The 54,524-nt window shown below is 68.4% G+C and carries 66 protein-coding genes (1 of these 66 cut by a window edge); 62 read left to right on the plus strand and 4 right to left on the minus strand.

Annotated features, from left to right (window positions below; genetic code table 11):
* The 16 genes from rpoC to ACTJI1_RS02565 form a co-directional block, all read left to right on the plus strand.
* A protein-coding gene (gene rpoC, locus ACTJI1_RS02490; RefSeq protein WP_310134997.1) for a DNA-directed RNA polymerase subunit beta' crosses the window boundary here: on the plus strand, positions 1 to 1,711 show its final stretch. 2,165 nt of this gene lie to the left of the window's left edge; 1,711 of the gene's 3,876 nt are visible here — the last part of the coding sequence; its start codon lies off the left edge, out of view; the stop codon is at positions 1,709 to 1,711.
* Between the two features lie 85 nt (positions 1,712 to 1,796).
* Positions 1,797 to 2,021 (plus strand): hypothetical protein, encoded by a 225-nt coding sequence (locus tag ACTJI1_RS02495; protein WP_310131017.1) that lies wholly within the window; start codon positions 1,797 to 1,799, stop codon positions 2,019 to 2,021.
* Positions 2,022 to 2,207: 186 nt separating this feature from the next.
* Positions 2,208 to 3,881, plus strand: coding sequence for a GspE/PulE family protein (locus tag ACTJI1_RS02500; protein WP_440741435.1), 1,674 nt, complete (start codon positions 2,208 to 2,210; stop codon positions 3,879 to 3,881).
* Positions 3,882 to 3,893: 12 nt separating this feature from the next.
* Positions 3,894 to 5,489, plus strand: coding sequence for a PilT/PilU family type 4a pilus ATPase (locus ACTJI1_RS02505; protein WP_440741436.1), 1,596 nt, complete (start codon positions 3,894 to 3,896; stop codon positions 5,487 to 5,489).
* A 197-nt stretch (positions 5,490 to 5,686) separates the two neighbouring features.
* Positions 5,687 to 6,718, plus strand: a complete 1,032-nt coding sequence (locus ACTJI1_RS02510; protein WP_440741437.1) for a type II secretion system F family protein — start codon at positions 5,687 to 5,689, stop codon at positions 6,716 to 6,718.
* A gap of 190 nt (positions 6,719 to 6,908) precedes the next feature.
* Complete coding sequence (locus ACTJI1_RS02515) at positions 6,909 to 7,376, plus strand: type II secretion system protein (protein WP_440741438.1); 468 nt, start codon at positions 6,909 to 6,911, stop codon at positions 7,374 to 7,376.
* A gap of 245 nt (positions 7,377 to 7,621) precedes the next feature.
* The gene (locus ACTJI1_RS02520) at positions 7,622 to 8,080 is read left to right on the plus strand and encodes a type II secretion system protein (protein WP_440741439.1); all 459 of its coding nucleotides are present in this window, start codon (positions 7,622 to 7,624) and stop codon (positions 8,078 to 8,080) included.
* Positions 8,081 to 8,186: 106 nt separating this feature from the next.
* On the plus strand, positions 8,187 to 8,606 hold the full coding sequence (locus tag ACTJI1_RS02525) for a type IV pilus modification PilV family protein (RefSeq protein WP_440741440.1): 420 nt from the start codon (positions 8,187 to 8,189) through the stop codon (positions 8,604 to 8,606).
* A complete protein-coding gene (locus ACTJI1_RS02530) occupies positions 8,603 to 9,223 on the plus strand; it encodes a PulJ/GspJ family protein (RefSeq protein WP_440741441.1) in 621 nt (206 codons plus the stop codon). Before ACTJI1_RS02525 ends, ACTJI1_RS02530 begins: the two co-directional genes overlap by 4 nt.
* A 197-nt stretch (positions 9,224 to 9,420) precedes the next feature.
* The gene (locus ACTJI1_RS02535) at positions 9,421 to 10,806 is read left to right on the plus strand and encodes a hypothetical protein (protein WP_440741442.1); all 1,386 of its coding nucleotides are present in this window, start codon (positions 9,421 to 9,423) and stop codon (positions 10,804 to 10,806) included.
* A gap of 11 nt (positions 10,807 to 10,817) precedes the next feature.
* Complete coding sequence (locus ACTJI1_RS02540) at positions 10,818 to 11,627, plus strand: prepilin peptidase (protein WP_440741443.1); 810 nt, start codon at positions 10,818 to 10,820, stop codon at positions 11,625 to 11,627.
* A gap of 24 nt (positions 11,628 to 11,651) precedes the next feature.
* Complete coding sequence (gene pilM, locus ACTJI1_RS02545) at positions 11,652 to 12,704, plus strand: type IV pilus assembly protein PilM (RefSeq protein ID WP_440741444.1); 1,053 nt, start codon at positions 11,652 to 11,654, stop codon at positions 12,702 to 12,704.
* Complete coding sequence (locus ACTJI1_RS02550) at positions 12,701 to 13,525, plus strand: hypothetical protein (RefSeq protein ID WP_440741445.1); 825 nt, start codon at positions 12,701 to 12,703, stop codon at positions 13,523 to 13,525. Before pilM ends, ACTJI1_RS02550 begins: the two co-directional genes overlap by 4 nt.
* Before the next feature lies 1 nt (position 13,526).
* Positions 13,527 to 14,312 carry a type 4a pilus biogenesis protein PilO gene (gene pilO, locus ACTJI1_RS02555; protein ID WP_440741446.1) on the plus strand — a complete coding sequence of 262 codons (786 nt, stop codon included), beginning with the start codon at positions 13,527 to 13,529 and terminating at the stop codon, positions 14,310 to 14,312.
* 116 nt (positions 14,313 to 14,428) lie between these two features.
* Positions 14,429 to 15,598 carry a hypothetical protein gene (locus tag ACTJI1_RS02560; protein ID WP_440741447.1) on the plus strand — a complete coding sequence of 390 codons (1,170 nt, stop codon included), beginning with the start codon at positions 14,429 to 14,431 and terminating at the stop codon, positions 15,596 to 15,598.
* Positions 15,599 to 15,612: 14 nt separating this feature from the next.
* Positions 15,613 to 16,107 carry a DUF6121 family protein gene (locus ACTJI1_RS02565; protein ID WP_440741448.1) on the plus strand — a complete coding sequence of 165 codons (495 nt, stop codon included), beginning with the start codon at positions 15,613 to 15,615 and terminating at the stop codon, positions 16,105 to 16,107.
* 17 nt (positions 16,108 to 16,124) lie between these two features.
* Here the strand turns inward: ACTJI1_RS02565 and ACTJI1_RS02570 are convergent, their stop codons facing one another.
* On the minus strand, positions 16,125 to 20,639 hold the full coding sequence (locus tag ACTJI1_RS02570; protein ID WP_440741449.1) for an FtsK/SpoIIIE domain-containing protein: 4,515 nt from the start codon (positions 20,637 to 20,639) through the stop codon (positions 16,125 to 16,127).
* 135 nt (positions 20,640 to 20,774) lie between these two features.
* Between ACTJI1_RS02570 and ACTJI1_RS02575 the strand changes: the two genes are divergently transcribed.
* Genes ACTJI1_RS02575 through ACTJI1_RS02590 form a run of 4 tightly spaced genes read left to right on the plus strand, consistent with a single transcriptional unit; the run spans position 20,775 to position 23,669 of the window.
* Positions 20,775 to 21,077, plus strand: coding sequence for a hypothetical protein (locus ACTJI1_RS02575; protein ID WP_310130984.1), 303 nt, complete (start codon positions 20,775 to 20,777; stop codon positions 21,075 to 21,077).
* Positions 21,074 to 22,426, plus strand: a complete 1,353-nt coding sequence (locus tag ACTJI1_RS02580; protein WP_440741450.1) for a putative T7SS-secreted protein — start codon at positions 21,074 to 21,076, stop codon at positions 22,424 to 22,426. The genes ACTJI1_RS02575 and ACTJI1_RS02580 overlap by 4 nt, the downstream gene beginning before the upstream one ends.
* Positions 22,427 to 22,440: 14 nt before the next feature.
* Positions 22,441 to 23,061 (plus strand): hypothetical protein, encoded by a 621-nt coding sequence (locus tag ACTJI1_RS02585; protein ID WP_440741451.1) that lies wholly within the window; start codon positions 22,441 to 22,443, stop codon positions 23,059 to 23,061.
* Complete coding sequence (locus ACTJI1_RS02590) at positions 23,058 to 23,669, plus strand: hypothetical protein (protein WP_440741452.1); 612 nt, start codon at positions 23,058 to 23,060, stop codon at positions 23,667 to 23,669. The genes ACTJI1_RS02585 and ACTJI1_RS02590 overlap by 4 nt, the downstream gene beginning before the upstream one ends.
* On the opposite strand, the gene ACTJI1_RS02595 is transcribed toward ACTJI1_RS02590, so the two are convergent.
* A complete protein-coding gene (locus ACTJI1_RS02595; protein ID WP_440741453.1) occupies positions 23,626 to 24,384 on the minus strand; it encodes a hypothetical protein in 759 nt (252 codons plus the stop codon). The two genes, ACTJI1_RS02590 and ACTJI1_RS02595, sit on opposite strands and share 44 nt — an antisense overlap.
* 154 nt (positions 24,385 to 24,538) lie before the next feature.
* On the opposite strand from ACTJI1_RS02595, the gene ACTJI1_RS02600 reads away from it, so the two are divergent.
* The 7 genes from ACTJI1_RS02600 (at position 24,539) to tuf (ending at position 31,706) form a co-directional block, all read left to right on the plus strand.
* On the plus strand, positions 24,539 to 24,835 hold the full coding sequence (locus tag ACTJI1_RS02600; RefSeq protein ID WP_158865633.1) for a WXG100 family type VII secretion target: 297 nt from the start codon (positions 24,539 to 24,541) through the stop codon (positions 24,833 to 24,835).
* 97 nt (positions 24,836 to 24,932) lie between these two features.
* Entirely contained in the window at positions 24,933 to 25,979 is a 1,047-nt protein-coding gene (locus ACTJI1_RS02605) for a hypothetical protein (RefSeq protein WP_440741454.1), read from the plus strand.
* A gap of 14 nt (positions 25,980 to 25,993) precedes the next feature.
* Positions 25,994 to 27,013, plus strand: a complete 1,020-nt coding sequence (locus ACTJI1_RS02610; RefSeq protein ID WP_440741455.1) for a hypothetical protein — start codon at positions 25,994 to 25,996, stop codon at positions 27,011 to 27,013.
* 340 nt (positions 27,014 to 27,353) lie between these two features.
* Positions 27,354 to 27,728 carry a 30S ribosomal protein S12 gene (gene rpsL, locus ACTJI1_RS02615; protein WP_011186743.1) on the plus strand — a complete coding sequence of 125 codons (375 nt, stop codon included), beginning with the start codon at positions 27,354 to 27,356 and terminating at the stop codon, positions 27,726 to 27,728.
* Entirely contained in the window at positions 27,728 to 28,198 is a 471-nt protein-coding gene (gene rpsG, locus ACTJI1_RS02620; RefSeq protein ID WP_089908555.1) for a 30S ribosomal protein S7, read from the plus strand. The genes rpsL and rpsG overlap by 1 nt, the downstream gene beginning before the upstream one ends.
* Before the next feature lie 84 nt (positions 28,199 to 28,282).
* Positions 28,283 to 30,397, plus strand: a complete 2,115-nt coding sequence (fusA, locus tag ACTJI1_RS02625; protein ID WP_310130969.1) for an elongation factor G — start codon at positions 28,283 to 28,285, stop codon at positions 30,395 to 30,397.
* Between the two features lie 115 nt (positions 30,398 to 30,512).
* Positions 30,513 to 31,706, plus strand: coding sequence for an elongation factor Tu (gene tuf / locus ACTJI1_RS02630; protein ID WP_310130967.1), 1,194 nt, complete (start codon positions 30,513 to 30,515; stop codon positions 31,704 to 31,706).
* 333 nt (positions 31,707 to 32,039) lie between these two features.
* Here the strand turns inward: tuf and ACTJI1_RS02635 are convergent, their stop codons facing one another.
* Positions 32,040 to 33,008, minus strand: a complete 969-nt coding sequence (locus tag ACTJI1_RS02635; protein WP_440741456.1) for a hypothetical protein — start codon at positions 33,006 to 33,008, stop codon at positions 32,040 to 32,042.
* A 433-nt stretch (positions 33,009 to 33,441) separates the two neighbouring features.
* Here ACTJI1_RS02635 and rpsJ point away from each other — a divergent pair, with 433 nt between their 5' ends.
* The 31 genes from rpsJ to truA all read left to right on the plus strand — a co-directional run bounded on the left by rpsJ (position 33,442) and on the right by truA (position 51,346).
* Complete coding sequence (gene rpsJ / locus ACTJI1_RS02640; RefSeq protein WP_018191969.1) at positions 33,442 to 33,750, plus strand: 30S ribosomal protein S10; 309 nt, start codon at positions 33,442 to 33,444, stop codon at positions 33,748 to 33,750.
* Between the two features lie 14 nt (positions 33,751 to 33,764).
* Positions 33,765 to 34,439 carry a 50S ribosomal protein L3 gene (gene rplC / locus ACTJI1_RS02645; RefSeq protein ID WP_310130963.1) on the plus strand — a complete coding sequence of 225 codons (675 nt, stop codon included), beginning with the start codon at positions 33,765 to 33,767 and terminating at the stop codon, positions 34,437 to 34,439.
* Between the two features lie 4 nt (positions 34,440 to 34,443).
* Positions 34,444 to 35,106 carry a 50S ribosomal protein L4 gene (rplD, locus tag ACTJI1_RS02650; protein ID WP_310130962.1) on the plus strand — a complete coding sequence of 221 codons (663 nt, stop codon included), beginning with the start codon at positions 34,444 to 34,446 and terminating at the stop codon, positions 35,104 to 35,106.
* A complete protein-coding gene (gene rplW / locus ACTJI1_RS02655) occupies positions 35,106 to 35,402 on the plus strand; it encodes a 50S ribosomal protein L23 (protein WP_310130960.1) in 297 nt (98 codons plus the stop codon). The genes rplD and rplW overlap by 1 nt, the downstream gene beginning before the upstream one ends.
* Before the next feature lie 24 nt (positions 35,403 to 35,426).
* Complete coding sequence (rplB, locus tag ACTJI1_RS02660; RefSeq protein ID WP_310130958.1) at positions 35,427 to 36,266, plus strand: 50S ribosomal protein L2; 840 nt, start codon at positions 35,427 to 35,429, stop codon at positions 36,264 to 36,266.
* Positions 36,267 to 36,278: 12 nt separating this feature from the next.
* Positions 36,279 to 36,560, plus strand: coding sequence for a 30S ribosomal protein S19 (gene rpsS / locus ACTJI1_RS02665; RefSeq protein WP_018191964.1), 282 nt, complete (start codon positions 36,279 to 36,281; stop codon positions 36,558 to 36,560).
* A gap of 24 nt (positions 36,561 to 36,584) precedes the next feature.
* A complete protein-coding gene (gene rplV, locus ACTJI1_RS02670) occupies positions 36,585 to 36,995 on the plus strand; it encodes a 50S ribosomal protein L22 (protein WP_310130956.1) in 411 nt (136 codons plus the stop codon).
* The gene (gene rpsC / locus ACTJI1_RS02675) at positions 36,995 to 37,762 is read left to right on the plus strand and encodes a 30S ribosomal protein S3 (protein ID WP_310130955.1); all 768 of its coding nucleotides are present in this window, start codon (positions 36,995 to 36,997) and stop codon (positions 37,760 to 37,762) included. Before rplV ends, rpsC begins: the two co-directional genes overlap by 1 nt.
* A 2-nt stretch (positions 37,763 to 37,764) precedes the next feature.
* Positions 37,765 to 38,184 (plus strand): 50S ribosomal protein L16, encoded by a 420-nt coding sequence (gene rplP / locus ACTJI1_RS02680; protein ID WP_055894786.1) that lies wholly within the window; start codon positions 37,765 to 37,767, stop codon positions 38,182 to 38,184.
* On the plus strand, positions 38,184 to 38,513 hold the full coding sequence (gene rpmC / locus ACTJI1_RS02685; RefSeq protein WP_089908569.1) for a 50S ribosomal protein L29: 330 nt from the start codon (positions 38,184 to 38,186) through the stop codon (positions 38,511 to 38,513). Before rplP ends, rpmC begins: the two co-directional genes overlap by 1 nt.
* Positions 38,513 to 38,818, plus strand: a complete 306-nt coding sequence (gene rpsQ / locus ACTJI1_RS02690) for a 30S ribosomal protein S17 (protein ID WP_310130954.1) — start codon at positions 38,513 to 38,515, stop codon at positions 38,816 to 38,818. Before rpmC ends, rpsQ begins: the two co-directional genes overlap by 1 nt.
* Positions 38,815 to 39,183, plus strand: coding sequence for a 50S ribosomal protein L14 (gene rplN / locus ACTJI1_RS02695; protein WP_018191958.1), 369 nt, complete (start codon positions 38,815 to 38,817; stop codon positions 39,181 to 39,183). The genes rpsQ and rplN overlap by 4 nt, the downstream gene beginning before the upstream one ends.
* Positions 39,184 to 39,186: 3 nt before the next feature.
* The gene (gene rplX / locus ACTJI1_RS02700) at positions 39,187 to 39,546 is read left to right on the plus strand and encodes a 50S ribosomal protein L24 (RefSeq protein ID WP_090035914.1); all 360 of its coding nucleotides are present in this window, start codon (positions 39,187 to 39,189) and stop codon (positions 39,544 to 39,546) included.
* Complete coding sequence (rplE, locus tag ACTJI1_RS02705; RefSeq protein ID WP_310130952.1) at positions 39,546 to 40,133, plus strand: 50S ribosomal protein L5; 588 nt, start codon at positions 39,546 to 39,548, stop codon at positions 40,131 to 40,133. The genes rplX and rplE overlap by 1 nt, the downstream gene beginning before the upstream one ends.
* 100 nt (positions 40,134 to 40,233) lie before the next feature.
* Positions 40,234 to 40,632, plus strand: a complete 399-nt coding sequence (rpsH, locus tag ACTJI1_RS02710) for a 30S ribosomal protein S8 (RefSeq protein ID WP_310130950.1) — start codon at positions 40,234 to 40,236, stop codon at positions 40,630 to 40,632.
* 6 nt (positions 40,633 to 40,638) lie between these two features.
* The gene (gene rplF / locus ACTJI1_RS02715; protein WP_310130948.1) at positions 40,639 to 41,175 is read left to right on the plus strand and encodes a 50S ribosomal protein L6; all 537 of its coding nucleotides are present in this window, start codon (positions 40,639 to 40,641) and stop codon (positions 41,173 to 41,175) included.
* A gap of 2 nt (positions 41,176 to 41,177) precedes the next feature.
* Entirely contained in the window at positions 41,178 to 41,549 is a 372-nt protein-coding gene (gene rplR / locus ACTJI1_RS02720; RefSeq protein ID WP_310130946.1) for a 50S ribosomal protein L18, read from the plus strand.
* Entirely contained in the window at positions 41,546 to 42,259 is a 714-nt protein-coding gene (gene rpsE, locus ACTJI1_RS02725) for a 30S ribosomal protein S5 (RefSeq protein WP_310130943.1), read from the plus strand. The genes rplR and rpsE overlap by 4 nt, the downstream gene beginning before the upstream one ends.
* On the plus strand, positions 42,259 to 42,444 hold the full coding sequence (rpmD, locus tag ACTJI1_RS02730; protein ID WP_018191951.1) for a 50S ribosomal protein L30: 186 nt from the start codon (positions 42,259 to 42,261) through the stop codon (positions 42,442 to 42,444). The genes rpsE and rpmD overlap by 1 nt, the downstream gene beginning before the upstream one ends.
* Positions 42,444 to 43,133, plus strand: a complete 690-nt coding sequence (gene rplO, locus ACTJI1_RS02735) for a 50S ribosomal protein L15 (RefSeq protein ID WP_440741457.1) — start codon at positions 42,444 to 42,446, stop codon at positions 43,131 to 43,133. The genes rpmD and rplO overlap by 1 nt, the downstream gene beginning before the upstream one ends.
* 76 nt (positions 43,134 to 43,209) lie before the next feature.
* The gene (gene secY / locus ACTJI1_RS02740) at positions 43,210 to 44,532 is read left to right on the plus strand and encodes a preprotein translocase subunit SecY (RefSeq protein ID WP_115697821.1); all 1,323 of its coding nucleotides are present in this window, start codon (positions 43,210 to 43,212) and stop codon (positions 44,530 to 44,532) included.
* Positions 44,529 to 45,143 (plus strand): adenylate kinase, encoded by a 615-nt coding sequence (locus ACTJI1_RS02745; RefSeq protein ID WP_310130936.1) that lies wholly within the window; start codon positions 44,529 to 44,531, stop codon positions 45,141 to 45,143. Before secY ends, ACTJI1_RS02745 begins: the two co-directional genes overlap by 4 nt.
* A 2-nt stretch (positions 45,144 to 45,145) precedes the next feature.
* Positions 45,146 to 45,976: a type I methionyl aminopeptidase gene (gene map, locus ACTJI1_RS02750; protein WP_440741458.1), complete on the plus strand. Its 831-nt coding sequence runs from the start codon at positions 45,146 to 45,148 to the stop codon at positions 45,974 to 45,976.
* A gap of 179 nt (positions 45,977 to 46,155) precedes the next feature.
* Positions 46,156 to 46,377, plus strand: a complete 222-nt coding sequence (gene infA / locus ACTJI1_RS02755) for a translation initiation factor IF-1 (RefSeq protein WP_011186713.1) — start codon at positions 46,156 to 46,158, stop codon at positions 46,375 to 46,377.
* An 82-nt stretch (positions 46,378 to 46,459) separates the two neighbouring features.
* Positions 46,460 to 46,573: a 50S ribosomal protein L36 gene (gene rpmJ, locus ACTJI1_RS02760; protein ID WP_011186712.1), complete on the plus strand. Its 114-nt coding sequence runs from the start codon at positions 46,460 to 46,462 to the stop codon at positions 46,571 to 46,573.
* Positions 46,574 to 46,722: 149 nt separating this feature from the next.
* Positions 46,723 to 47,097: a 30S ribosomal protein S13 gene (gene rpsM, locus ACTJI1_RS02765; protein ID WP_018191945.1), complete on the plus strand. Its 375-nt coding sequence runs from the start codon at positions 46,723 to 46,725 to the stop codon at positions 47,095 to 47,097.
* Positions 47,098 to 47,135: 38 nt separating this feature from the next.
* The gene (rpsK, locus tag ACTJI1_RS02770) at positions 47,136 to 47,534 is read left to right on the plus strand and encodes a 30S ribosomal protein S11 (protein WP_018191944.1); all 399 of its coding nucleotides are present in this window, start codon (positions 47,136 to 47,138) and stop codon (positions 47,532 to 47,534) included.
* A 121-nt stretch (positions 47,535 to 47,655) separates the two neighbouring features.
* Positions 47,656 to 48,654, plus strand: coding sequence for a DNA-directed RNA polymerase subunit alpha (locus ACTJI1_RS02775; protein WP_018191943.1), 999 nt, complete (start codon positions 47,656 to 47,658; stop codon positions 48,652 to 48,654).
* A 54-nt stretch (positions 48,655 to 48,708) separates the two neighbouring features.
* Positions 48,709 to 49,281 (plus strand): 50S ribosomal protein L17, encoded by a 573-nt coding sequence (gene rplQ / locus ACTJI1_RS02780; protein WP_440741459.1) that lies wholly within the window; start codon positions 48,709 to 48,711, stop codon positions 49,279 to 49,281.
* Positions 49,282 to 49,446: 165 nt separating this feature from the next.
* Positions 49,447 to 50,472 carry an N-acetyltransferase family protein gene (locus tag ACTJI1_RS02785; RefSeq protein ID WP_440741460.1) on the plus strand — a complete coding sequence of 342 codons (1,026 nt, stop codon included), beginning with the start codon at positions 49,447 to 49,449 and terminating at the stop codon, positions 50,470 to 50,472.
* Entirely contained in the window at positions 50,462 to 51,346 is an 885-nt protein-coding gene (gene truA / locus ACTJI1_RS02790) for a tRNA pseudouridine(38-40) synthase TruA (RefSeq protein WP_440741461.1), read from the plus strand. The genes ACTJI1_RS02785 and truA overlap by 11 nt, the downstream gene beginning before the upstream one ends.
* Positions 51,347 to 51,369: 23 nt before the next feature.
* Here the strand turns inward: truA and ACTJI1_RS02795 are convergent, their stop codons facing one another.
* Positions 51,370 to 52,209 (minus strand): helix-turn-helix transcriptional regulator, encoded by an 840-nt coding sequence (locus ACTJI1_RS02795; RefSeq protein WP_440741462.1) that lies wholly within the window; start codon positions 52,207 to 52,209, stop codon positions 51,370 to 51,372.
* Positions 52,210 to 52,314: 105 nt separating this feature from the next.
* Here ACTJI1_RS02795 and ACTJI1_RS02800 point away from each other — a divergent pair, with 105 nt between their 5' ends.
* From ACTJI1_RS02800 to ACTJI1_RS02815, 4 genes are all read left to right on the plus strand, one after another.
* Positions 52,315 to 53,253 (plus strand): SDR family oxidoreductase, encoded by a 939-nt coding sequence (locus ACTJI1_RS02800; RefSeq protein ID WP_440741463.1) that lies wholly within the window; start codon positions 52,315 to 52,317, stop codon positions 53,251 to 53,253.
* A 170-nt stretch (positions 53,254 to 53,423) separates the two neighbouring features.
* Complete coding sequence (rplM, locus tag ACTJI1_RS02805; protein ID WP_310130916.1) at positions 53,424 to 53,870, plus strand: 50S ribosomal protein L13; 447 nt, start codon at positions 53,424 to 53,426, stop codon at positions 53,868 to 53,870.
* Between the two features lie 51 nt (positions 53,871 to 53,921).
* Complete coding sequence (gene rpsI / locus ACTJI1_RS02810; RefSeq protein ID WP_310130914.1) at positions 53,922 to 54,419, plus strand: 30S ribosomal protein S9; 498 nt, start codon at positions 53,922 to 53,924, stop codon at positions 54,417 to 54,419.
* Between the two features lie 27 nt (positions 54,420 to 54,446).
* Positions 54,447 to 54,524: hypothetical protein (locus tag ACTJI1_RS02815; RefSeq protein WP_440742168.1), on the plus strand; the 78-nt coding region annotated here is incomplete at its 3' end.

Raw genomic sequence — 54,524 nt, forward strand, 5'->3', positions numbered from 1 at the left:
GCCGAACAAGGCGCAGATCGTGGCCGGCTACGAGAAGAAGGCCGCCAAGATCACCTCCGAGTTCGAGAAGGGTCTGACGACCGACCTCGAGCGTCGCCAGGAGCTGGTGAAGATCTGGACCGAGGCGACCAACGAGGTGGCCGAGGCCATGCGCGCCAACTTCCCGGCGGACAACACCATCAACCGCATGGTGACGTCCGGTGCCCGTGGTAACTGGCTGCAGGTCCGCAACATCGCCGGTATGCGTGGTCTGGTGAACAACCCGAAGGGTGAGATCATCCCCCGTCCGATCATCTCCTCGTACCGCGAGGGGCTGTCGGTGGCGGAGTACTTCATCGCGACGCACGGTGCCCGTAAGGGTCTGGCCGACACGGCCCTCCGTACGGCGGACTCGGGCTACCTGACCCGTCGTCTGGTGGACGTCTCGCAGGATGTCATCATCCGTGAGGACGACTGCGGCACGACCAAGGGCCTCGACCTGCCGATCGCGACGGTCGGCGCCGACGGCACCCTCACCCGCGACCCGAACGTCGAGAACTCGGTGTTCGCCCGCACGCTGGCCGCTGACGCGGTCGGCACGGACGGCACCGTGGTCGCGAAGGCGGGCGAGGACGTGGGCGACGTGCTCATCGACAAGCTGGTCGCCGCCGGCGTCACCGACATCAAGGTCCGCTCCGTGCTGACCTGCGAGTCGGCGGTCGGCGTCTGCGCCGCCTGCTACGGCCGTTCGCTCGCGACCGGCAAGCTGGTGGACATCGGCGAGGCGGTCGGCATCATCGCCGCCCAGTCGATCGGCGAGCCCGGAACGCAGCTCACCATGCGTACGTTCCACACCGGTGGTTCCGCGTCCGCGGACGACATCACCCAGGGTCTGCCGCGCGTCCAGGAGCTGTTCGAGGCCCGTACCCCCAAGGGTGCGTCCCCGATCGCCGAGGCCGCAGGCCGCATCGTCATCGAGGAGACGGACAAGTCCCGCAAGGTCATCCTGACCCCGGACAACGGCGACGAGCCGCACGTCTACCCGGTGCTGAAGCGCTCCACCCTGCTGGTGGAGGACGGGCAGCACGTCGACCTCGGTCAGCAGCTGATCGTCGGCACCGTCGACCCGAAGGAGGTCCTCCGGGTGAAGGGCGTCCGCGAGGTGCAGAAGCACCTGGTGGGCGGCGTCCAGGGCGTCTACCGCTCGCAGGGCGTGCCGATCCACGACAAGCACATCGAGGTCATCGTCCGCCAGATGCTTCGCAAGGTCACCGTCGTCGACCACGGCGACACCGACCTGCTGCCGGGTGAGCTCGTCGACCGTTCGCGGTACAACGAGATCAACCGTGCTGCGCTGCAGGAGGGCAAGAAGACGGCGTCCGCCCGTCAGGAGGTCATGGGTATCACCAAGGCCTCGCTGGCGACCGAGTCGTGGCTGTCGGCCGCGTCCTTCCAGGAGACCACCCGCGTCCTGACGCAGGCGGCCATGGAGGGCAAGTCCGACCCGCTGATCGGTCTCAAGGAGAACGTCATCATCGGTAAGCTCATCCCGGCCGGAACCGGCCTGTCGCGCTACCGGAACGTCTCGGTGGAGGCGACCGAGGAGGCCAAGGCGGAGCGGTATCCAAACCGCATCTTCGCCGACGACTCCGCGTTCAACGAGAGCGACCTGAGCTTCGTCGACTTCGACAGCTTCAGCTCGGACGACTACACCCCCGGCACCTACAACTAAGCAGGTAGTCCGTACCACGAAGGCCCCCGGCTCACGCCGGGGGCCTTCGTCGTCCCCGGGGCTCCGGACCTGGGAGGATGGGGGTATGTGGCGGCAGCTTCTCGAGTACACGGACGGCGTAGGGCGCGGGATGGTCGGCGCCGCCGCTGTGCTGCTGGTCGTCGCGGTGGTCAGCTTCGTCGTCGGGATCGCGCGGGCCGCATCCGGCAACGCCGCCACGACGCTGCCGTACTGGCTGACGACGATGGGATGCGCGGTCGTCGCCGTCGTGCTGGTGTACCTCGCGAGCCGGCGCGGCAAGCTGCACTGAGCGCCCTCCGCACGGCGTTCATAGCGCGTCCCCCGCACGCGGGGCACCCGGTCGCGGGTCTGTTTCCCGGGGGAGACCGCCGGATACTGTGGCAAGGCTTCGTCCCGACCCGGAGCAGCTCCGGGCCGGGACGTGCCCTGTCGGATCACCCGAACCCGGCAGGACCCCTATCCGAGGAGGTCCCCCGTGGCGTCCATGACCGAGATCCTTATCCTTCACGGCCATCTGCCCATCGAATACCTGGATCAGGTGGGCTCGAGCGCGCCCAACGACGAGAGCGTCGTGCGTGAGCTCATCGATCGTGGTGCGATCAGCAGCGCGCAGGTCGCGCGGGCGCGCGCCGCGCAGGCCGGTGTCCCGTTCGTCGAACTCGTCGACTACCCGGTCGACCGCACGGCGGTCTCCCTGGTCAACGGCGCGGTGTGCCGCCGACACAACGTCCTGCCCGTATCGATCGCAGAGGGAGCCCTTGTCCTCGCCATGCGCGACCCGGGCGACGTTCTCGCGATCGATGACGTGCGGGCCGCCGCTCGGATGCCTGTCGTCGCGGTCGTCGCCGAGCCGGATGATCTCGCGGCCGCCATCGATCGGTATATCCGTGCGGACGAGGAGCTCAACGACCTCACGACCACCCTCGAGGACGAGGCCGCGCCCGAGGACATCGGTGCATCCGCCGTCTCGGACGACGCGGCGGACGACGAGGCGCCCATCGTGCGGTTCGTCAACCTCATCGTGAGCCAGGCCATCCAGGACAGGGCGTCGGACATCCACATCGAGCCCGGTGAGCACAACCTTCGCGTCCGATACCGCATCGACGGTGTGCTGCACGAAATGCAGAGCGCGCCCAAGACCGTCCAGAACGGTGTGATCTCGCGTCTCAAGATCATGAGCGATATCGACATCGCTGAGCGTCGCAAGCCGCAGGACGGCCGCATGTCCGTCTCGCACGGCGGGCGTCAGATCGACCTCCGCGTGGCGACGCTGCCGACGGTGTGGGGCGAGAAGGTCGTCATGCGAATCCTGGACAACACGAACACTTCGCTGACCCTCAGCGACCTGAACCTGCTTGATCGCAACCTCGAGACGTTCAAGACGGCGTACTCGAAGCCTTACGGGATGATCCTCGTCACGGGACCGACAGGATCCGGCAAGTCGACCACGCTGTACACGACGCTCAACGCAGTGTCCCGGCCGGAGATCAACGTCATCACGGTCGAGGATCCTGTCGAGTACCGGATGCCGGGGATCAACCAGGTGCAGGTGAACCCTAAGGCGGGTCTGACATTCGCGAGCGCGCTGCGGAGCATCCTGCGAAGCGACCCCGACGTCGTGCTCCTCGGCGAGATCCGCGACCACGAGACCGCCCAGATCGCGATCGAAGCCTCGTTGACGGGTCACCTCGTCCTGTCGACGTTGCACACGAACGACGCCCCGAGCGCCGTGACCCGGCTCACCGAGATGGACATCGAGCCATTCCTCGTAGGCTCAGCACTCGACTGCGTGGTCGCCCAGCGCCTCGCCCGGCGTCTCTGCGAGCGGTGCAAGCAGCCGATAGCGTACGAGGTCGACGACCTGCGCCGGCTCCGCCTCCCGGTCGCGGAGGACGCCGAGCCGCCCATCGTGTTCGGCCCGGTCGGCTGCACGGCGTGCTCGAACACCGGGTATCGCGGGCGACTCGCCGTTCACGAGGTGATGGCGGTCACCGAGGAGATCGAGCGGCTGACGGTCGAGCGCGCGTCGAGCGCCGAAATCGGGCGTACGGCGCGTGCTCAAGGAATGCTGACCCTCCGCGAGGACGGGTGGGAGAAGGTCCGGCTCGGGCAGACCTCGGTCGACGAGATCCTTCGAGTGGTCGCCTAGGAGAGGAATCACATGGCATCGGATGCGCTGAACGACAGCTGGCCGCCCAAGGACGGCGGCCAGAGCCGACCTGTCTACGAGATCCCGGTCACCCCTCCCGAAGCACCCGGGTGGGCCCGCCCGGTCTCGGGGCCGGTCGACGCCTATCCGGTGCCGCAGCCCTCGGCGTTCATGTCGCAGCAGCCGCCAGCCTCCCCGTTCGACCCTTCTGCATCCGTGCCGGTATCGTTCGACGCTCCTGTGTCGGCACCCGTGTCATACGAGCCGCCGGTGTCACAGCCCGCGTCGTTCAGCCCGCCACCATCGGTGCCCGTCGCGTACGACCCGCCCGCGGGAGTGCCTGTTTCTTACGAGGCGCCGGCTCCCGCCGCGGCGACGCTTCCCGACACGACCGCCGTCCCCGCCGAGCCGGACGATCTGCACACGCTCACTCCGGCCGAACGGGAGGCGCTCGCCGCCGCAGACCCGGAGTTGATCGCCGCCCTGCGCGCTGTGGTCACGCTGCGCGCCTCCGACCTCCATGTCACGGTCGGTGCGCCGCCCATGGTGCGCATCGACGGCGCGCTGACTCCCGCCGGCTCGACGCAGCCGTGGGGCCATGAACGCACCAAGGAAGCGCTCTACAGCCTTCTCGACGACCGCCAGCGCCTCGCTTTCGAGCGCGAGCTGGAGCTTGACTTCGCCTTCACGATCTCGGCCAACTCGCGCTTCCGCGTCAACCTGTACCAACAGCGTGGGGCGGTCGGCGCGGCCTTCCGTCTGATCCCCACGGAGATCAAGACCCTCGACGACCTCGGCGTTCCCTTCGGAGTTGCAAAACTTGCCGGGCTCCCGCGCGGGCTCGTGCTGGTCACAGGCCCGACAGGAAGCGGGAAGTCGACGACCCTGGCGGCGCTCATCGACCTCGTCAACTCGACCCGCGCCGACCACATCGTCACGGTCGAGGATCCCATCGAGTTCATGCACACCCACAAGAAGTCGCTCGTGAATCAGCGGGAGGTCGGACACGACACCCACAGCTTCAACAGCGCGCTCAAGCATGTCCTCCGGCAGGACCCGGATGTGATCCTGATCGGCGAACTCCGAGACCTCGAGACCATCTCGGTCGCTCTCACCGCGGCCGAGACCGGCCACCTGGTCTTCGCCACCCTGCACACCCAGGATGCGCCGCAGACGATCGATCGTGTCATCGACGTCTTCCCTCCCCACCAGCAGCAGCAGGTCCGCGCTCAGCTCGCCGCGACCCTTCAAGGCGTCATCTGCCAGACGCTGGTCAAGCGCGCATCCGGCAGAGGCCGCGTGGTGGCCACCGAGGTGATGTTCACGACTCCCGCTATCGCCAACCTCATCCGGGAGGGGAAGACCTATCAGATCGGCTCGATGATGCAGGCCGGGCGCGATCAGGGGATGCACACCATGGACCAGCACCTTGCAGATCTGGTCGACTCGGGCACCATCACCCGCTCGGCCGCCTTCGAGAAGGCCCACGATCCCCAAGGCCTCGATCGCCTCATCCAACGTGTGGAGTCGCCCACGGCGGCCACGGCATGGGCTCTCGCCGAGACCGGACCGGACTTCGGCGACTCGTACTCAGGCCAGGTGCGCTGATGGTCGGGGCGACGACTTTCGCGTACGCCGGCCGGAACGCGACCGGCAAGCTCGTCAAAGGGCGGCTCGATGCGCCGAGCGAAGGCGCCGTAGTCCTCCGGCTGCGATCCATGGGCTTGAGCCCTGTGTCGATTCAGGAGGCGTCAGCCGGCACGGGCCTCCAGAAGGAGATCACGATCCCAGGCTTGAGGCGCGTCGTGAAGCTCAAGGATCTCGCCGTGATGAGCCGCCAGATGGCGACGATGATCGGCTCCGGTCTGTCGCTCCTCCGAACTCTCAACATCCTCGCAGAGCAGACCGAGTCCAAGCGGCTGGGGCAGATCCTCGGCGAGGTTCGCGACGCGGTGGAGGACGGCACGTCGCTCTCGGCCGCCATGGCCAAGCACGATGTCGACTTCCCTCCGCTCATGATCAGCATGGTGCGGGCGGGCGAGACGGGCGGCTTCCTCGACAGTGCTCTCGACTCCATTGCGGAGAACTTCGAGAAGGAGGTCAAGCTCCGCGACACGATCAAGTCGGCGATGACCTATCCGATCATCGTCCTCGTGATGTCGCTGGTCTCCGTTGTTGCGATGCTGATTTTCATCGTGCCGGTCTTCAAGAACATGTTCCAGAGCCTCGGGGGCCAGCTGCCGCTGCCGACGCAGATCCTCGTGGTGCTCTCCGAGTCCATGGTGTGGCTCGGTCCGCTCCTCGCCATCGTCATCATCGGCACGTGGTTGTGGTGGAGGGTCAACAAGAACACGGAACGTGTCAGACGCGTGGTGGATCCGCTCCGGTTCCGCATGCCCGTGTTCGGCAAGCTGGCGAAGAAGATCGCTATCGCCCGGTTCACGAAGAACCTGTCGAACATGATCGGTGCGGGCGTTCCGATCCTCCAGGCCCTCCACACGGTCGGCGCCACCTCGGGCAACTGGGTGATCCAGAACGCCCTCGAACAGGTCGCCGAGTCGGTCCGGAAGGGAGAGTCGATAGCGAAGCCCATGGCCCGCGTGGAGGCGTTCCCGCCGATGGTCACGCAGATGATCGCGGTCGGCGAGGACGCCGGCTCGCTCGAGACCATGCTGGACAAGATCGCCATGTTCTACGACAACGAAGTCGAATCGATGACCGAGTCGCTCACCTCGCTCATCGAGCCGTTGCTCATCGCCTTCCTCGGTGTCGTGATCGGCGGCATGATCATCGCGCTGTACATGCCGATCTTCCAGATCGCGACGCTCATCCACTGATTCGAGGGACCCGGCTCCCGACCGCGATCCCGGCGAGATCAGAAATGAAACCCCCTTCACTGGGGCCACAAAAATGAAAAATACCCCCCGCACGCGGGCTTATCGGGGCGAAATTCCGGGCAATAGCATCAAGCCACGTCCGGCGGAAACACCGGTATCCGACTCAATACCCGATAGATAGGAACCCCTCATGTACTTCCGCATCATGGGCTCGTTGAACGCCCGCCGTCATGCCCTCGCGAAGGGCGAGCAGGCCGAGAAGGGCTTCACCCTGATCGAGCTCCTCGTCGTGGTGATCATCATCGGCATCCTCGCCGCGATCGCCATCCCGGTGTACCTGGGGATCCAGGACAACGCGAAGGACTCGTCCGCCCAGTCCGACGTCGTCAACCTGAAGACCGCCGTCGTGAGCATGCAGACCAGCACCGGTTCGCTGCCGACCAGCACCGCCGTCGTCGACGCCACGGGCAAGATCCTGACCACCTCGGCCAGCAACGCCGGTGCCAGCCTCAGTAACAACACCCAGAGCCTGGCGTACACCCCCGGAACGGGGAGCGCGTTCTGCGTCAGCGCGACGAGCACCAGCACCGGTCACACCGTCTTCTACGCGACGGACTCCACCGGAGTCACCAAGACGAAGCCCACCGGCTGCCCGTGATCGACCTGACCGGGCAGGTCTGGCGTAGAAACAGCACGCCGGACCTGCCCGGTTTTTGTGCCCCCCCCACAGGCGTCCCTGGCCTCGTTGCCGAGAAGTCGGAGCCCCTCAACTGGGGCCACGGAAATCCCGAAAACCCCCCACACGCGGGATTATTGGCGAATTTCCAGCCACATAGCATCGAACCCGATCGGGACAGTCTCGGCCCCGGTCACCTCGAGTTCTCCGACCGATTGGAACCTGCGATGTACTTCCGTCTCATGGGCAAACTGAACGCCCGCCGTCAGGCCCTGCTCAAGGGCGAAGAGGCCGAGAAGGGCTTCACCCTGATCGAGCTCCTCGTCGTGGTGATCATCATCGGCATCCTCGCCGCGATCGCCATTCCGGTGTACCTGGGAATCCAGGACAACGCCAAAGACAGCTCCGCTCAGTCGGATGCGGTCAACCTGAAGACCGCTGTCGTCAGCATGCAGACGAGCAACGGCTCACTCCCGGCGAGCACGGACGTGCTCACCGATCCGACCACGCTGACCGACAACGCCAAGAAGGCCGGCGCGAGCCTCAGCGACAACACTGCGAGCCTCACCTACACCCCGAGCGGCAGCTCGTTCTGTGTGTCGGCCAAGAGCAAGAGCAGTGGCGGCACCGTCTTCTACGCGACCGACTCCAGCGGGGCCACCAAGAACAAGCCCGCCGGCTGCTAGTCCCCGAGCGGGCGGGCCGACGCGTCGGACCGCCCGCTCCACCCGCTTCCCGTACCAAACCAATCGCTTACCCCGAGAGACCCGAAATCGAAGGGAGGTGGTCCCCATGAAGACGACACTCCGTCTCCAGAGCGACGACTCAGGCTTCACTCTCATCGAGGTCATGGTCGCGATGCTGCTGCTCGCGATCCTGGCCGTGGCGGTCGTTCCCGCATTCGTCGCTCAGATGCGGGCCACCTCCACCAACACGACGATCGCGACGGCGAGCCAGCTCGCCGGCCAGCAGATCGACGATGCTCAGAGCCGCGCGGCCACCTGCGCGGCTCTGACCGCATATCAGGCCGAGACGGTCGCACCTGTGGTCGACGCGCGCGGTGTCGCGCTGCAGGCGACCCGAACCGTTTCGCTGCCGTGCCCGACCACCTATCCCACGACGATCAAGGTCGTCGTCACCGTCACGGCTTCGGGCAGCCCGACCGTGATCGCGTCGGTCACGAGCCTCGTTCTCCTGAGGTCGGCATCATGAGCCGGCACTTCTCCGACCAGAGCCCGGATTCGGGCTTCACACTGATCGAACTGCTGGTGGCCGCGGCTCTCACCCTCATCGTCCTCATCACCGTCGGTGGTTTCCTCGCCTCCGCCAGCAGGGCCGAAAAGGGGACCCGAGCGGCCACCGCCGCTGCGACCCTCGGCCAACTCGTAGCTCGCTCTGTGAGCCAGGGCGTGGCCAATGCGACGGCCGTCGGCGTCGTGACCAACGCCACGACGGGTGCGCAGATGCTGCAGGCGCGCGTCTACTCGATGAGCTCCGCGGACGACCCCACCCAGGGCTCCACGTCGGGGACCGGGTGCCAGGCCTGGTATTACCTCCCCACCAACGGCGGGGCGATTTACGTCAAGCGGGTCTTCCCGGCCGCCGCGATCGCGATGCCGAGCGGCGCTCCCGATTCCAGCTGGCAGCTGATCGGCAACGGGCTTGGCGCAACCGTAGCCGCAGCGCAATCCTCGACCGTCTTCGCATCGCCCTCGGGCACGCGGGTCGACCTCAAGTTCGACGTGGTCAACGGTTCGCAGCAGCCGGTGCACATGGAGACGACCATCCACATCCCCAACACGACGACGGTGAGCAGCCCATGCTTCTGATCAGACGACTTCGCCTCAGGCTCCGCCGCACCGACCGCGAGCGCGGCGGCGCGCTGGTCCCCGTCGTGGGCGTCGGGGCGGTGATGATGGCCTTCATCCTCCTGAGCACGAGCATGCTGGTGACGTCCTTCCGGTACAGCGACACGACCCGCGGGGGAGTGCAGGCTCAAGCGGCCGCCCAGGCCGGGATCGCGACCGTGGCAGCGCAGCTGACGCAGGGCACGTGCTCCCTGCCGTATACGAGCAGCACGAGCCCGAAGTACTCGGTGACGGTCTCTTATCAGCGCACAGTCAGCGGCACGACCTGGCTGAGCGGATGCCCCTCCAACGCGACCGATGTGAACAAGGTGAAGCTCGTCTCTGTCGGCGCGTCGCCGACGTCGACAGGGGCGACCAGGACACTCGAGGCCGTCTACAATTACATCCCGTACAACCCGGGCCAATCGATCACCGGTTCCGGCTCGGCGGTGTACGGCTACGACGTCACCGACGGCACGATCACGAACCTCACGATCACACAGGCCGGCACGAGCAGCCCTGGCATCGAGTTCAAGAACGGCAGCGCCAGCTGCCAGACCGGTGGCTCGATCCAGGGCGATGTCATCCTCGGCGACGGCATCTACCAATCCCCGAGCGGCTGCACGATCAACGGCGACCTTTGGGCATCGGCCACGGTTCAGATCGGCAACAACAGCGTGATCAGGGGGAACGTCCACGCCACCGGTTCGACTTCTCCAGTGGTGCAGGTCGCGAACGGCGCTCAGATCAACGGCAACATCACGTCCTCCGGACCGGTCAGCATCTCCGGAAGCGTTGGTGGCAGCGTCATCGCCGGCCCCCGCACCGGTGCATCGAGCGTGTCGGGCAGCGTCGGCGGCACTTTCAAGACGTCGGGGACGGTCAGCGTCTCCGGTTCCGGACTGCCCTCGAGCCGCGTCTTCCAGAACCAGACGGGGATCGTGACGCCGGCGCCACCGGTCGTGCCGGACTGGGTCGATTTCGATTACCACCTGAGCGATTGGACAGGCTTCACGCAACAGGTCCCCACTGCATGCAGCGGGTCCACCGTCGCGAGCGCCATCAACACGGCGTCGACGCCGACCGTCGTCTATGCATCGTCCAAGTGCCCGGGCACGATGGTCGATCTGAGCAATCAGGACCTGACGTTGAAGACCGACGTCGTGCTGGTCGCCGACCTGTTCGATCTGAAGAACGAGACGATCACGGCCGCCTCAGGATCCGGGACCCACCGGCTCTACATCATCTCTCCGGACAAGGTTGCGAACGCTTCGCCGGACTGCGCGGCAGGACCCTCGGGACGATCGAAGATCGAGAATCAGGTCGATACCGACCCGTCGGTGGACATCATGATCTACACCCCGTGCGGCCTCGGCAACTCGGGAAGCGCCTGGTGGGGTCAGATCTACGCAGCGAACATCGCCTTCAACAACTCGTTCACCCTGCACTTCATCTCCATGGGCCTTCCCGGCGTCAACTTCGACAACGGCACATACACGCCGCCCCCGCCCCCTGTGCCCGGCCACCTCGATACGGTGTTCTCCGTGCGGAACATCAGCGGGTAGGGGGGCAGATCATGGTCGCCGTCGTCGCCGTTTTCGGCTCCCTCATCGGGTCGTTCCTGAACGTGGTCGTCTATCGCGTCCCCGCCGGGATGTCCCTGATGCGCCCTGCGAGCGCGTGCCCGATCTGCGGTAGTCGCATCCGTCCGCACGACAATGTCCCCGTGCTCTCCTGGCTGCTTCTCCGTGGCAGATGCCGGGATTGCGGCACGCGAATCCCCGTCCGCTATCCGCTCGTCGAACTAGGAACGGCGGCGCTTTTCGCTGTCGTGGCATTCGCTTTTCTGGTTCCCCTGCGGGTTCCCGGCCGGCCGCTCGCCGCGACGATCCTCGAACTCCTCGCCTGGCTGTGGCTCGCCGCCGTGACGATCGCGCTCTCGATCATCGACATCGAGACCCATCGGCTGCCCGACCGCATCGTGATTCCGACGGCTGTGGCCATCGCCGCCCTTCTCACGGCCGCGGCCGCGGTCGAGGGCGACTGGTGGAGGCTCGGGCAGGCGGGCATCGGCGCCGCGGCTCTGGGAGGCTTCTACCTCCTGCTCGCCTTCGTGCGGCCCGGCGCCATGGGTCTCGGGGATGTGAAGCTCGCCGGTGTGCTCGGCCTCGCACTGGGGTGGGCCGGTTGGGCTCAACTCGCGGTCGGCGCCTTCGCCGCGTTCGTCCTCGGGGGCGTGTTCAGCCTGGTCTTCGTTCTCGCGAAGCGGGTCGACCGCAAGGGCGGCATACCGTTCGGCCCGTGGATGCTGGCCGGCGCCTGGGTGGGAATGTTCTTCGGGGCGCAGCTCGTCGCCACGTACTTCGCCGTGATCGGCCTGCAGTGACTGCGGCGGAAAGGGGATTGCTCGATGACTAAGACGATTGTGGGGGTGGACATCGGGTCGACGACGATTCGAGCTGTCGAACTCGCGGACCCGGCGAAGCCCCGTCCCACCCTCCTCCGCTACGCGGAGGTCCCGCTGACTGAGAGCGCGGTGAGTCGCGGCGAAGTGCTCGAGCCGAACACCGTGGGCGCGCTTCTCAAGCAACTGTGGAGCGTCGGCGGATTCAAGAGCCGCCGTGTCGTGCTCGGCATGGGCAACCAGCGGGTGCTCGCCCGCGATATCAGCGTCCCTTCTGCTCCCCGCGAGCGCATCCGGGAGTCGCTTCCGTTCGTCGCTCAGGAGATGCTGCCCGTCCCGGTGCAGGACGCGCTTCTCGACTTCTTCCCCGTGTCCGAATCGATGACCGAGGCCGGCCCGATGACGCACGGCTTGCTCATCGCAGCCGTGAAGGAGGCGGTGGTAGGTAACGTGAAAGCCGTCCAGGCTGCCGGACTCACACCGGTAGAGGTCGATTTGATCCCCTTCGCTCTGGGCCGCCTGATGGTGACGCGCCCTCGGCTCCAGGGCACGGTCGCCCTCGTCGATGTCGGCGCCAGCACGACGAGCGTCGTCACTTTGCTCGACGGGGTGCCGCAGTTCGTGCGGATCATCTCGGCCGGCGGCGCGGACGTCACAGCGGCAGTCGCCTCCCAGCTGTCCATCCCGATGGATGAGGCCGAGCGGCTCAAGCGGCTGCACGGTGTGGCGTCGGCGGACCCATCGCCGACAGCCCAGGCGACTGTTTCGGCGGCCCGCGAGATCGTCTCGGACCTGCTCGTCAGTATTCGCAACACCGTCTCCTACTACTCGAACACGCGGCCGGACCATCCCGTCGGAGCGATACTGCTGACCGGCGGTGGCTCCTCCCTGCCCGGTTTCGTCGACGCGCTCACAGATTTCACCCGGCTGCCTGCTTCGCTCGGGGATCCCTTCCCCGGCCTCGCCCTGTCGCGCGGGCTGGACGCGCAGAAGCTCCGCAACGACCAGGCAGCGATCACGGTGGCGCTCGGACTCGCGTTGGGAAGTGAGGCAGCATGACAACCGAACTGACGCACCCCGATGAAACGCCAGAGGTCAAGAACCGCACGTCCCGCCGCGGGCACGGCTCGAAGGGGTCGGCTCTGACCAACCCCTCGAAGAGCAGACGGCAGGGCGTGGGGAGGAAGAAGCCCGACGCGGAGGGCGCTGACCGCGTCAGGGCGACGGCCCCGGCTGGCCGTACCGGTGGCGCGTTCGCCGTATTGCCGAGGGTCGACCTTCTGCCTCCGGAGGTGAAGGCTTCGCGGCGCAATGTCGCGATCGGACGGCGGCTGCTCGTCGCGCTCTTCGTCGTCGTCGCACTCGTCGCCACCGCTATCGGCGGCAGCACGGTGATGGCAATACAGGCGAATTCGACACTGTCGGCAGCACAGGCCGAAACCGCCGCGTTGACCAAGCAGCAGCAACGCTACGCAGAAGTTCGAGCGGTGGAGAGCCAGATCGCGCTCACCAAGGCGGGCCAAGAGGTGGGGGCGTCGACCGAGGTCGACTGGCAGGCTTTCCTGACCGACGTGCGAGCAGTCACGGGGGGCGGCCTGGCCATCACCGGCATCACGATCGATTCCGCATCCCCGCTGGCCGCGTATCAGCAGTCCACGGTTCCCCTGCAGGGTACGCGCGTGGCGACCGTGACCATTCAAGTCAAAGCACCGAACCTCGATGTGGTGTCTGCCTGGCTGTCTCAACTCTCGGGCTTGCCAGCCGTCGCGGACGTCTCGCCGGGAGCCATCACCCTCGACGGCTCCGGGTACACGGCCTCCGCGATCATGCACTTGAACGAATCGGCCTTCGACGGCCGGTTCGAGCAGAAGGGGAAGTGACGTGGACAAGCAGCGCATCGTCATTGCGGCCACAGGCTTGGCCATCGCCGTGGTCCTGGCTCTCGGTTACCTGCTCGGCGTTCAGCCACAGCTCGCAGCCGCGGGGGCGGCCAACGAACAGATCGCCACAACCCTCGCGAGCAACCAGGCGGCCGAGGCACAACTCGCCAAGCTGAAGCAGGACTACGACAGGCTGTCCACGTACAAGGATCAGCTCTCGCAACTTCAGCAGTCCGTCCCGTCGAGTCAGTCCCTGGACGCCATGCTCTCCGACCTGCGGGCACTCGCGGCTTCGACCGGCACGACCATCTCGCAGTTCAACTCGGGAGAGCCGGTCGCATACGTGCCTCCGGCAGCTCCGGCAGCCACCGCTCCGTCCGGTGCGGCAACCTCGGGCTCCTCGCCCTCGCCGACGCCTACCTCGACAGCACCGGCAGCGCCGGCGGCGCCGCGGACGACGACGAACTCCCTGATCACGGCGGGCGATTTCGTTGCGATCCCGGTCACGATCGGAGTGCAGGGCGGCACGGATGCCGCAATCGCCTTCCTCGGCGGCCTTCAGCACGGCAAACGACTCGTCCTGGTGACGGGCTTCACGGGCACCCAGGACGCGAGTTCGGCTCCGGCCGCGGGCGGGGCGGCGGCTGCCGGTACCGCAGGTTCGACGTACACGATCACCGGTCTCGTCTACGTGCTCGGTGCAGCTCGCCCGACGGCGGCGGCGGCCGCGCCCAGCAGCACCGGTGCAACAACCGCCCCGACGCCGGCAGCGACTCCTTCGCGATGACGAACGGGAGGGCTTCCCGGCTCCGTGCCGCCGGTATGCCCTCCCTGGAATCGGCTCACCCCGTTGGTACAGTGGGCACCTGACGGGACCCGCCGGGGTCCATGGAGGTGCCACTGATGAGCGACACGCCGGAGACCGCGCCCAAGCGCGAGACCTACGAGCCCGCGCCCGACGCCGAGCGGGTCGCCCCCGCGACCGCCCCGGCCGAGTCGGCCGCCGCGGAGCCCAGCACCGACACGGGTGCTCAGGTCGTGGAGCCCCCGTCGAGCCCGGTGTCCGCACGTGGCCACCTCAACCGCCCGGCGGAGGAGGAGACGGCCGCGAACGCGAGCGCCCCCGCCGCCGTCCCGGCAGCCGCCGTTCCGGCGCCCGCCGCCGAGCCCGCGCGCCCCGCCGCGATCTCCGAGCCGGAGCCCGTCGTCTCCACCGACGACGACGTCGCCGCCGCCGTCGCACGCAACAGCGCCCAGCCGGGCGCCACGGGCGCCACCGCCGGGGGGGACGCCACCGTCGACACCGCGTCGCCGACCGAGTCGGCCACCCCGGTCATCGTCGCCGCCGAGGCGGCCAACCTCCGCCAGGCGCAGGACGCCCCGACCACGGCGTACCCCGCCGCCTCGACCGGCGAGACCGCCGGCGTCGCGACCGCCGCCGCCGGAACGGCCGCCACGACCGCCGCCCCCGCGGCCCCGCAGCCGGTCGCCCCGATCTACCTGCAGCGTCCCGAGCCGCCGAAGAAGAAGAGCAACCGCGGCGTCGGCATCCTGATCGCCCTCGTCGGCACCGTCGCGTTCGCCGTCCTGTGGGCCGCGGCCGTGCTCATCGTCGGCTCGCTGCTCACCCCGAGCGACGAGTTCGTCCCTGCGCTGGTCCAGTTCTTCACCGGCGGCCTCCGCGGGTGGGCTCCGGTCGTGGCGTTCTTCATCGGGATGGTCGTGCTCATCCAGATCCTGAACCGCGCGCGCTGGTGGGCCTACATCCTGGGCGGCCTGTTCGTCGCCGTCTTCGTCTACCTCGTCTACATCGGGGCCGGGCTCGTCGACGCGCAGTACTGGACGCGCACCTCCAACGAGTTCGCCATCCTGATGCGCAGCGCCTGGGTCAACCCGTTCGCCGTGCTCGCCGGTGTGATCGCCCGCGAGATCTCCATCTGGACGGGCGCCTGGCTGGCCGGTCGCGGCCGCAAGCTGAAGGCCCGGAACGCGGAGGCGCAGGCCGACTACGAGCAGCAGGTGGCCGACACCCAGAACCAGGCCGCCGCGGCCTACGCGCAGCAGGGGTACTGATCCGGAGGTGACGGATGCGTGACGACCGGGCCTACGCCACCGTCGTCGCGTTCTTCGCGGCGGGGCTCTACCTCGCGCTGCTCGTCGCGGCGTTCGGGCTGATCTCGCTCGCCACGGACACGGACGTCATCGGCGATCCGCAGGTGGGACCGCTGGTCGGCCCCACCATGGTGATCGCGGCGGCCGTCATGCTGCTCGTGTTCCTCATCGTGCTCGGCACCCGCGTTCCCGCCGACCGGCAGCGCGTGTCCCCGGGCGTGGCCCTCGGCGTCGGCGTCGCCTGCTACGCGGTGTTCATCGCCGCAGGCGGAATCGCCGGCGCCTTCGGCGATCCCGGCGACCCGCTGCACTACTTCCTGTTCGCCCTCTCACAGCTGGTCCGGTGGCCGTCGATCACGGCCGGCGTCGCGGCGTTCGCCGTGACGCTGCTCTACCAGCTGGTGCTGGTGGGCCGCTTCCGCCAGCGCGGCCGCCCCCGCTGGCCGTGGGAGCGCGACGAGGACGAATAGCCGGCGCGCAGAGTCCGTCAGACCCGCACCCGCGCCGGGAGCGACGCATCCACCAGCGGCACCTGCACGCGCGTGAAGCCGCCCTTCTGGATGAGGACCCCGCGCCCGGGAGGGAACTCCGACCGGTTCAGCCGCGGCAGCGGCGTCTTCAGCAGCAGGTCGCCCTCGATCGAGTCCGGCTGCAGCAGCAGGCCGCGGCGGCCGTTCTTCACCTCACCGAGCAGCGGCCAGGAGCTCCCCCACGCGCTGGTCTCCGCCTCCGCCACGAGCAGGTGGTCGCTGCGCCGCACGGCGCGCACCAGCTCGACGATGGCCGAGTCGGCGGGCGTCTGCAGGAAGTCGCCGATGCTCTCGACGAAGACGGCGATCCGTCCCTCGGTGTCCGGGTCCGCGACGGCGACGGCGAGGTCCTTGGCGAGCTCCGCCGCGTCGGACGGGGTGAGCGCGCGGTCCGTCCACATCCCCGAGCCGGCGAGCGGCGAGCGCGCGCTTCCGACGTAGTAGAGCCGCGTCTCGGCGTCGAACCGGGCGACGGCCTCCACGATGGCGGCGAGGGCCGTGGTGCGACCGCTGGCGGGCGGCCCCGCGAGCAGCAGCGTCCCGGACGGCTCGAAGCCGAGCGGCCCCAGGTCGAGGTCGCCGATGCCGAGCACGGGGAGGCCGTTCGTGCTGTCAGGGAGGGTCGCGGGCAGCAGCTCGGTCGGCATCGAACCGACGGCGGGTGCGGGCGCGATGCCGGCCCGCTCCATCGCCTCGGCCAGTCGGCGCACCGCCTCCGACTGGTCCGCGACGGCGCGCGAGCCGCCGAGCACGGCGATCTGCGTCTCGTAGCCGTCGACGATCGCCCGTCCGGGAGGGGAGGCGGGCGAGAGGATGTCGCCGGGCACGTCGAGCATCCCGTAGCCGTCGTCGGCCAGCCGCAGCACCACGCGCCGCTGGACCAGGGACCCGATGGCGGTCGGCACGGCGCCCGCGCGGTCGCCGGTGAGGGCGACGTGCATGCCGAGGCGGCGGCCGTCGGCGAGGATGTCGCGGAACACGTCGTACCACTGCGAGCGGCCGGCCGGGATCTCGAAGTCCTCCCGGAACCCGGGGAAGCCGTCCACCAGCAGCAGGATGCGCGGCTCGTCCAGCCGCCCGGTCAGCGACCGGTACTCGGTGATGTTGGAGGCGTTGGCCTCGGCGAAGCGCGGACCGCGGTCCTCGAGGGTCTCCTTCAGCATCCGGAACAGGCGGATGATCCGCTCGGGGTCGTCGCCCGGGATGATGGAGCCGACGTGCGGCAGCTTCTCGAGCATCCGCAGGCTGCCGGCCCCGAAGTCGAGGCCGTAGACGTGGACCGGCCCGCCGCGCGGGGTGATCGCCGCCGCCGACGCCAGGGTGCGCAGCACCGTCGACTTGCCCGATCCACCCGTTCCGTAGACGGCGATGTTGCCGTCGAGATCGGGCTGGAAGTACACGGGCCGCTGCTCCTGCCGGTCCGGGATGTCGGCGACGCCGAGCAGCAGCTCCGCGTCCGTCCGCTGCCGCAGCAGCCCCAGGTCGTAGGCGGCCGCCAGCTCGTCGAGCCACGGCCGGCGCGGGGCCGGGATGTGCGCAGCGGCCTGAGCGCGGACGATCGACGCCACCAGCCGCTGCTGATCGGTCGGACCGAGGTCGCGTTCGGGCTCCTCCGCCGGGCGCTCTTCTTCCCAGCGCACCTCGCCGCCGAACCGCAGCTCGGCGACCTCCACGCCCGCCCGCTCCGGCTCGCGCGTGGTCCAGCCGCCCGCGTACGCCGACTGGAAGCGGACCAGCCGCCCGGGGCCGGTCTTCGCCATGCCGCGGCCGGGGATGCCCGGGTCGAAGTGGGCGGCGTCGGCCACACCGACGACGTCCTGGCTGTCGGACTCGTCCGCCATCCGCAGGGCGATGCGCAGGTTGGTGTTGGCGCGCAGATTGTCCTTGATGACGCCGGCCGGCCGCTGCGTCGCCATGATCAGGTGGATGCCGAGCGAGCGTCCGCGCTGCGCGATGTCGACCACGCCGTCCACGAACTCCGGGACCTCTCCCACCAGCGCCGCGAACTCGTCGATCACGAGCACCAGGGCGGGCGGGCTGTCCGGGTCGCCGCGCTTCTCCAGCTCGAGCAGGTCCTTCGCCTTCTTGCGGTTGAGCAGGTGCTCGCGGTGGTGCAGTTCGGCGCGCAGGCTGGTCAGCGCCCGCCGCACCAGGTGCGGACTGAGGTCGGTGACCAGGCCGACGCAGTGCGGGAGGCTGACGCAGTCGGCGAAGGCGGACCCGCCCTTGTAGTCCACGAACAGGAAGGTGACCCGATCCGGGCTGTACTCGGCAGCCATCCCGAGCACCCACGCCTGCAGGAACTCGCTCTTCCCGGCGCCGGTGGTGCCGCCGACGAGGGCGTGCGGCCCCTGGGTGCGAAGGTCGAGGTGCATGGCGTCGACACCGGCGGAGCCGATGGTCGCGCGCAGCGTGCCGGGACGGCGGCGCACGGGTCGGGCCCCCGAGCTGCGGTCGTGGATGGAGGCGTTCTGCCGCCAGCGGTCGACCACCGCGTCCGACGACTCGGCCAGCTCGTGGCCGAGCAGGGTGACGAGGGAGATCGAGCGCGGCAGGTCGCTCGCGTCGGCGACGAGTGCGCCGGCATCGATCACGGGCGCCATCCGTTTGGCGTAATCGAGGGCGGTGGCCGCGCTGACCGGCTCGGTGACGACGTCGTCCACCGTCTCGCCGAGCCGCACGAACCCGGCGCGGGCGCGGTGCGGCTGCTCGGTGTGCTGGAGGTACGTGCGGCAGACGGCGGGGAGCGCATGCACGTCGTCGGAGACCCAGATCGGGAAGACGCCCGCGTCCGCCGCTGCCTCGGCCAGCTGCACCATGCGCGCACGGTCGACGGCGACGTCGTCGGAGATGACGACGACGACCGCCGGAACCGGGGACGGCGTGCCCTCGGCGGTCTGCGATCGTCCGACGTCGGCGCCGCGTTCCAGCGCGGCGCGCTCCTGCTCCATGGCTCCGCGGCGCTGCGGGCCGCTGCGGGCGGCCGCCAGCCGCTCCTCCACGAGTCCCTCGAGCGCGCTCAGCACGCCCGCCGCACTCGACGCGCTGTCGGCGAGGTGGGCGCCGGGCAGCGGGCTGTGCGGGGAGGACGTGTGCGGCATCCACTTCAGCCAGCCGAGTTCGCGCGACCAGCGTGGGGAGACCAGCGCCGCGACCGCCAGCTCGGCGGGGGAGTGCAGGGCGGTGAGCTGCACGAGCACCGAGTTGACGGAGCCGGCGATCAGCTCGGCGGGTCCGGCGATGCCCAGAGCGCCCGACTCGTACAGGTTGTCGAGCACAGGAACGTCGTCGACACGCTCGTTCGCGGCGATGACCGCGTCCAGCCGCTCCTGGAACTCCGCGATCAGCTCCGCCCGGTCGACGGCCTGGACGCTGTTGCGCGACCGCATCGAACCGCGGCCCAGCTGCAGGTTGAGGAACGACCAGTGCTCGGGGCGCCGCGTCCACAGCAGCGGGCCGCGGCGCACCGCCTCCGAGAGGGCGTCGGCGGTGGTGGGCGTCTCGGCCTGGCGGAGCTCGACCTCCACGCGGCGCTCCTGCTCCAGCTTGGTCGAGAGCGCCTCCAGCCGCTGCTCGAACAGCGCGATCTGCTTCTTCAGCTTCCGCTTGCCGCGGGTGCGGCCGCTGATGTAGTTGCCGACGAGCATCACCGGCGACAGCAGCACGAACAGCAGCGTCGTCGGCTGGTGGGTCAGGGCGAACATCGCGCCGCCCAGCAGCAGCGGCGTGATCATCGCGAGCAGCGGGAACGGCGGGTCGTCCTTCTCGCCCGGGACGTCCGGCGCCTGGAAGACCTGCCCGGCGTAGCGGCGCTCCACCCGGGGCGACCGGTTGAAGAACACCGGGCCCGCGGTCGGCGTCGCCGCGGGGAGCTCCGACGCCGCCTTCACATCCAGCTCCACCTCGGTGTCGCCGATCAGGAGGGTCTCGGTGCGGCGGACCGTGAAGCGGGTCACGAGTCCGCCATCCACCACCACGCCGTTCGCCGAGCCGAGGTCCACGACCTCGACGCCGTCGCCGGCCTCGAAGCGGACGTGCCGCTTCGACACCAGCGGGTCCTCCAGCACGATGTCGCACGACGCGTCGCGGCCGAGCACGGTGGTGCCCGCGCGGAGCGGGAACGAGGCGCCCGCCTGCGGCCCGCTCAGGATGCGCAGGGTCGCGACCACGGGCACGTCGCCGAGCTCGGGAGCTGCGTAGTGCAGTCCGGCGTCTGCCAGCGCGACCGTCGCGCCGCTGCCGATCCAGGCCTCGCCGACCGGGGCGTCCGGCGGCAGCACCAGCGGGTCCGCCTGTCCGGGCAGCTGGGCGCGCAGCGTGAGCGCACCCGGTGCGGCGACCGGGCCGGTGCGCCGCGGGTCGATCCGTGCGATCGTCGCCGCGACCTCCGAGATGCTGGCGGCCGCGTCCGCCGTGACGACGATGTCGTCGCTGCTCCCGGAGGGCCGGGCGAGAGTCAGTTTCAGTCGCACCTCTGCACCATACCCAGTCCGCTCGCACGGGCGGATGGGGACCGCTCCCCATCGCCTCCCCGCTGGACCACCGGTACGTTGCTGAAGGCAGGATGACCGGAGGACCCGGCGCCGTGGACCGACAGGGGAGGAACAGTGTCCGATCTCGTACTCAAGCTGGACGAGCTGGTGCAACTGCGCGACGACCTCGACGCCGTGGTGCGCGAGTTCCAGAACGCCGACGACTTCAGCGACTCGGTCGCCGACGCGACGGGACACGACGACCTGCACAGCCACGTCCGCGACTTCGCCCACAAGTGGAACGAGAAGCGCAAGGACATGACCGAGAACGTGAAGAACGTGCAGCAGGTCATCGCCGCGGTCGCCGACAACTTCACCAAGGTGGACGGCGACCTCGCGAAGGCCCTCGACGACACCAAGAGCGGAGCGAAGAAGTGAGCGACCGGGAGTTCCAGCCGCTGACCGGTGATCCGGACGTCCTGGAGGCGAAGGCCCGGCACTACCAGTCGATCGGCGAGGCGATCCAGCGCTCCGTGAAGGAGCTCAAGAAGATCCACGACCTTGACGGCTACAAGTCCCAGGCCGTGTCCAAGCTGCAGGAGATGTCGCGCGACACCGCCGACGACATCGACAAGGCCAAGGACCGCTACTCCAAGACCGCCAGCGCGCTCCTCACCTACGCCGGCGAGCTCCGTGGCGCGCAGGACGACGCCGAGAAGGCGATCACGCTCATCCAGCAGAAGCAGGGCGACGCGGATGCCGCGCACAAGGCCGCCACGACGGCGCACACCACGGCCGACAAGGCGAAGCCCGAGGACGCGTCCACCGCGGGCAAGGCGGCCGACCAGGCGGACGACGCAGCGCGCGCCGCGAACGCCGCGCTCCAGGCGGCGCACCAGGCCTGGTACGACGCCCGCGACCGCAAGAACCGCGCCGCCGAGAAGGCGGTCGACGCCATCGTCGACGTCGTCGACCACCACAACCACGGCCTCAAGAACCCCGGCTTCTGGGACAAGGTGATGGATGTCATCGAGACCATCGGGGACATCGCCGGAATCCTGGCGATCTTCTTCGCCTGGGTCCCCATCCTCGGCCAGGTGCTCGCGGTGATCGCGCTCGTCGCCTCCATCATCAAGCTGGTGGATGCGGTGGTGAAGTTCGCGAACGGCGAGGGCAGCTTCCTCGACATCCTCGGCGCCGCCGTGACCGTCGTCCTCAGTGTCTTCGGCGGACGCATCTTCAGCTTCCTGGGCAAGGCGGCGCGGATCAAGGCGCTGGCCCGCGTCCCCCGGACGGTCGGGGGCGTGCACACCAGCCCGAATGCCATGCTGAAGGCGCAGATCGGCAAGCGCCTGATGAAGTCGGCGACCAAGAAGCTCTTCGAGAATCCGGCGAAGGATCTCAACATCTGGAAGGCGGCCGGCGACTCGGCGGCGGCGCAGCGCGAGGCGTACCAGGCCCTGGTCGCGAACGGCGCCGACCGGGCCAAGGCGATGCGCGCCCTCCTGGGCGTCGACCAGAACGTGGTCCGCGCCGTCACGCACGACGTGAAGGCGCGGGAGCTGAACCCGCTCACCGTGGTCGCGGCCTACCACCAGGGCTCCGCGCTCTACAACAAGGGCGTCGAGCTGGTGAACCTGCCGGGCAAGGTCGACCTGGTCGTCAACAAGCTCGACGGCGGCCGCAACCACACCGACCTGCCGCAGCTGCCGAGTGTTGACCTGCAGAAGTTCGTGCTCGGCAAAGCCGACACGTACGCTCCCACCTACAAGAGTCACAACGGCTGAGGAGGGGACCGGAGATGACGCTGCGTTCGCAGGACATCGTCGACATCGCGTTCGACGCGCCGGAGGGCTGGTACGACGTCGAGCTGCTGAGCGAGCACGGCAGCGAGGACTGGCCGGAGCGGCTGATCGCCTCCCTCGACGCCGGCGCCCTCGCCGGTGAGCTCGCCGAGCGCTTGCGGGCGCTCCAGCAGCTGCTGCACGCGGAGGACCCGACCGGCGCCACACGCGCCCGGGTCTACCTCCCTGTCCCCGCGGCGGGTGTCCTCACCGCGTTCCAGACCTGGGAGCTCCTGCAGCTCGAGGTCGACGACTCGCCCGAGAGCTACCTGGCGGCGGTGGATGCGGAGGGCGGCCACCGCGAACCGGGGTACGAGATCGTCGGCTACCGCTCCTGGCGCACCCCGCATCCGACGGGCGAGCTGGTCGGCTTCACCCACCTGACGGCCATCGCCGACGAGGACGCGGGCGACGCCCTGCTGGAGCAGCGCGTCGTGTTCGCGCTGTTCCCGGTCGGCTCGGCGCAGGCCGTCCAGCTGGCGTTCCGCTCCGCGTTCGTCGGCGGTTTCGCCGACATGGTCGAGGACACCCAGGCCATCGCCGACTCGCTGCGCGTCACCCTGGGGGAGTTCGCATGACCGATCCGCGCCTGACCACGCTCGACGACGAGCTCACCATCGTCTTCCCCGGCACGTGGGTCATGATCCCGCTGCACGACGACGAGGCGGCGGCCCGCCGCATCCAGCGCCTGGTCGCCGACCGCGTCGGTCGTGCGGACCGGCTGGCCCGCGTGCGGCGCACCGCGAAGAGCGAGCTGGAGCGGCTGGTCGCCCTGGCCAACGGCAGCACCGCCTTCGCGCTGGCCCTCTCGCTCGAGATCCTTCCCGGCGTGCCCTTCCCGGCCTCCATCGTGCTGTCGCGGGAGGAGTGGCCGACGCGGCCGGAGCCGGGTGCCGACCCGGCCGTGCACCTCGCGCGCTGCTTCCCGGATGACGAGGCACTCGACTTCTCCTTCGGCCCCGTGCGCCGCCGGTCGACGGTGCGGACGAGCACCTACGAGGAGGAGACCGCGCCCGAGCTGGTCGCCGACTACCGCTTCGCCGTGCCGGGAGGGGAGCGGCTCGTCCACGCGCGCGTCAACGCGCCGATGGCGGCGGCTCCCGACCTCTACCTCGAGCTGTTCGACGCGATGATCGACTCGATCAGCTTCCGGGCACCGCTCGGGGCGCCGGCCGCCGCCCGCTGACCCGCGCGCGGTACGCCCGCACCACGAGCGCCACGGAGAGGGCCACCAGCGCGCCCGTCACGATCGCCCACACGGCGACGCCCACCACGCCGAGCGGCCAGAACAGCCAGCCGGCTGCCAGGAACGAGGCGAGCCCGTACGGGATGCCCGCGTACAGGATGCGTCGGCCCGGCCGCCACCCGAGCAGCATCAGCTCGGTCCAGAACCGGGTCCACGGGGTGAGGCGCACCGGCAGCAGCGACAGCGCCGTGGGTCCGAGCGTCGGCGGCCCGATGACGTTGCGCGACCATCCTGTGCTCGACAGCCGCTCGCCCGAGTAGCGCGGGAGCAGGCTCCGGCCCACGTAGGTCCAGGCCAGCACGGCGAGCGGCACGGCGGCGAGCGGCAGGGCGACGTACGCGTAGCCGAGCAGCGGCACCAGCACCACGGCGGCGAACACGAGGAACAGGACGGTCGGGACGACATCGCCGCCGGTCAGGAACTCCTGCGTGCTGAAGTCCGGGTTCGTGCTCCACAGTGCGAAGGGCAGCGCGGCGGGGAGGAGCAGGACGATCGCGCCGAGCACCGTCCACACCAGGGCGACCAGCAGGTAGCCGACCGGACGCAACGCCCGCTCGGCGGCCGACGGCGGCGTCGCCGCCCGGTCCGAGCGGGGGAGCCGGGCGCGGGCGGCCGCGGAGTTCGCGTTCGGCTTCATCGGGCTGTACGACGGCATGGCTGCCAGGCTATCCCGCTGGCCCGGCGGGGCAGAACCCGCGTGCATGGGGAGTGCTCCCCATTCCGTCCATCCGGCCCGCCTGGTTAGGTGGACGTAGCTGGTCGGCCCCGGGGGTACGGCCTCTTTCGAACACGAAGGGATAAGGACCGTCATGGCCAACATGAACGTCACGTACGGCGAGATGACCGATGCCGCCAACCGCCTGATCGCGGGCAAGGACGACATCACCGCGAAGCTGCATGAGCTCCAGAACCTGGTGAACGGGCTCGTCAACGGCGGCTTCGTCACCGACCAGGCGTCGGGCGCCTTCCACAGCTCCTACGAGCAGTTCACCAAGGGCACCACCGACGCGGTGAACGGCCTCGACGGGATGTCGCAGTTCCTCACCAAGGCGGCGGACGCACTGCAGAACGTCGACAGCGAGCTCGCCAAGGGCATCGGCGGCTGACCGCTCCGGCGACCGTCTCGAGCGCGGGTACCCCGAACGGGTGCCCGCGCTCTGCTGTGCGCGGCCCCTAGGCTGGCTCCTGGTCGAAGGGGGAACCGTGAGCGAGCAGTCCGTCGAGGCACCGGCGAGTCGGATCCGGGTGCGCTGGTACTGGTGGGCGCTCGCCGCCCTGGCGGTGCTGTGCACCGCGGTCGGCGCGTTCTTCTCGGCGTCGACGATCGCCGCGGCCCAGGACATGCCGCGCAGCGTGGTGGCCCGCTACCTGACCGCGCTCGAGCACGGTCGTGCTCGCGAGGCGATGGCGCTCGGCGGCATCACCGCGAAGTCCGGCGACATCCTGCTCACCGACGCCGCGTACCGCCGCGCCACCGACCGGATCACCTCTTTCACGCTGGCGCGTCCCACCACGCGCGGCGGCATCACGACGGTGGATGCGACGGTGCAGCAGGGCGATCGCCCCTACCACCGCACGTTCCGCGTCGTGCGGGCCGGCGGCCTCCCCTTCCTCCCGCTGTGGAGGCTGGCCTCCGTGACGCCCGACACCGTGGAGGTCGAGGTCGACGGACCGACCGGGCTGACGTTCACCGTGGCCGGGGCCAGGCCGCACGCCGGTACGTCGGACGTTCGCCTGCGCGCACTGCCGGGCAGCTATCCGGTCGCGGTCACGTCGCCGGACGCCGACTACACCGTCAGCGGCGGGGTCGCGCTCTCCCACCCGGTCGGCAGCACGGTCACCCCGACCGTCTTCGCGGCCCAGCTCTCCAGTGCGGGAAGCGCGGACGCCCAGAAGGCCGTCGACTCCTGGCTGGACGCGTGCCTCGCCACCCAGGACGCGGCTCCCGTGAACTGCCCGTTCCTGGTCAAGGACGAGACGGTGAACGGCGTCCGCGCCAGCGACTTCCGCTGGACGCTGGACGCGCGACCTGAGGTGACGGTCGACACCGCGTGGACCGACGGCGGCTTCGCCGTCCGCGGCGACGGAGGGGCCGTCCAGGCGACGGCCACCCTGACGCGCCTGGCCGACGGCGCGACCGCCCAGGTGACGACCGAGCAGATCCCCTTCTCGTACGCAGGCGAGGTCACCTTCACCGGCGACGGCGCGGTGTTCCGCCCGTCCTTCGGCGACGACTCGGGGCAGGGCTGACCGCTGTGGGGTCCATGAGCCGGGGGAGCCTCACCGCGCTGTGGGTCGGCGCCGCCGCCGCGGTGCTGGCGACGGTCGCGGGCGCTGTGATGTCCGTCGCGACCATCGGGATGGCGCAGGACCAGCCCCGCGCCCTGGTCGCCCGCTATCTGACCGCGCTGCAGCACGGCAGGGCCGAGCAGGCCATGCGCATCGCGGGCATCCGTCACTCCGCCGCCGACATCCTGCTGACCGACGCCGCCTACGCGAAGGCCGGCGACCGGATCGCGTCCTTCACGATCTCCCGGCCGGTGACCCGCTCGGGCCGGACGACGGTGGCGGCGACCGTCTCCCTCGGCGACCGCACGCAGCACCGCACCTTCACGTTCGAGCGCACCGGCGGCCTGCCCGGCGTCCCGCTCTGGCGGATGCGGCCGGTCGCCGCCGACACCGTGTCGTTCGCGGTCCACGCGCCGGACGGCCTGACCTACTCGATCGCCGGCATCCGGCCGAAGGAGCAGACCCCGGGCGCAACCGTGACGCTCCGCGCGCTCCCCGGCAGCTATCCGGTGGCCTTCTCGTCGCCCAGCAGCGAGTACCGCATCTGGGATGCGGATGTCGCCTCCACGCCGGCCGACCGGACGCACAGGGTGACCTTCTCGGCGCAGCTCTCGTCCGACGGCGACACCGCGGCGCGCGCGGCGGTGGAGGCGTGGCTCGACGCCTGCCTGGCCTCGACTTCGACGGCGCCCGCCGGATGCCCGTTCGTCGTCGACGCGGCCACGGACGACGGCGCGGTCGTCGGCGACGTGCACTGGACTCTGGATGCGCGGCCCGTCGTCAGCGTGGACCCGGCGTGGGCGCACGGCGGCTGGCTGGTCCTGGGCGACGACGGGCGGCTCGAGGCCAGCGGCACCGCGACCCGTCCCTCGGACGGCGCCACCGGCGAGGTGTCCACCGAGCCGTTCGCCTTCCAGTACTCCGGGGTCGTCACGTTCGGGCCCGACGGCGCGGTCTTCACGCCGGTGCTCGACGACGGCACGACGCAGGGCTGACGCGGGGTTTCGCCGTGCGCGGACAGGGGCGTCGGCGGCCCTCCGCCATTTGACCGCCAGGAGGCCACCGGATAGTATTTATCGGGTGTGCGCTCTGTCGCGCGCTTGTCTCGTGCCCACTTCCGGGCGCAGGTCGAGCGGGCTGGCACGTACTCATCCGATGGGCAGGGAGACCGCACGGAACCCCCGCCCCCACGGCATATCGGCCGGCGGACAACGCCTGTCGGCCGATTCCCCCAGTGCCTTCTCATCCGCGAGCCGAATGCGTGCGAAGCGGGCGGGTGGCTGCTGGGGAATAAGCGACAACTGTCACCGTGCAGTCCATATAAGGAGAAGTTCAGTGCCAACCATTCAGCAGTTGGTCCGCAAGGGACGGACGCCGAAGGTCACCAAGACCAAGGCCCCCGCCCTGAAGGCCAACCCCCAGCAGCGCGGCGTGTGCACCCGTGTCTACACCACCACCCCCAAGAAGCCGAACTCGGCGCTCCGCAAGGTCGCCCGTGTGAAGCTGTCGAACGGGACCGAGGTCACCGCTTACATCCCCGGTGAGGGCCACAACCTGCAGGAGCACTCCATGGTGCTCGTCCGTGGCGGCCGTGTGAAGGACCTTCCCGGCGTCCGCTACAAGATCGTCCGCGGCGCCCTGGACACCCAGGCCGTGAAGAACCGCAAGCAGGCTCGTAGCCGTTACGGCGCGAAGATGGAGAAGAAGTAATGCCTCGCAAGGGTCCCGCTCCGAAGCGCCCCGTCGTCGCCGACCCGGTCTACGGGTCCCCGGTCGTCAGCCAGCTCGTCAACAAGATCCTCCTCGACGGCAAGAAGGGCCTCGCCGAGCGCATCGTCTACGACGCGCTCGAGGGCGTCGCCACCAAGTCCGGCCAGGATGCTGTCACCACGCTCAAGAAGGCGCTCGACAACATCCGTCCGACCCTCGAGGTCCGCTCCCGCCGTGTCGGTGGCTCGACCTACCAGGTGCCGGTCGAGGTCAAGCCGCACCGCGCCAACACCCTCGCGCTCCGCTGGCTCACCAGCTACGCCAAGGGCCGTCGCGAGAAGACGATGACCGAGCGTCTCACCAACGAGATCCTCGACGCCTCGAACGGCCTCGGCGCCGCCGTGAAGCGCCGTGAGGACACGCACAAGATGGCCGAGTCGAACAAGGCCTTCGCTCACTACCGCTGGTAATAAATCTGGCCGTCCGGGCGTTGTACTCAAAGGTGCCGCGCCCGGACGGCACACCTTCCACTTTCAACTTTTCGGAGGAACCCTGTGGCACAGGACGTGCTCACTGACCTGAACAAGGTCCGCAACATCGGCATCATGGCCCACATCGATGCCGGCAAGACCACCACGACCGAGCGCATCCTGTTCTACACGGGCGTCAACCACAAGATCGGCGAGACGCACGACGGCGCCTCGACCACCGACTGGATGGAGCAGGAGAAGGAGCGCGGCATCACCATCACGTCCGCGGCCGTGACCTGCTTCTGGAACAAGAACCAGATCAACATCATCGACACGCCCGGACACGTCGACTTCACCGTCGAGGTGGAGCGCTCGCTCCGCGTGCTCGACGGCGCGGTCGCCGTCTTCGACGCGAAGGAGGGCGTGGAGCCCCAGTCGGAGACCGTGTGGCGCCAGGCCGACAAGTACAACGTCCCGCGCATCTGCTTCGTCAACAAGATGGACAAGCTGGGCGCCGACTTCTACTTCACGGTCGACACCATCATCTCCCGCCTCGGCGCCAAGCCGCTGGTGATGCAGCTCCCGATCGGTTCCGAGTCCGACTTCGTCGGTGTCGTCGACCTCATCGAGATGCGCGCGCTGGTCTGGCCGGGCGACGCCAAGGGCGATGTGACCATGGGCGCCAAGTACGAGGTCCAGGAGATCCCCGCCGACCTCCAGGCCAAGGCCGAGGAGTACCGCGCGAAGCTGATCGAGACCGTCGCCGAGAGCGACGACGCGCTGCTCGAGAAGTTCTTCGGCGGCGAGGAGATCACGGTCCCCGAGATCAAGGCCGCGATCCGCAAGCTCACCGTCAACAACGAGATCTACCCGGTCCTCTGCGGTTCGGCGTTCAAGAACCGCGGCGTCCAGCCGATGCTCGACGCCGTGATCGACTACCTCCCGTCGCCGCTCGACGTGCCCGCCATCGAGGCGCACAACCCGCGCGACGAGGAGCAGGTCATCATGCGTCACGCCGACGCGACCGAGCCCTTCTCGGCGCTGGCCTTCAAGGTCGCCGTGCACCCGTTCTTCGGTCGTCTGACCTACGTCCGCGTGTACTCGGGCCGCATCGACTCCGGTGCCCAGGTCGTCAACTCGACCAAGGGCAAGAAGGAGCGCATCGGCAAGATCTTCCAGATGCACGCCAACAAGGAGAACCCGGTCGACTTCGTCACCGCCGGCAACATCTACGCGGTGATCGGCCTCAAGGACACCACCACCGGTGACACCCTGAGCGACCCGGACAACCAGGTCGTGCTCGAGTCGATGACCTTCCCGGAGCCGGTGATCGAGGTCGCCATCGAGCCGAAGACCAAGGCCGACCAGGAGAAGCTGGGCACCGCGATCCAGAAGCTGGCCGAAGAGGACCCGACGTTCCGCACCGAGCAGAACCAGGAGACCGGCCAGACCGTCATCAAGGGCATGGGCGAGCTCCACCTCGACATCCTCGTCGACCGCATGAAGCGCGAGTTCAACGTCGAGGCGAACGTCGGAAAGCCCCAGGTGGCCTACCGCGAGACCATCCGCCGCACGGTGGAGAAGTACGACTACACCCACAAGAAGCAGACCGGTGGTTCCGGTCAGTTCGCAAAGGTGCAGATCAGCCTGGAGCCCATGGAGGTCACCCCGGAGACCTCGTACGAGTTCGTGAACGCCGTCACCGGCGGTCGCGTCCCGCGCGAGTACATCCCCTCGGTGGATGCGGGCATCCAGGACGCGATGCAGGTCGGCGTTCTCGCCGGCTTCCCGACGGTGGGCGTCAAGGCGACGCTCGTCGACGGTGCCTCGCACGACGTCGACTCCTCGGAGATGGCGTTCAAGATCGCCGGCTCGATGGCCTACAAGGAGGCCGCTCGGAAGGCGAACCCGGTGCTCCTCGAGCCGCTCATGGCGGTCGAGGTGCGTACGCCGGAGGAGTACATGGGCGACGTGATCGGCGACCTGAACTCCCGTCGTGGGCAGATCCAGTCCATGGAGGACGCCAGCGGTGTCAAGGTGGTGCGTGCCAACGTTCCGCTGTCCGAGATGTTCGGATACATCGGCGACCTGCGGTCGAAGACCTCGGGCCGCGCGGTGTACTCGATGCAGTTCGACAGCTACGCGGAGGTCCCGAAGGCTGTGGCCGACGAGATCGTCCAGAAGAGCAAGGGCGAGTGACCTCGGTCGCTCACCCCAGGCAACATCCCGTAACATAAGAAACCAATCCGCAGATCCCACCGGTCGAAATCCGTCGACCGAGGGACCTGCACGAGAGTCCTGAGGAGGACCCACAGTGGCTAAGGCCAAGTTCGAGCGGACTAAGCCGCACGTCAACATCGGAACCATCGGTCACGTCGACCACGGCAAGACGACGCTCACCGCGGCGATCTCCAAGGTGCTTGCTGACAAGTACCCGTCGGCGACCAACGTTCAGCGCGACTTCGCGTCGATCGACTCGGCTCCGGAAGAGCGTCAGCGTGGTATCACGATCAACATCTCGCACGTCGAGTACGAGACGCCGAAGCGCCACTACGCGCACGTTGACGCCCCGGGTCACGCCGACTACATCAAGAACATGATCACCGGTGCTGCTCAGATGGACGGCGCGATCCTCGTGGTCGCCGCCACCGACGGCCCGATGGCTCAGACCCGTGAGCACGTTCTGCTCGCCAAGCAGGTCGGCGTTCCGTACCTGCTCGTCGCGCTGAACAAGTCCGACATGGTCGACGACGAGGAGATCCTGGAGCTCGTCGAGCTCGAGGTCCGTGAGCTGCTCTCCAGCCAGGACTTCGACGGCGACAACGCTCCGGTCGTCCGCGTCTCGGGCCTGAAGGCTCTCGAGGGCGACGAGAAGTGGACGCAGTCCATCCTCGACCTCATGGAGGCCGTCGACGAGTCCATCCCGGACCCGGTGCGCGACAAGGACAAGCCGTTCCTGATGCCGATCGAGGACGTCTTCACGATCACCGGTCGTGGCACCGTCGTCACCGGTCGCGCCGAGCGCGGCACCCTCGCCATCAACTCCGAGGTCGAGATCGTCGGCATCCGCCCGACGCAGAAGACCACGGTCACCGGTATCGAGATGTTCCACAAGCAGCTCGACGAGGCGTGGGCCGGCGAGAACTGTGGTCTGCTCCTCCGCGGCACCAAGCGCGAGGACGTGGAGCGCGGCCAGGTCGTCGCGAAGCCGGGTTCTGTGACCCCTCACACCAACTTCGAGGGAACCGCCTACATCCTGTCCAAGGATGAGGGTGGCCGTCACAACCCCTTCTACACGAACTACCGTCCGCAGTTCTACTTCCGCACCACCGACGTCACCGGCGTCATCTCGCTGCCCGAGGGCACCGAGATGGTCATGCCCGGCGACACCACCGACATGTCGGTCGAGCTGATCCAGCCGATCGCCATGGAGGAGGGCCTCGGCTTCGCCATCCGTGAGGGTGGCCGCACCGTGGGCGCCGGTACCGTCACGAAGATCAACAAGTAAGTCCTCGCGACCTCGCTTGGAGAGGGTCGGGCCTTCGGGCCCGGCCCTCTTTTGTGTTCACCGGGGCTTTACCCGGCGGCATCTCCGTCGCAGAATTGACGCACCGTATCAACCGAACGGTTCCGTCGATGAGAGGAGTGCCTATGGATACCCACGGCCTCGCAAACCAGCCCACGTCGCTGACAGGTTCTCGCAACGGAAGTTCGGGGGCCGCGTAGCGGTCGTGGACACATCAGCTGAGTGGCGGCGCGAGGCGCCACTCGAGCGGGGTCGGCAGAGCCGGCCCCGCTCCCTTATGTCCGGCCGACGTAGGAGTTGTCAGCACGGCAAACGTCATTGGCCTCTTTGCATCCTCAGGTCTGTCCCGCGAACGGCCGGCTCGTCGACGCCGTCAATGGTGCAGCGAGGCGAAAGCGTGACGCCCGCCGCTGTGAGGATGGCGCTCATGCGATCGGGGCGGGTACCGGTCGGCCACCCCCATCGAACGACTCGCAGACCCATCGACTCGATGAGTCTCTGCCGCTCGGCGTGCGCTGAGACAATGTCCGCCGAACTCCGTTCACGCCGCATTGCGGGCTGACGGTACTTGACCGCACCGTCAGCCTCGCCGACGAGGCCTAGGTCGGGCCACGCGAAATCCACGCGCGCACGGAAGCCGAGCAGGTCCTCCACCTCCAGCTGAAGCTCGGGCGTTGGGGCGCCGGCGAGTCCCATGCTCACCCTGCTCACGGACTCCAACGGCGACTCCGCACGCCCGTCGGCGAACCGGGCGACGACCTGTGCCCGTGCCCGTCCTGAGGCGCCGCCGGCGAGCGAACGGGCCGCATGCGCCAGGTCGTCACGTGAGATCCGCGGCATCCGTCCAGGCCGGCCTCGGCCTGCCAGTGCGGCATCTGCGACGACGACTCCGTCCATCAGGGAGGCGCTCGCTGCGACGTCCACAACGGTGTGGGCCAGCGTTGTGACGAGCAAACCGCGAATCTCCACCACAGGGGCGTCGTCGCGACGGGCGTGGGTCACGATCCCGTGTTCATGGTCGTCTCGCGCCGCACGGGCCAGCACGTGAATCGCGGTCGGCGATGTGCCCAGCAGAGGCAACCCGTGAATCAAGAGGGCGGACGACTGGCAGAACACCGGCGCATTCACCCTTCGCCGCGCGTACATGCGCATCCGCTCCAGGAGGTCGTCGCGGCTCCTGTGACGAGCGATGAGGTCTGCATTGGCGGCGCGGCCGGGCTCGACGGCCTTCTCGTGAAGTCGACGGAGGGTCGATGAAGTACTTACGCCCGCTGAGATGCTCATGCCCCGAGCATCGCGTCTGGCTCGCGAGCGCGACGCCGAGTCGACGCTTCCGTGGAGAACCCGCTTCTCCACAGCGCGGAGCGCGCCACGCCGGCGCGACACGCCCGGGTTGCAGCATTGGCCGCGATCTGGCAAACTTGTCTAGTTCAACATTTCGGAACGTGTGCGCAGGTGCGCCCGCCGACCGGATCACTGCCAGGCAGTGCATAACCCGTCGCAGAAGCGACCGATGGTTAGGCCGCAGGCAGCAGGACACGCTCAATCAGACCACCGTAGAGGCCAGGGGTTACCCCTGTGCCACGAACCGGCCGGCTCGGGTGAGTTGACAGAAGAATAGTGGCGTTCCCCACGCGTACGTCGCACCGCGTCCAATGCGAAGAACGACTCGAGAGAGCCGTCTCGTACGACGCCATAACAAGAGAGAGAGTCAGACATGGCGGGACAGAAGATCCGCATCCGGCTTAAGTCGTATGACCACGAGGTCATCGACACCTCGGCGCGCAAGATCGTCGACACGGTGACCCGTGCAGGCGCGACCGTCGTCGGCCCGGTGCCCCTTCCCACCGAGAAGAACGTGGTGGTCGTCATCCGTTCGCCCCACAAGTACAAGGACAGCCGCGAGCACTTCGAGATGCGCACGCACAAGCGGCTGATCGACATCATCGACCCGACGCCGAAGGCCGTCGACTCGCTCATGCGTCTCGACCTGCCCGCCGACGTCAACATCGAGATCAAGCTCTAAGGGGGAGTGTCACCATGCCTAACTCCAACAGCGCAGCGCACGACACCAAGACCTCCAAGGGTCTCCTCGGCAAGAAGCTCGGCATGACCCAGGTCTGGGACGAGAACAACAAGCTCATCCCCGTCACGGTCATCGAGATCACGCCGAACGTCGTGACCCAGGTCCGCACCCCCGAGGCCGACGGCTACAACGCCGTCCAGATCGCCTACGGCCAGATCGACCCGCGCAAGGTCAACAAGCCGTCCGCCGGTCACTTCGACAAGGCGGGTGTCACCCCGCGTCGTCACCTCACCGAGGTCCGCACCGCCGACGCCGCCGAGTACGCGGCCGGCCAGGAGCTCACCGTCGACGGCACCTTCGAGATCGGCCAGCTGGTCGACGTCGTGGGCACCTCGAAGGGCAAGGGCTTCGCCGGTGTCATGAAGCGCCACAACTTCCAGGGCGTCTCCGCTTCGCACGGTGCGCACCGCAACCACCGCAAGCCGGGCTCCATCGGCGCCTCCTCGACCCCCAGCCGTGTCTTCAAGGGCATGCGCATGGCCGGTCGCATGGGTGGCGAGCGCGTCACCGTCCTGAACCTCAAGGTGCAGGGCATCGACGCCGAGAAGGGCCTGCTGCTGGTCAAGGGTGCCGTTCCCGGCGCTCGTGGCCGCATCGTTTTCGTCCGCAACGCAGTGAAGGGGGCCTAAGCACATGGCTACCTCGATTGACGTCGTCGACCTCAAGGGCAAGAAGGCCGGCTCCATCGAGCTTCCCGAGGCCCTGTTCGACGTTCAGACCAACATCCCGCTGATCCACCAGGTCGTCACGGCGCAGCTCGCCGCGGCACGCCAGGGCACGCACAAGACCAAGGGTCGTGGCGAGGTCTCCGGCGCCGGCCGCAAGCCGTTCAAGCAGAAGGGCACCGGTCGCGCCCGCCAGGGTTCCATCCGCGCCCCGCAGATGACCGGTGGTGGCATCGTCCACGGCCCGACGCCGCGCAGCTACGCGCAGCGCACCCCGAAGAAGATGATCGCCGCTGCTCTGCTCGGCGCTCTCTCGGACCGCGCTCGCGGCGCCCGTCTCCACGCCGTCCAGGCCTTCACCTCCGGTGACGCGCCCTCGACCAAGGCCGTCGTCGACCTGCTGAGCGGCATCGCGACCTCGAAGCACGTCCTCGTCGTGCTGGAGCGCGACGACGAGCTGGCCTTCAAGAGCGTCCGCAACGTCCCCTCGGTGCACGTGCTGACCTTCGACCAGCTGAACGCCTACGACGTCCTGGTGAGCGACGACATCGTCTTCTCGCAGGCCGCGCTCGAGGGCTTCATCGCCTCCAAGACGAACACTGCGAGCAACAAGGAAGAGGTGGATGCGTAATGGCCGTCAACAAGGACCCGCGCGACATCATCATCGCCCCGGTGGTCTCCGAGAAGAGCTACGGCCTGATCGACGAGGGCAAGTACACCTTCGTCGTCGACCCCCGCTCGAACAAGACCGAGATCAAGCTCGCGATCGAGTCGATCTTCAAGGTCGAGGTCGCTTCGGTGAACACCCTGAACCGTCAGGGCAAGACCCGCCGCACCCGCTTCGGCATCGGCAAGCGCAAGGACACCAAGCGCGCCATCGTCACGCTGAAGTCCGGTTCCATCGACATCTTCACGGCCGTCGGCTGAGCGAAGGACTAGAGGAAGACAGACATGGCAATTCGTAACTACAAGCCCACGACCCCCGGTCGTCGCGGCTCCTCGGTCGCCGACTTCGCCGAGATCACCCGCTCGACGCCGGAGAAGTCCCTTCTCCGTCCGCTGTCGAAGAGCGGTGGCCGCAACAACCAGGGCCGCATCACGACCCGTCACATCGGTGGTGGCCACAAGCGCCAGTACCGCGTGATCGACTTCCGTCGCAACGACAAGGACGGCGTCAACGCCAAGGTCGCTCACATCGAGTACGACCCCAACCGCACCGCTCGTATCGCGCTGCTCCACTTCGTGGACGGCACCAAGCGCTACATCCTCGCGCCGGCCGGCCTCAAGCAGGGCGACGTCGTGGAGTCGGGTGCCGGCGCGGACATCAAGCCGGGCAACAACCTGCCGCTGCGCAACATCCCGACCGGTACCGTCGTGCACGCGATCGAGCTGAAGCCGGGCGGCGGCGCCAAGATCGCCCGTTCGGCCGGTTCGTCGGTGCGCCTCGTCGCGAAGGACGGCCCCTACGCCCAGCTGCGCCTCCCCTCGGGCGAGGTCCGCAACGTCGACGCGCGCTGCCGCGCCACGATCGGCGAGGTCGGCAACGCCGAGCAGTCGAACATCAACTGGGGCAAGGCCGGCCGCATGCGCTGGAAGGGCGTCCGCCCGACCGTCCGCGGTGTCGCGATGAACCCGATCGACCACCCGCACGGTGGTGGTGAGGGCAAGACCTCCGGTGGTCGCCACCCGGTCAGCCCGTGGGGTCAGAAGGAAGGCCGTACGCGCCACCCCAACAAGGAAAGCGACAAGCTCATCGTCCGCCGCCGTAACGCCGGCAAGAAGCGCAAGTAGGAGTTCGAGAAGATGCCACGCAGTCTCAAGAAGGGCCCCTTCGTCGACGAGCACCTGTTTCGCAAGGTGGTCGCCGCGAACGAGGCCAACAGCAAGAACGTGATCAAGACCTGGTCGCGCCGCTCGATGATCGTCCCCGCCATGCTGGGTCACACCATCGCGGTGCACGACGGTCGCAAGCACATCCCGGTGTTCGTCACCGAGACCATGGTCGGTCACAAGCTCGGCGAGTTCGCGCCGACCCGTACCTTCCGCGGTCACGTGAAGGACGACAAGAAGGGTCGCCGCCGCTAACGCGGAGGCGAAAGGAGGAGAGAAATGGTGGAGTCGATCGCCCGCGTGCGACACATCCGCGTCACCCCCATGAAGGCCCGCCGCGTCGTCAACCTGATCCGCGGCAAGCAGGCCCAGGAGGCCCTGGCCATCCTGAAGTTCGCGCCCCAGAGCGCGAGCGAGCCTGTCTACAAGCTCGTCGCCTCGGCCATCGCCAACGCGCGGGTCAAGGCCGACCAGAGCAACACCTACCTGGACGAGCAGGACCTGTACGTGAGCCGCGCCTTCGTGGACGAGGGAACCACCCTCAAGCGGTTCCAGCCGCGCGCACAGGGCCGGGCCTTCCGGATCAACAAGCGCACCAGCCACATCACGATCGTCCTCGCGACGCCGGATGAGGTCGTGGACGCTCAGCCAGCGAAGAAGGCCAGCACCGTGAAGAAGGCGAGCAAGTAATGGGCCAGAAAGTCAATCCCTACGGCTTCCGTCTGGGCATCACCACCGACCACGTGTCGCGCTGGTTCTCGGACAGCACCAAGCCGGGTCAGAAGTACAGCGACTACCTCGCCGAGGACGTCAAGATCCGCCGCCTGCTGCAGACCTCGCTCGACCGCGCGGGAGTCTCGCGCATCGAGATCGAGCGCACCCGTGACCGCGTCCGCGTCGACATCCACACCGCCCGCCCGGGCATCGTGATCGGTCGTCGTGGCGCCGAGGCCGAGCGCATCCGCGCCGACCTCGAGAAGCTCACCGGCAAGCAGATCCAGCTGAACATCCTCGAGGTGAAGAACCCCGAGGCCGACGCCCAGCTCGTCGCGCAGGGCATCGCCGAGCAGCTCTCCGCCCGTGTGGCCTTCCGCCGCGCGATGCGCAAGGGCCTGCAGGGCGCGCAGCGCGCCGGCGCCAAGGGTGTCCGCATCCAGGTGTCCGGCCGTCTCGGCGGCGCCGAGATGAGCCGCTCCGAGTTCTACCGCGAGGGTCGTGTGCCGCTGCACACGCTCCGCGCCAACATCGACTACGGCTTCTACGAGGCCAAGACCACCTTCGGTCGCATCGGTGTGAAGGTGTGGATCTACAAGGGCGACATCACGAACAAGGAACTGGCTCGCGAGCAGGCGAACGTCAAGCCGTCCCGCGAGCGCAACGACCGTCCGCGTCGCGGTGGCCGGGGCAACGCCCCCGAGACCACGGCCGCGCCGGCCGCAGCAGGAGTTGAGGCATAACCATGTTGATCCCACGCAGAGTCAAGCACCGCAAGCAGCACCACCCCGGCCGTAGCGGCCAGGCGACCGGTGGCACGAAGGTCTCCTTCGGCGAGTTCGGCATCCAGGCCCTGACGCCCGCTTACGTGACCAACCGTCAGATCGAGTCCGCTCGTATCGCCATGACGCGTCACATCAAGCGTGGCGGCAAGGTGTGGATCAACATCTACCCCGACCGTCCGCTCACGAAGAAGCCGGCCGAGACCCGAATGGGTTCCGGTAAGGGTTCGCCCGAGTGGTGGGTCGCGAACGTCAAGCCGGGTCGCGTCCTCTTCGAGGTCTCGGGAGTCTCCGAGGAACTCGCTCGCGAGGCCATGACCCGTGCAATCCACAAGCTGCCCCTCAAGGCACGCATCATCAAGCGCGAGGAGGGCGACGCATAATGGCGATCGGTTCCAAGGAGCTTGCCTCGAGCGAGCTCGACACTTTCGAAGACGAGCGTCTCGTCGACGAGCTGAAGAAGGCCAAGGAAGAGCTGTTCAACCTGCGCTTCCAGTCGGCCACCGGCCAGCTCGAGAGCCACGGCCGCCTGCGCGCCGTGAAGCGTGACATCGCTCGTATCTACACCGTGATCCGCGAGCGCGAGCTCGGGATCCGGGCGACCCCGGCCCCGGCCGAGGCCGCGCCGGCCGAGAAGAAGAAGACCCGCGCCAAGAAGGCGGCCCCGGCCGCCGAGGCCGAGGTCGACACCACGAATGAGGAGGCCAAGTAATGGCTGAGACCACCAAGGCCGCGGCCGCGGAGTCGGCGGCCGGCGAGGCCCTCGTCCGCGGGTACCGCAAGGCCCGTCGCGGTTACGTCGTCAGCGACAAGATGGACAAGACCATCGTCGTCGAGGTCGAGGACCGCGTGAAGCACCCCCTGTACGGCAAGGTCATCCGCCGCACCTCCAAGGTGAAGGCGCACGACGAGAACAACACCGCCGGCATCGGCGACCTCGTTCTCATCAACGAGACCCGTCCCCTGAGCGCCAGCAAGCGCTGGCGCCTGGTTGAGATTCTGGAGAAGGCCAAGTGATCCAGCAGGAATCCCGACTCAAGGTCGCCGACAACACCGGCGCCAAGGAGCTCCTCGCGATCCGCGTGCTCGGCGGCTCCAGCCGTCGCTACGCCGGCCTCGGCGACGTCATCGTCGCCACGGTCAAGGACGCGATCCCGGGTGGGAACGTCAAGAAGGGCGACGTCGTCAAGGCGGTCGTCGTGCGTGTTCGCAAGAACACCCGCCGCCCGGACGGCTCCTACATCAAGTTCGACGAGAACGCCGCCGTCATCCTGAAGAACGACGGTGACCCCCGCGGCACGCGCATCTTCGGACCGGTCGGCCGCGAGCTCCGCGACAAGAAGTTCATGAAGATCATCTCGCTCGCACCGGAGGTGCTGTAACCCATGGCGAACATCAAGAAGGGCGACCTGGTCCAGGTCATCTCGGGCCGCTCGCAGGCCCGCGGTGGTGACCGTGGCAAGCAGGGTCGCGTCATCGAGGTTCTCGTCGAGCAGAACCGCGTCATCGTCGAGGGCGTCAACTTCGTGACCAAGCACGTGCGCGTCGGCCAGACGCAGCGTGGCACGAAGACCGGCGGCATCGAGACCCACGAGGCCCCGATCCACGTCTCGAACGTGGCGCTGGTCGACCCCGAGAGCAAGAAGCCGACCCGCGTCGGCTTCCGCGAAGAGAGCGTCACGAAGGACGGCGTCACCAAGACGGTCCGCGTTCGTTACGCCAAGAAGTCTGGTAAGGACCTGTAATGACCGACACTGCAACCGCTGCTGGCAAAATCCAGCCGCGCCTGAAGCAGAAGTACAAGAACGAGATCTCCAAGCAGCTCCAGGGGGACTTCGGCTTCACCAACGTGCACCAGGTGCCCGGTCTGGTGAAGATCGTCGTCAACATGGGTGTCGGCGAGGCGGCTCGTGACGGCAAGGTGATCGACGGTGCGGTCAACGACCTCACCCTGATCACCGGCCAGAAGCCTCAGGTCACCAAGGCCCGCAAGTCCATCGCGCAGTTCAAACTGCGCGAGGGCCAGCCGATCGGTGCGCACGTCACGCTGCGCGGCGACCGCATGTGGGAGTTCCTCGACCGCCTGCTCTCCCTCGCGCTTCCGCGTATCCGCGACTTCCGCGGCCTCAGCGACAAGCAGTTCGACGGGAACGGCAACTACACGTTCGGTCTCACGGAGCAGTCGATGTTCCACGAGATCAACCAGGACCGCATCGACCGCGTCCGCGGCATGGACATCACCGTGGTGACCACTGCCAAGAACGACGACGAGGGCCGCGCGCTGCTGAAGCAGCTCGGCTTCCCGTTCCGTTCGAGCGACGCGGCCAACTAGGCCCACCTGCGGGCCGGCCGGCCTGGCCGGCCCGCTTCCACCACAGGTCGTCAGTCGTGTAACGGCTGAACGAAACCTGGTGACCAAAGGAAACACCGAAATGACCATGACAGATCCGGTCGCAGACATGCTGACCAGACTGCGCAACGCGAACTCGGCTCACCACGACACCGTGTCGATGCCGCACTCGAAGCTCAAGGCCCACATCGCCGAGATCCTCACCAACGAGGGCTACATCTCCGGCTGGGAGGTCACCGACGCCCGCGTCGGCAAGACCCTGACCCTGAACCTCAAGTTCGGTCCGGACCGCGAGCGTTCCATCGCCGGTATCAAGCGCGTGTCGAAGCCCGGCCTCCGCGTCTACGCGAAGTCCACGGAGCTCCCCACGGTGCTCGGCGGCCTCGGCATCGCCATCCTGTCCACCTCCTCCGGTCTGCTCACGGACCGTCAGGCTGAGAAGAAGGGCGTGGGTGGGGAAGTCCTCGCCTACGTGTGGTAATCCGCCATGTCGCGTATTGGAAGACTGCCCATCGACGTCCCCGCCGGGGTCGATGTGAAGATCGACGGCCAGGCCGTCACCGTCAAGGGTCCGAAGGGTGAGCTGAGCCTCACCGTCGCGAACCCGATCGAGGTCAAGCTCGAGGAGAACCAGGTCCTCGTGACCCGTCCGGACGACGAGCGCGAGTCGCGTTCGCTGCACGGCCTCACCCGCACCCTCATCAACAACCAGATCATCGGCGTCACCCAGGGCTACTCCAAGGGCCTGGAGATCGTCGGCACCGGTTACCGCGTCGTGCAGAAGGGTGCGGCCGTCGAGTTCGCGCTCGGCTTCTCGCACCCGGTGACCGTGGAGCCGCCGGCCGGCATCACGTTCACGGTCGAGGGCAACAACCGCCTCACCGTGGCCGGGATCGACAAGCAGGCCGTCGGCGAGGTCGCCGCGAACATCCGCAAGATCCGCAAGCCCGAGCCGTACAAGGGCAAGGGCGTGCGCTACGCCGGCGAGGTCGTTCGTCGCAAGGCCGGAAAGGCTGGTAAGTAATCATGGCTCTGGGTACCAGAGGAAAGAGCAAGGCGGCCGCTCGCGACCGCCGTCACACCCGCCTTCGCAAGAAGATCGAGGGCACCGCGGTCCGTCCGCGCCTGGTCGTCACCCGTTCGGCCCGCCACGTCTTCGTGCAGGTCGTCGACGACGCGAAGGGCCACACGCTGGCCTCGGCGTCGACCATGGAGGCCGACCTCCGCACGTTCGACGGTGACAAGACCGCCAAGGCCCGCAAGGTCGGCGAGCTCGTCGCCGAGCGCGCGAAGAGCGCCGGGGTCGAGGCCGTCGTGTTCGACCGTGGTGGCAGCAAGTACGCGGGTCGCGTCGCCGCTGTCGCCGAGGGAGCTCGAGAGGGTGGACTGAACCTGTGAGCGACGCAAACAACAAGGAGCAGACCGTGGCCGATCAGGTAACGGACAGCACGCAGCCGGTCGAGACCGCTGCGGGCACCGACAACAACACCCGGAGCGAGCGCGAGCCGCGCCGCGGTGGCCGCGAGCGCAACCCCAACCGCGACCGTGGCAGCCGTGACGCCGACAAGAGCCAGTTCCTGGAGCGCGTCGTCACCATCAACCGCGTCTCGAAGGTCGTGAAGGGTGGTCGTCGCTTCAGCTTCACCGCTCTCGTGGTCGTCGGCGACGGCAACGGCCTGGTGGGCGTCGGCTACGGCAAGGCCCGTGAGGTGCCGCTGGCGATCTCGAAGGGCGTCGAGGAGGCGAAGAAGAACTTCTTCCGCGTCCCGCGCGTCGGCAACACCATCCCGCACCCGGTGCAGGGTGAGGCCGCCGCCGGCGTCGTCCTCCTGCGTCCGGCCGCCGCCGGTACCGGTGTCATCGCCGGTGGTCCGGTGCGCGCCGTGCTCGAGTGCGCGGGCATCCACGACGTCCTGAGCAAGTCGCTCGGCTCGTCGAACACGATCAACATCGTGCACGCGACCGTCGAGGCGCTGAAGCAGCTCGAGGAGCCCCGTGCCGTCGCTGCCCGCCGTGGCCTCGACTACGACCAGGTCGCCCCGGCGCGCCTGCTTCGCACTGAGGCAGCGCTGGCCGAGGCCGCCGCGACCGCTAAGGCAGGTGCCTGATGGCTGCGCGTCTGAAGATCACGCAGATCAAGTCGAAAGTGAGCGAGAAGCAGTACCAGCGCGACACGCTGCGCAGTCTGGGACTGAAGCGCATCGGTGACGTCGTCGTCCGCGAGGACAACCCGCAGAACCGCGGGTACGTCAACACCGTCGCTCACCTGGTGAAGGTTGAGGAGATCGACTAATGGCTGACGACAAGGCCACCACTGAGGCCGCCGAGAAGCCGGCCACCAAGAAGCCCGCGACCAAGGCCGCGAGCACGAAGGCTGCCGCCGACAAGCCGGCCGCCGAGAAGACCAGCACCGCGAAGAAGGCTCCGGCCAAGAAGACGACGGCTTCCGCCGCCGACAAGGCCGCCGCCTCGACGAAGGACGACACGGTGTCCGCAAAGCCGGCCGCCAAGGCGTCGGCCAAGAAGGACGTCGCGGAGCCCCGCGAGCAGGTCCTGAAGGTGCACCACCTCCGTCCCGCCGCCGGCGCCAAGAAGGACAAGACCCGCGTCGGACGCGGTGAGGGTTCGAAGGGTAAGACGGCCGGCCGCGGTACCAAGGGCACCAAGGCGCGTTACCAGGTCCGGCCCGGTTTCCAGGGCGGCCAGCTTCCGCTGCACATGCGTGCGCCGAAGCTGCGCGGCTTCAAGAACCCGTTCCGGGTCGAGTACCAGGTCGTGAACCTGGAGAAGCTCGCCGAGCTGTACCCGTCCGGCGGTGACGTCACCGTCGCGGACCTCGTCGCCAAGGGCGCCGTTCGCAAGAACGAGAAGGTCAAGGTTCTCGGCAACGGGGACATTGCGGTTAAGCTGAACGTTGCGGTCGACAAGGTCTCCGGCTCTGCCGAGCAGAAGATCGTCGCCGCTGGTGGCTCCGTCCAGTAGCCACCCGAACAGCAGTCGAGTCGGGTGGCCGGGAGACCGGCCACCCGACTGACTCTTAGGAAAGCAGGACGCAGGTTTGTTTAGCGCCGTTGCGCGGATCTTCCGCACCCCGGATCTTCGCCGGAAGATCTTCTTCACCCTGGGCATCATCGCCCTCTTCCGGTTGGGCTCCTTCATCCCTGCGCCGTTCGTCGACTTCGGTAACGTCCAGACCTGTCTGAACGCCAACCAGGACACGTCCGGCCTCTACTCGCTGGTGAACCTGTTCTCCGGCGGCGCGCTCCTCAAGCTCTCGATCTTCGCGCTCGGCATCATGCCGTACATCACCGCGTCGATCATCGTGCAGCTGCTGCGCGTGGTCATCCCGCGCTTCGAGACCCTCTACAAGGAGGGCCAGGCGGGCCAGGCCAAGCTGACGCAGTACACGCGCTACCTCACCATCGCGCTGGGCGTCCTGCAGTCCACCACCCTCATCACCGTCGCCCGCAGCGGCGCACTGTTCGGCACCACCGCCGTCTCGCAGTGCACGCAGCTCATCACGGACGACTCGTGGTACGCGATCATGCTGATGGTCATCACGATGACCGCCGGTACCGGCCTCATCATGTGGATGGGCGAGCTCGTCACCGAGCGCGGCATCGGCAACGGCATGTCGCTCCTCATCTTCACCTCGATCGCCGCGCAGTTCCCGTCCTCCCTCTGGGCGGTCGGCCAGTCGCAGGGCATCGAGATCCTCCTGGTCGTGATCGCGATCGGACTGCTCATCGTCATGGGCGTCGTCTTCGTCGAGCAGTCGCAGCGGCGCATCCCCGTGCAGTACGCGAAGCGCATGGTCGGCCGGCGGACGTACGGCGGCAACAACACGTACATCCCGATCAAGGTCAACATGGCCGGCGTCGTGCCCGTCATCTTCGCCTCGTCGCTGCTGTACCTGCCCGCCCTGATCGCGCAGTTCAACCAGCCCGCCGCGGGCAAGGCCCCGGCGCCGTGGGTGACCTGGATCACCAACTACCTGACCAAGGGCGACCACCCGCTCTACATGCTCCTGTACTTCCTCCTGATCGTGGGCTTCACGTACTTCTACGTGGCCATCACCTTCAACCCGGAGGAGGTCGCGGACAACATGAAGAAGTACGGCGGCTTCATCCCCGGCATCCGCGCGGGCCGCCCGACGGCCGAGTACCTCGACTACGTGCTCACCCGCGTGACGCTGCCCGGCTCGTTCTACCTCGGCATCATCGCGCTGATCCCATTGGTCGCCTTCGCCTTGATCGGTGCGAGCCAGAACTTCATGTTCGGCGGTACGTCCATCCTGATCATCGTCGGTGTGGGACTGGAGACGGTCAAGCAGATCGACTCCCAGCTCCAGCAGCGGCATTACGAAGGGCTTCTGCGTTGACCCGAATGCTGATCGTCGGTCCCCCCGGAGCGGGCAAAGGCACCCAGGCCGCCCGCATCACCACCGCATACGGGATCCCCGACATCTCCACGGGCGACATCTTCCGGGCCAACATCAAGAACGAGACCGAGCTCGGCAAGCAGGTCAAGGCCATCGTGGATGCGGGCGACTACGTTCCCGACAGCCTCACCAACCAGCTGGTCGCCGACCGCCTGGGCGAAGAGGATGCGGCCGGCGGCTTCCTGCTCGACGGCTACCCGCGGACGCTGGCTCAGGTCGAGTACCTGGACGAGCTGCTGGCCGGCCAGGGCGAGAAGCTCGACGCCGTCATCCAGCTGACCGCCGATCAGGACGAGATCGTGGAGCGCCTCAGCAAGCGCGCCCACGAGCAGGGCCGCGCCGACGACTCGGAGGAGGCGATCCGCCACCGCCAGCAGGTGTACCTGCGCGAGACGTCCCCGCTGATCGACGTGTACCGCGAGCGAGGTCTCCTCGTCCCCGTCGACGGCCTCGGCGGGATCGACGAGGTCGCCGAGCGCATCGCCGCGGCGCTGGCCGAGCGGGGCATCCTCCCCGTCGCCGGCGCTTCGACGGGCGAGTCCGTGGCCTGACGGTGGTCTTCAAGAAGTCGATCTACAAGACGCCCGCCCAGTTGCGCGACATGGTCGCGCCGGGGCTGGCGACCGCCGCCTCCCTCGAGAGCGTCGCCGCGGCCGTGGCGGCAGGCGTCTCGACGCTCGAGCTGGACGCGATCGCCGAGCGTGCGATCGTCGACGCCGGGGGAGCATCCAACTTCAAGCTGGAGCCGGGATACCACCACACGATCTGCGCGTCGGTCAACGACGAGGTCGTGCACGGCATCCCGAGCGGGCGCATCCTGGAACCGGGCGACATCCTCTCGGTGGACAGCGGCGCGATCCTGAACGGCTGGAACGGGGATGCGGCGCGCACGTTCGTGCTGCCGGACCCCGCGCATCCCGAGACCGTCGCCGAGCGGCAGCGACTTTCGGACGTGACCGAGCAGTCGCTCTGGCGCGGCATCGCCACGCTCGCCTCGGCCCGCTACCTCAACGAGGTGGGGGAGGCGATCGAGGACCACATCATGTCGCAGGGCGACTACGGCATCCTCACCGATTACATCGGCCACGGCATCGGCCGGCGGATGCACGAGGAGCCCCCGGTCTTCAACTACCGCGTGCGCGCGAAGGGCCCGGAGATCAAGCCCGGACTCGTCGTCGCCATCGAGCCGATGGTCGTCCTCGGCTCCCAGGAGACCTACGTCAAGGACGACGGCTGGACCGTCGCCACGGAGGACTCGTCGGCCGCAGCGCACTGGGAACACAGCGTCGCCGTGCACGCGGACGGCATCTGGGTGCTGACCGCCCGCGACGGCGGAGCGGCCGGGCTGGCGCCGTTCGGCGTGACTCCGACCCCCATCCCGTGACCCGCCGGAGCCGTCTCGACGCGGGTTCGCTCAGAGCGCGCGCAGATGATACACGCGGATTGGCGGAATCGCTCCCTTTCCCATAAGATAGATCCTTGGTGTCTTAGGCACGTTTCAGACGAGCCTTCCGCCGATCAACGCACGACCAGCAAACCACTACTTTTAGCGACAGTGAGGCTATGGCCAAAAAAGACGGTGTCATCGAGATCGAAGGATCCGTGATCGAAGCTCTGCCCAACGCGATGTTCCGCGTCGAGCTGACGAACGGTCACAAGGTTCTTGCCCACATCTCCGGCAAGATGCGCCAGCACTACATCCGCATCCTCCCCGAGGACCGCGTGATCGTGGAGCTGAGCCCCTACGATCTGACCCGCGGCCGGATCGTCTACCGCTACAAGTAAAGGTCTGCTGTAAGTAACGGCCTCGCCCAACGGGTCGCCCCGGGCGAGGTACGAGGACAGCGAACAAAGGTTAGAAACACTCATGAAGGTCAACCCCTCCGTCAAGAAGATCTGCGACAAGTGCAAGGTCATCCGTCGCAACGGCCGGGTCATGGTCATCTGCGAGAACCCGCGTCACAAGCAGCGCCAGGGCTGAGCGAACGCGGCTGAACGCAGTCACAACCGAATAGAAGAACAGGCGATCCCAGAACCCGCGTCCGGAGACGGACGCGGGGGACACCCTCGGAGGAGGCCGGGGCACCGGGATCGCTGCAGACCTCCACTCATCACAGGAGAAGCCAACACATGGCACGTCTAGCAGGCGTCGACATCCCGCGCGAGAAGCGCGTGGAGGTCGCACTCACCTACATCTACGGAGTCGGCCGCACCCGCGCCCTCCAGACTCTGCGCGAGACCGAGATCTCGGGCGACATCCGCGTCAAGGACCTGACCGACGAGCAGCTCGTCGCTCTCCGCGACTACATCGAGGGCAACTTCAAGGTGGAGGGCGACCTGCGCCGCGAGGTGGCCGCCGACATCCGCCGCAAGGTCGAGATCGGCAGCTACGAGGGCATCCGCCACCGCAAGGGCCTCCCGGTCCGCGGCCAGCGCACCAAGACCAACGCTCGTACCCGTAAGGGTCCGAAGCGCACCGTGGCCGGCAAGAAGAAGGCGCGCTAAGGCCCGCGGCCCCACGCTCTTAGGATTCAGGAGAAGAAATGGCAGCACCCAAGTCGGCCGCTCGCAAGCCGCGCAAGAAGGAAAAGAAGAACATCGCTGTGGGCCAGGCCCACATCAAGAGCACGTTCAACAACACGATCGTCTCGATCACCGACACCACCGGTGCGGTCATCAGCTGGGCCTCGTCCGGCGGCGTCGGGTTCAAGGGCTCCCGCAAGTCGACCCCGTTCGCGGCGCAGCTCGCCGCCGAGTCGGCTGCGCGTCAGGCGCAGGAGCACGGCATGAAGAAGGTCGACGTCTTCGTCAAGGGCCCGGGTTCGGGTCGCGAGACGGCGATCCGCTCCCTCCAGGCCGCAGGCCTCGAGGTCGGCTCGATCAACGACGTCACCCCGCAGGCGCACAACGGTTGCCGCCCGCCCAAGCGCCGTCGCGTCTAAGCAGTTCTCTTCAGTCCGCCGCAGGCGGCGACTCCACCGGGTCGCCGCCTGACGGCGTGACACCCCCACCTCAGTAGAAGCGAATGTCATATAGCGGACATTCAGCCGAAAGGAATCAATAGTGCTCATTGCACAGCGTCCTACGCTCACCGAAGAGAACATCTCCGAGTTCCGCTCGCGGTTCGTCATCGAGCCGCTGGAGCCCGGCTTCGGATACACCCTCGGCAACTCCCTGCGCCGCACCCTGCTCTCCTCCATCCCCGGCGCCGCGGTCACCAGCATCCGCATCGACGGTGTGCTGCACGAGTTCAGCACCGTGCCGGGCGTGAAGGAGGACGTGACCGAGATCATCCTGAACATCAAGGGTCTGGTGGTCTCGAGCGAGCACGACGAGCCGATCACCGCGTACCTCCGCAAGACGGGCGCCGGTCAGGTCACCGCCGCCGACATCTCGGCCCCGGCCGGTGTGGAGATCCACAACCCCGAGCTCGTCATCGCGACGCTCAACGACAAGGCGAAGTTCGAGGTCGAGCTGACCATCGAGCGCGGCCGCGGCTACGTTTCGGCGCAGCAGAACCGCAACGAGTACAGCGAGGCGGGCCAGATCCCGATCGACTCGATCTACTCGCCCGTCCTCAAGGTCACCTACCGCGTCGAGGCCACCCGTGCCGGTGAGCGCACCGACTTCGACCGTCTGGTCGTCGACGTGGAGACCAAGCCCGCGATCAGCCCGCGCGACGCCATCGCCTCGGCCGGCCGCACCCTGGTCGAGCTGTTCGGTCTGGCCCGCGAGCTCAACAGCGCGGCCGAGGGTATCGAGATCGGCCCGGCGCCGGTCGACGCCGTCCTCAGCTCCGAGCTGTCGATGCCGATCGAGGACCTCGACCTGTCGGTCCGCTCGTACAACTGCCTCAAGCGCGAGGGCATCAACACCGTGAGCGAGCTCGTCTCGCTGTCGGAGACGCAGCTCATGAACATCCGCAACTTCGGTCAGAAGTCGGTGGATGAGGTCAAGGACAAGCTGACGGAGATGGGCCTGTCGCTGAAGGACTCGGTCCCCGGGTTCGACGGCGCCCACTTCTACAGCGGCTACGACGAGGACGAGTCCACCACCATCTGAGGCTCGTCGTCCGACTCAGCCATCAGACCTTTTCAACACTGGAGATAACCGATCATGCCTAAGCCCACCAAGGGCCCCCGCCTCGGGGGCGGCCCGGCGCACGAGCGCCTGCTGCTCGCGAACCTGGCCGCTGCGCTCTTCACCCACAAGAGCATCAAGACCACCGAGACCAAGGCCAAGCGCCTCCGTCCCGTGGCCGAGCGCCTGATCACGTTCGCGAAGCGCGGCGACCTGCACGCCCGCCGTCGCGTGCTCGCCGTGATCAGCGACAAGTCCGTCGTGCACGAGCTCTTCACGGAGATCGCGCCGCTGGTCGCCGAGCGTGAGGGCGGCTACACCCGCATCACGAAGCTCGGCTTCCGCAAGGGCGACAACGCCCCGATGGCTCAGATCGAGCTCGTCCTCGAGCCGGTCACCCCGAAGGTGAAGTCGACCAAGACCTCCGCCGCCCCCAAGGCCGCGCCGGTCGAGGAGACCAGCACCGAGGAGACCCCCGCCGAGGAGACCCCGGTCGAGGAGACGAGCACCGAGACCGCAGCCGCCGAGGCCGAGGTCGCGGAGGACGCCACCGCCGACACCGAGGTTGCCGGCGAGTCCGACGCCGAGACCGAGGCGGAGAAGGCGTAACACCCTCCCGTTCCGAACGAAGGCCCCGCATCCCCGGATGCGGGGCCTTCGTCGTTCCGCCGGCATCGAGGGGTCGCAACACGCCGTTCTGGCCGCCGGATAACGGCGTGTTGCGACCCTTGGATGGGCGGGCGCGGGTGGGAGCCGAGGCTCTAGGGTGAAGGGATGACCGACGACACCCTGCCGCCGCTCCGCGAGCGGGTCACCGCGCCGCCGACCTACCGCCCGCAGCATCCCCTCATCGCCGACTGGCGTCCCGCCACGGCGGCGGACGTCGACGCCGTGCACGAGGTGTACCGGGCGATCGCCGTCCAGGACCACCCGAACTATGTCGCCACCCGCGAGGAGGTCGAGGAGGAGCTCGGCTACAGCTTCGTCGACCTCGAAGCCGACACGCTGCTCGCGGTCACCGCGGACGGACGCGTCGTCGCGGTCGGGGTCGTCATGGAACCGCCCCGGCAGGAGACGCTGGTGCGGGAGTTCATGAACGGCGGCGTGCATCCTGAGTTCCGGGGACAGGGGATCGGGCGCGAGCTGCTCGCCTGGCAGCGCGCCCGCGGCGAGCAGAAGCTCGCCGCCTCGGAGAAGACGCTGCCCGGCTGGCTCGTCGGCTACGCGGACCGCCGGGCGCCCGACCGTGAGCGGCTGCTGCTGGCCGGCGGGTTCGAGGTGGCGCGCTACTTCCGCACCATGGAGCGCGACCTGCGGGACCCCATCCCCGAGGTCTCGCCGACGGTGGATGTGCGGATCGTGCCGTACACGAGCGAGCTGGCCGATGCCGTCCACGTGGCGCGCGACGACGCCTTCCGCGACCACTGGGGCAGCCAGCCGCTCAGCGACGAGCAGTTCGCCGGACTGGTCTCCGGCGTCTTCGTACCCGAGCTCTCCTTCGTGGCGCTGGCGGGCGACGAGGTCGCCGGCGTGCTGCTCACCGACGTGAACGAGGACGACTGGGAGGGGCAGGGCTTCACCGGCGCGTACGTGTCGACCGTCGCGGTGACCCGGCCGTACCGGGGCCGCCGCATCGCACCGACGCTGTTGCGCAGCGTGCTCGAGGCGTGCGCCGCGCGCGGCTGGGACAAGGTGGTGCTCGATGTGGACGCCGAGAACCCGACCGGCGCGCTAGGCCTCTACACCGGGATGGGCTTCGTCACCACGCAGGCCGAGACGGGTCTGGTCCGTGCCTACTGACGCGCCAGCGCCTCGGCTGGCGCGCCGCTACCGGCTCGACATCGCGTACCAGGGAACCGACTTCAACGGCTGGGGACGTCAGCCCGGGCTGCGGACGGTGCAGGGGACGCTGGAGGACGCGCTGGCGACGATCTTCCGCCGGGCGGGGGAGCCTTCGCTGCTCACGGTCGCGGGACGCACCGACGCCGGGGTCCATGCCGTCGGCCAGGTGGCGCACATCGATCTCACCCCGGAGCAGGAGGCTGCGCTGCGCAAGCCGCACGGCAAGCGGCCGCCGCTCTCGGCGGAGGAGGCGCTGGGCCGCCGGCTCAACGGCATCCTCGGCCCGGTGTCCGACGTCGTGGTGCTCGCCGCGACCGTCGCGCCGGACGGGTTCGACGCCCGGTTCTCGGCGCTCTGGCGCCGCTACGAGTACCGGGTCGCCGACCGTCTCGCCCTGCGCGACCCGCTGCAGCGCCACCGCACGGCGTGGGTGTCGTCGGATCTCGACGTCGCCCGCATGGACATGGCCTCTCACGGGCTCCTCGGCCTGCACGACTTCGCCAGCTACTGCAAGGCGCGGGAGGGCGCGACGACCATCCGGACACTGCAGGCCTTCTCGTGGAGCAGGGATGCCGACGGGGTGCTGATCGCCGACCTGACCGCCGACGCGTTCTGCCACAGCATGGTCCGGGCATTGGTCGGCGCGTGCGTCGAGGTGGGGGAGGGCAAGCTGGAGCCGGACGCCCTGGTCGCCCTGCGCGACGAGCGCCGCCGGACCAGCGCCTTCAAGGTCATGCCCGCCCGCGGACTCACCCTGCTGGAGGTCGGCTACCCCGAGGGCGCGGAGCTGGCCCTCCGGGCGGAGAGGACCCGGGCGCTGCGGGAGCTCTAGCGTCCGATACGGCGCGCTGACCCTCAGCGCAGTGTCTGGGCCCCGATGACCGACAGCAGTCGCAGCTTCTCCGCGGACTCGCTGCCCGGGATCGCCGTGTAGACCAGCAGCGAGTGCGCGTGACCCGGGTCGACGAGCTGCTGGCAGTGGAGTTCGAGCTCCCCGACCTCCGGGTGCGCGAAATGTTTGACCTCCTTCGGCCGGAGCCCGACCTCGTGCGCCGCCCAGAGCGTCCGGAACTCGGCACTGCGGTCGAGGATGTACTCCGCCAGGGCGGCCGCTCGTGAGCCGGGGCCACGGGCCGTCACGATCTCGCGCAGGCCGGAGGCGAACATCCGGCTCAGGAAGTCGTGGTCGCGCGGCGCGTACAGACGGCGTGAGGCGGGATCGGTGAACCATCGCACCCCGAGACTGCGCTCCGGACCGCGGAGCGACGCCGTGTCGCCGGTCAGTGCCACGCCCATCCGGCTCTGCCGCAGCGTCTCTCCCAGTTCGGTCACGATCTCGGCCGGGGTGTCGTCGAGCCGGTCGAGCACGCGCAGCAGGCCGGGGCTCACGTGCTCGCTCTCGGATCCCTGCGCCGGCGGGGTGTGACCGGCGAGACGGAACAAGTGATCGCGCTCGGCGTGGGAGAGATGCAGCCCCTGTGCGATGGATGCGAGCATCTGCTCGGACGGCTGAGGACCCCGTTCCCGCTCCAGACGGGCGTAGTAGTCGACGGACATGTGGGCCAGTGCCGCCACTTCCTCGCGCCGCAGCCCGGACGTGCGGCGACGGCTGCCGCGCGGGAGACCCACGTCCTCCGGCTGCAGCAGGTCGCGCCGTGTCCGGAGGAATTCGGCGAGTCCGATGCGATCGATCACCTCTCATGTCTACCGTCTGGCGCTCTCCGTAACCACGGATCGCCGGGCCGTGGCTACGGCGGACCGGAGCGTCCAGGGTGAAGTCACCGAACGAAGGAGAACACCGTGGCACGCACGATCGACATCCACATCCCACCGCTCACCGGCAAGCGGGCCGTCGTCACGGGGGCCAGCGACGGTATGGGAACGGTCATCGCGGCACGGCTCGCCCAGGCCGGCGCGGAGGTGGTCCTGCCCGTGCGCAACCGCGCGAAGGGGGCTGCGGCGGCGGATCGGATCCGTTCGGCCGTCCCGGATGCGGACCTGGTGCTGCGCGACCTCGACCTCGCCTCGCTCGACTCGGTCGCCGCCTTCGGCGAGGGGATGCGGACGGACGGCCGCCCGGTCCACATCCTCATCAACAACGCCGGGCTGATGACGCCGCCGGAGCGCCGCACCACGGTGGACGGGTTCGAGCTGCAGTGGGGCACCAACCACCTCGGCCATGTCGCGCTCGTCGGGGCACTCTTCCCGCTGCTCCGGGACGGGCGCGCACGGGTCACCTCGCAGGTGAGCGTCGCAGCGCGCAGGGGCGCGATCGACTGGGACGACCTCGCCGGCGAGCGTCGGTACCGCGCCCAAGCGGCCTACAGCGCCTCGAAGATCGCGCTCGGCCTGTTCGGGCTCGAGCTGGACCGCCGCAGCGCCGCGGGCGGCTGGGGGATCAGCAGCAACCTCGCGCACCCCGGGGTCGCGCCGACCAACCTGCTCGCAGCGCAGCCCGGGTACGGGCGCGCGGCGGACACCGGCGCCGTCCGCCTCATCCGCCGACTGTCCGCGCGCGGCATCCTGGTCGGCACCCCGGAGACCGCCGCGCTGCCCGCGCTGCTCGCTGCGACCGGACCGGATGCGGAAGGTGGCCGGATGTACGGTCCCAGCGGACCGGGTCACCTCGGCGGGGCTCCGGCGGAGCAGACCCTGTACCCGCCGCTCCGCGATACCGTGGAGGCCGCCCGGGTGTGGGAGGTCGCCGAGCAGCAGGTGGGCCTTTCCCTCCCGGTTTGACCGGGTACTCCCGGCTCACGTAGTATTGACCTTTGGTGTCCGGGCCCCCTGCGGCCGGACGCACGAACGTGAGCCCTCCACCGGTCCGGTTCTCTCGCCATCGGCGTGCGAACCCCCAACGGAGCGGGATTCACGAACACCTCCGTTCGAGACAGAAAGCAGCCACTACTGTGACGCGCACCTATTCCCCGAAGGCAGACGAGATCCAGCGCGACTGGGTCGTCATCGACGCGACCGATGTCGTGCTCGGCCGTCTCGCCAGCCACACCGCCGCGCTGCTGCGCGGCAAGCACAAGCCGACCTTCGCTCCGCACATGGACATGGGCGACTTCGTCATCATCGTCAACGCCGACAAGGTCGCGCTGACCGGTCAGAAGGCTCTGCAGAAGAAGGCCTACCGCCACTCGGGCTACCCGGGCGGCCTCAAGGCGACCACCTACTCCGAGCTCCTCGAGAAGAACCCGATCCGCGCCGTCGAGAAGGCCGTCCGCGGCATGCTCCCGAAGAACTCCATCGGTCGCGCCCAGCTCCGCAAGCTGAAGGTCTACACCGGAAGCGAGCACCCGCACGCCGCTCAGCAGCCGAAGCAGTACACGCTCGGCCAGGTCGCCCAGTAACACCGGCGACGCAGACCTTCAGACTTCAAGAGACAAAGGATTATCACCACCGTGGCGAAGATCGCAGACAGCATCGACACTGCCCAGGCCGAGAACGTCGAGTCCTACTCGACCGAGACTCCGGCCTCTGAGGCCCCGGCCGCCCCGCGCGCCGTCCTCTCCGTCCCCGGCGCGGCCGTCGGCCGCCGCAAGGAGGCCATCGCGCGCGTGCGCCTGGTCCCGGGTTCCGGCACCCTCACGGTCAACGGCCGTGAGTTCGCGGACTACTTCCCGAACAAGCTGCACCAGCAGCTCATCACCGACCCGTTCAAGGTGCTCGACCTCGTCGGCTCCTACGACGTGGTCGCCCGCATCACCGGCGGCGGCCCCTCCGGCCAGGCGGGCGCCCTGCGCCTCGCCATCGCGCGCGCTCTCAACGAGATCGACCGCGAGAACAACCGCCCGACCCTCAAGAAGGCCGGCTTCCTGACCCGCGACGCTCGCGTCACCGAGCGCAAGAAGGCCGGTCTCAAGAAGGCCCGCAAGGCGTCGCAGTTCTCCAAGCGTTGACGCTCGCGAGCGCCTAGGCTTCGGTCCATGCCCCGCCTTTTCGGAACCGACGGCGTTCGCGGTCTCGCGAACGGCAGTCTCACCGCCGACCTGGCGCTCGGCCTT

Source organism: Leifsonia sp. 22587, assembly GCF_052044215.1.
Lineage (GTDB): Bacteria > Actinomycetota > Actinomycetes > Actinomycetales > Microbacteriaceae > Leifsonia > Leifsonia shinshuensis_C.

Bases quoted from the DNA above. Each gene is read 5' to 3' on its own strand.
- ACTJI1_RS02590 (WP_440741452.1), top strand. From the start codon at position 23,058: ATGACCGATCCGCGCCTGACCACGCTCGACGACGAGCTCACCATCGTC.
- ACTJI1_RS02550 (WP_440741445.1), top strand. From the start codon at position 12,701: ATGACAACCGAACTGACGCACCCCGATGAAACGCCAGAGGTCAAGAAC.
- rpsK (WP_018191944.1), top strand. From the start codon at position 47,136: ATGGCAGCACCCAAGTCGGCCGCTCGCAAGCCGCGCAAGAAGGAAAAG.
- rplF (WP_310130948.1), top strand. From the start codon at position 40,639: ATGTCGCGTATTGGAAGACTGCCCATCGACGTCCCCGCCGGGGTCGAT.
- rpsM (WP_018191945.1), top strand. From the start codon at position 46,723: ATGGCACGTCTAGCAGGCGTCGACATCCCGCGCGAGAAGCGCGTGGAG.
- ACTJI1_RS02600 (WP_158865633.1), top strand. From the start codon at position 24,539: ATGGCCAACATGAACGTCACGTACGGCGAGATGACCGATGCCGCCAAC.
- ACTJI1_RS02525 (WP_440741440.1), top strand. From the start codon at position 8,187: ATGAAGACGACACTCCGTCTCCAGAGCGACGACTCAGGCTTCACTCTC.
- ACTJI1_RS02785 (WP_440741460.1), top strand. From the start codon at position 49,447: ATGACCGACGACACCCTGCCGCCGCTCCGCGAGCGGGTCACCGCGCCG.
- rplQ (WP_440741459.1), top strand. From the start codon at position 48,709: ATGCCTAAGCCCACCAAGGGCCCCCGCCTCGGGGGCGGCCCGGCGCAC.
- ACTJI1_RS02530 (WP_440741441.1), top strand. From the start codon at position 8,603: ATGAGCCGGCACTTCTCCGACCAGAGCCCGGATTCGGGCTTCACACTG.
- rpsS (WP_018191964.1), top strand. From the start codon at position 36,279: ATGCCACGCAGTCTCAAGAAGGGCCCCTTCGTCGACGAGCACCTGTTT.
- ACTJI1_RS02610 (WP_440741455.1), top strand. From the start codon at position 25,994: ATGAGCCGGGGGAGCCTCACCGCGCTGTGGGTCGGCGCCGCCGCCGCG.
- ACTJI1_RS02515 (WP_440741438.1), top strand. From the start codon at position 6,909: ATGTACTTCCGCATCATGGGCTCGTTGAACGCCCGCCGTCATGCCCTC.
- rplE (WP_310130952.1), top strand. From the start codon at position 39,546: ATGACCGACACTGCAACCGCTGCTGGCAAAATCCAGCCGCGCCTGAAG.
- pilM (WP_440741444.1), top strand. From the start codon at position 11,652: ATGACTAAGACGATTGTGGGGGTGGACATCGGGTCGACGACGATTCGA.
- rpsC (WP_310130955.1), top strand. From the start codon at position 36,995: ATGGGCCAGAAAGTCAATCCCTACGGCTTCCGTCTGGGCATCACCACC.
- ACTJI1_RS02635 (WP_440741456.1), bottom strand. From the start codon at position 33,008: ATGAGCATCTCAGCGGGCGTAAGTACTTCATCGACCCTCCGTCGACTT.
- ACTJI1_RS02540 (WP_440741443.1), top strand. From the start codon at position 10,818: ATGGTCGCCGTCGTCGCCGTTTTCGGCTCCCTCATCGGGTCGTTCCTG.
- rpmD (WP_018191951.1), top strand. From the start codon at position 42,259: ATGGCTGCGCGTCTGAAGATCACGCAGATCAAGTCGAAAGTGAGCGAG.
- rplV (WP_310130956.1), top strand. From the start codon at position 36,585: ATGGTGGAGTCGATCGCCCGCGTGCGACACATCCGCGTCACCCCCATG.
- ACTJI1_RS02505 (WP_440741436.1), top strand. From the start codon at position 3,894: ATGGCATCGGATGCGCTGAACGACAGCTGGCCGCCCAAGGACGGCGGC.
- rplB (WP_310130958.1), top strand. From the start codon at position 35,427: ATGGCAATTCGTAACTACAAGCCCACGACCCCCGGTCGTCGCGGCTCC.
- ACTJI1_RS02495 (WP_310131017.1), top strand. From the start codon at position 1,797: ATGTGGCGGCAGCTTCTCGAGTACACGGACGGCGTAGGGCGCGGGATG.
- rplO (WP_440741457.1), top strand. From the start codon at position 42,444: ATGGCTGACGACAAGGCCACCACTGAGGCCGCCGAGAAGCCGGCCACC.
- rplD (WP_310130962.1), top strand. From the start codon at position 34,444: ATGGCTACCTCGATTGACGTCGTCGACCTCAAGGGCAAGAAGGCCGGC.
- rplR (WP_310130946.1), top strand. From the start codon at position 41,178: ATGGCTCTGGGTACCAGAGGAAAGAGCAAGGCGGCCGCTCGCGACCGC.
- rplC (WP_310130963.1), top strand. From the start codon at position 33,765: ATGCCTAACTCCAACAGCGCAGCGCACGACACCAAGACCTCCAAGGGT.
- rpsJ (WP_018191969.1), top strand. From the start codon at position 33,442: ATGGCGGGACAGAAGATCCGCATCCGGCTTAAGTCGTATGACCACGAG.
- rpmC (WP_089908569.1), top strand. From the start codon at position 38,184: ATGGCGATCGGTTCCAAGGAGCTTGCCTCGAGCGAGCTCGACACTTTC.
- rplX (WP_090035914.1), top strand. From the start codon at position 39,187: ATGGCGAACATCAAGAAGGGCGACCTGGTCCAGGTCATCTCGGGCCGC.
- ACTJI1_RS02595 (WP_440741453.1), bottom strand. From the start codon at position 24,384: ATGCCGTCGTACAGCCCGATGAAGCCGAACGCGAACTCCGCGGCCGCC.
- ACTJI1_RS02565 (WP_440741448.1), top strand. From the start codon at position 15,613: ATGCGTGACGACCGGGCCTACGCCACCGTCGTCGCGTTCTTCGCGGCG.
- rpsH (WP_310130950.1), top strand. From the start codon at position 40,234: ATGACCATGACAGATCCGGTCGCAGACATGCTGACCAGACTGCGCAAC.
- rplP (WP_055894786.1), top strand. From the start codon at position 37,765: ATGTTGATCCCACGCAGAGTCAAGCACCGCAAGCAGCACCACCCCGGC.
- rpsG (WP_089908555.1), top strand. From the start codon at position 27,728: ATGCCTCGCAAGGGTCCCGCTCCGAAGCGCCCCGTCGTCGCCGACCCG.
- rpsQ (WP_310130954.1), top strand. From the start codon at position 38,513: ATGGCTGAGACCACCAAGGCCGCGGCCGCGGAGTCGGCGGCCGGCGAG.
- rpmJ (WP_011186712.1), top strand. From the start codon at position 46,460: ATGAAGGTCAACCCCTCCGTCAAGAAGATCTGCGACAAGTGCAAGGTC.
- rplW (WP_310130960.1), top strand. From the start codon at position 35,106: ATGGCCGTCAACAAGGACCCGCGCGACATCATCATCGCCCCGGTGGTC.
- ACTJI1_RS02560 (WP_440741447.1), top strand. From the start codon at position 14,429: ATGAGCGACACGCCGGAGACCGCGCCCAAGCGCGAGACCTACGAGCCC.
- ACTJI1_RS02520 (WP_440741439.1), top strand. From the start codon at position 7,622: ATGTACTTCCGTCTCATGGGCAAACTGAACGCCCGCCGTCAGGCCCTG.
- ACTJI1_RS02585 (WP_440741451.1), top strand. From the start codon at position 22,441: ATGACGCTGCGTTCGCAGGACATCGTCGACATCGCGTTCGACGCGCCG.
- infA (WP_011186713.1), top strand. From the start codon at position 46,156: ATGGCCAAAAAAGACGGTGTCATCGAGATCGAAGGATCCGTGATCGAA.